Genomic DNA, 57,671 nt, shown 5'->3' with positions numbered 1-57,671 from the left:
GCGACATGTCCCTCGACGGCTCGCTAATAGCGATAAATCACGGTGAATATGGCGATTTCCGTCACCCCGCGCTCCGCGTCGTCCGTGCCAACGGCGAGACCGTCAGCGAGCTCTACGACGGCCCCGGCAAGGGCGTGCTCGGGCTCCGCTTCGCCCCCGTCGTGGGCGACCGCCGCCTGCTCGCCCTGCACGAGCGCCGCCAGCGCCACGAACCCCTGGTATGGGACCCGGTGACGGGCGAACAGCGCGAGATCTGGCTGAGGGACTCCGGCGACCTGGACGCCGAGTGGTACGACGACGGCCGCGGCCTGCTGATCCTGCGTGGCGACCGGGCCCGCAGCTACCTGCACCGCTACGACCTGGCCGGCGGCGGCCTGACCCTCATCGACACGCCGCACGGCGTGATCGACGAGGCGGCTCCCCGGCCCGGCGGCCACGTCGAGTACTCCTGGTCCAGCGCCTCCCGCCCGCCGGTCATCCGCTCCAGCAACGGACAGGTCGTGGTCAACCCCGGTGGGCCGCCCGCGCCGCCGAGCGTGCCCGTCGAGGACATCGACGTCGAGGGCGAGGGCGGCCGCATCCACGCGCTGATCTCCAAGCCGGAGACCGGCACCGCGCCCCACCCCACGGTCTTCCTGCTGCACCACGGGCCGGCGGCACACGACCGCGACGCCTTCTCGCCCAGCGTCGCGGCCTGGGTGGACGCGGGCTTCGCCGTGGTGCGGGTCAATTACCGCGGCTCGACCGGCTACGGCTCTGCCTGGCGCGACGCGCTGCACGGCGACGTGGGGCACATCGAGCTCGCCGATGTCGCCGCCGTACGCCACTGCGTGGTCGAGCGCGGCATCGCCGACCCGGACCGTCTGGTGCTGGCCGGCTCGGCATGGGGCGGCTATCTCACGCTGCTCGGCCTCGGCACCCAGCCCGAGTCATGGGCGGCCGGCATCGCGGCGGTCCCGATCGCCTGCCACCAGACCTCGTACGAGGACGAGGCCGAGAGCCTGCGTGCCTACCACCGCGCGCTGCTCGGCGGCTCGCCCAGCGAGCAGCCCGAGCGGTATGCCGCCAGCTCCCCGATCACGTACGCCGACCAGGTGAAGGCCCCGCTGCTGATCCTCGCGGGCGAGAACGACACACGCTGCCCGCTCCGCCAGATCGAGAAGTACGTGGCCAAGCTCGCCGAGCACGGCCGCGAGCACGAGGTCTACACCTACGACGCCATTCGCGGGTCGCTCGTGGTGTCCGAGCGGATCGCGCAGATCGCGGTGCAGCTCGAATTCGCGCGAAAGCACGTGAATTCACACTGAGGTTGACAGGCTGTAAAGAGTTGTCGACCAGGCGGTCTTGACCGTCGGGCCTTACCGCTGTCACGATCGCGCGCACCGCCGTATACCGGGAGGTCCCCATCGAGCACCACGCCGCCCACGCGTCAGCGGGCGCGCAGCACTACGATGGCGAGGTCGTCGGCGCTCGGCTCGGAGGCGAACTCGGCCGCGCCCCTGCGGATGCGTTCGGCCACCGCCCTGGCCGACAGCCCGGCGCACTCGGCGAGCAGCTTGGCCAGGCCACCGTCGTCGTCGAGCAGGCGCCCGCCGGAGCGCCGCTCGGTCACCCCGTCCGTGACGGCAAGCAGCACGTCGCCGTGGTCGAGATGGACAGTGTCGGCCTCGAACACGACCTCGTGGAAGACCCCGAGCAACGACTGGGGCGTGGTGACGGCCTCGACCTTGCCGTTCGGCTTGAGCCGCAGCGCCTCGGGATGCCCGGCCGACACCAGGCGGATCTCCAGACCGGTCTGCACCGGGGTGATGTCCCCGTGCAGCAGTGTGAGGAACCTGGCCCGCTCCCCCTCCTCCAGGATCGCCTGGTTGAGCCGGCCGAGCACGGCGGCCACACCATACCCCTCCCGCGCGAGCAGCCGCAGTGTGTGCCGGGCGAGGCCGGTCACGGCCGCGGCCTCCGGGCCGGTGCCGCAGACGTCGCCGATCGCGAACCGCCACGAGTCGTCGCCCGCCTTGAACAGGTCGTAGAAGTCGCCGCCGACCTCGTTGGCCTCGCCGGCGGGCTCGTAGATGACGCCATAGTCGAGCCCCGGCACGTCGGGTTCGTTGGGCGGGAGGAGGCTACGCTGGAGCGCCCGGTTGGCGGCGGCCTGCTGGGCGTAGAGCCGGGCGTTGTCCGTGGCCAGCGCGGCGCGCCTGCCGATGTCGTCGGCGAACTGGATGACCTCGTCGCGGAAACGGTCGGGCCGGCCCAGGCACATCATGCCGAGGCCGCGGCCGCGCGCCGTCAGCGGCACCGCCAGCACCTGCGAGTCGGCCAGGTGGATGGTGGAGGTGACGCTGGTGTCGGCGGCGTCGATGTCCATGTCCGCCAGCTGCTCGCGCAGCCCGTCGATCCTCGCCTCGTCGGCATGCCACAGATAGACCAGCCGCAGCGGTCCGGCGGCGCCGTCGGACGTGTAGACGGCGCACCAGGTCGCCAACCTGGGCACCACGATCTGGGCAATGATCGCCGGCACCATGTCGGGGTCGAGAGTGCCCGCGAGCAAGTCGCTCGCGTCAGCCAGGAACCCCAACCAATGAGGTCCGGTGGACCTCTCCTCCAGCCATTCGGCTGCCACCCTGTCCACGGAGCCAGGTAGCGTGAGCCTAGCCCAATGGACACGGGAATCGCCCGAGAAGGTGACTCCCCACTCTTCAACGTTCGCGGAAGGAGCTTTCGGATCACTCTGGGAGACGCTTCGCTGGCGGAATTCGACCTGTACGGCGTCCCCGAAATGCTTCCAAATGACCTCAAATGGCTCGTCAGCGACTTGCTCCGCCAAATCCCCCGCGACTTGCTCGGCGGTATGGAGCACGCCACCGGTGGCCCACGCGGTCATCACCTCACGCGTGAACCTCATAGCAGCCGTCACAGCGGTCTCGCCGGGCGCGAACGTCGCGGCCAGCACCGCATGGGGAGAAGCAGTCATCCCAACGTGCCTACCACACTTCCCACTGACTTGGGGTAAATCCAAGGACAGGACTACGAGCTACTCATCGTGACAGACTTGAATCACTCGCCGAGGCAGGCAGCGAGTGAAGGAGGCCCCATGACCACGGCCAAGACCGCGCCAAGCCCCGAGGAGAGGACGTACACCGAATCGGATCTCGTGCCCGTCTTGGAGACGCTTTTCTCTTGGCGTGACGGCGACTTCCGGCGTCGGGTGCCTCATGCGCCTCCCGGCATTCTCAGCGAGATACGGCTGCTGCTGAACGAGGTGGCCGATCGTCGCGAGCATCTGTCCAACGAGCTTGTACGCGTCCGCAAGGAAGTGGTCAAGGAGGGCCGGTTCAGCGAGCGGTTGACGCCCGGCCCCGGCGTGGGCGCGTGGGCGGAGAGCGTCGAGTCGGTCAACCAGCTGATCGAGGCCCTGGTGAGCCCGGTGAGCGGCGCGGCCGACGTCATCGACGCGGTTGCCAAGGGCGACCTCTCGCGCCGCATCGACCTCGACCGGTCGGCCCGTGGCGAGGTGCGCCGCCTGGGCAAGGCCATCAACGGCATGGTGGACCAGCTGGCGCTGTTCAACTCCGAGGTGACCAGGGTGGCCCGCGAGGCCGGCACCGAAGGCCGCCTCGGCGGCAGTGCCAACCTGCGCGGCATGTCGGGCAGCTGGCGCGACCTCACCGAGGCCGTCAACACGATGTCCTCGCGCGTCGCCGCCCAGGTGCGCGACATCGCGGTCGTGACCACGGCGGTGGCCAAGGGCGACCTGAGCCGCAAGGTGACGGTCGACGCCGTGGGCGAGATGTTCGAGCTGAAGAACACCGTCAACACGATGGTGGACCAGCTGTCCGGCTTCGCCGAGGAGGTCACCCGAGTCGCCCGCGAGGTCGGCACCGAAGGCCAGCTCGGCGGCCAGGCACAGGTCACCGGCGTGTCCGGGGTCTGGAAAGACCTGACGGACAACGTCAACTTCATGGCCAACAACCTCACCTCGCAGGTGCGCAGCATCGCGACCGTGGCGACGGCGGTGGCCCAGGGCAATCTGTCCAAGAAGATCACCGTCGACGCGCAGGGCGAGATCCTCCAGCTGAAGGACACCCTCAACACGATGGTGGACCAGCTGTCCTCCTTCGCCGACGAGGTCACCCGAGTCGCCCGCGAAGTGGGCACCGAGGGCAAGCTCGGCGGCCGGGCCGAGGTGAAGGGCGTGTCGGGGGTCTGGAAGGACCTCACCGACAACGTCAACTCCATGGCCAACAACCTGACGTACCAGGTGCGAAACATCGCCCAGGTGACCACGGCCGTGGCCAACGGCGACCTCACCCGCAAGATCGACGTGGACGCCCAGGGCGAGATCCTTGAGCTCAAGTCGACCATGAACACGATGGTCGAGCAGCTGTCGTCGTTCGCCTCCGAGGTGACCCGAGTCGCCCGCGAGGTGGGCACCGAGGGCCAGCTGGGCGGCCAGGCACAGGTCCGCGGTGTGTCCGGGGTCTGGAAGGACCTGACGGACAACGTCAACTCGATGGCCAACAACCTGACCTCTCAGGTGCGCCAGATTGCGGCAGTCTCGTCCGCGGTGGCCCAGGGCAACCTCTCGAAGAAGATCACCGTCGATGCCCAGGGCGAGATGTTGCAGCTGAAGGACACCCTCAACACGATGGTGGACCAGCTGTCGTCGTTCGCCTCCGAGGTGACCCGAGTCGCCCGCGAGGTGGGCACCGAGGGCCAGCTGGGCGGCCAGGCCCGGGTGCAGGGCGTATCGGGTGTGTGGAAGGACCTCACCGACAACGTCAACTTCATGGCCAACAACCTGACGTACCAGGTGCGGAACATCGCCGAGGTCACCACCGCGGTCGCCAACGGCGACCTCATGCGCAAGATCGACGTGGACGCCCAGGGCGAGATCCTCGCGCTGAAGACCACCATCAACCGCATGGTGGACCAGCTGTCGTCGTTCGCGTCCGAGGTCACCCGAGTCGCCCGCGAGGTGGGCTCGGAAGGCCAGCTGGGCGGCCAGGCCCGGGTCGAGGGCGTCGAGGGCACGTGGAAGCGGCTCACCGAGAGCGTCAACGAGCTGGCCGGCAACCTCACCACGCAGGTGCGTGCGATCGCGACCGTGACCAGCGCCGTGGCCCGCGGCGACCTGACCCGCTCGATCGCCGTCGAGGCGCAGGGCGAGCTGGCGGAGCTGAAGGACAACATCAACTCGATGGTGGCCAACCTCCGCGAGACCACCCAGGCCAACCAGGAGCAGGACTGGCTCAAGTCCAACCTGGCCCGCATCTCCCGGCTCATGCAGGGCCACCGCGACCTCTACGAGGTGGCCAAGCTCACGATGAGCGAGCTGACGCCGCTGGTGTCGGCCCGCTACGGCGCCTTCTACGGCATCGACCCCGAGGGCGACCACGAGCTGGTGCTGATCGGCGGCTACGGCGTACGCCCCGACCGGGCGCCGCGTCAGCGGTTCGCGATCGGCGAGGGCATCGTCGGCCAGGCCGCGGCCGAAGGCCGGCCCATCGTGCTGGACGACGTGCCGCCGCAGTTCATCACCATCGACAGCGGGCTCAGCCAGTCCACACCCGCGCAGATCGTGGTGCTGCCGATCCTGTTCGAGAGCCGCGTGCTCGGCACGCTGGAGCTGGCCTCGTTCACCCCGTTCGGCGAGGTGCACCTGGACTTCCTGAGGCAGCTCGTCGAGACCATCGGTGTCACGATGAACACGATCATCGCCAACTCGCGCACCGAGGACCTGCTGACCGAGTCGCAGCGGCTCACCCGCGAGCTGCAGGAGCGCTCCGACGAGCTGCAGCGCCAGCAGGAGGAGCTGCGCAGGTCCAACGCCGAGCTGGAGGACAAGGCGGCGCTGCTGGCCAAGCAGAACCGCGCGATCGAGATCCAGAACTTCCAGATCGAGCAGGCCCGCCGCACGCTGGAGGAGCGCGCGGAGCAGCTCGCGGTGTCCTCGCGCTACAAGTCCGAGTTCCTCGCGAACATGTCGCACGAGCTGCGCACGCCGCTCAACAGCCTGCTGGTGCTGGCCAAGCTGCTGACCGAGAACGCCGAGGGCAACCTGACCTCGCAGCAGGTCGAGTTCGCCCGGACGATCCACAGCGCGGGATCGGCACTGCTGCAACTGATCAACGACATGCTCGACCTGTCGAAGGTCGAGGCGGGCCGGATGGACATCCACCCGATCCAGGTGTCGTTGCCGAAGATGGTCGATCTGCTGGAGGCGGCGTTCGCGCCGCTCGCCCAGGACAAGGGGCTGTCGTTCAGCGTGGGCGTCGAGTCCGACGTGCCCAACGAGCTGCGCGCCGACGAGCAGCGGCTGCAGCAGGTGCTGCGTAACCTGCTGTCCAACGCGGTGAAGTTCACGCCGCGGGGCGAGGTGAAGCTGCGGGTCGCGGTGGCCCCGCCCGGGGTGGACTTCGACGACGACACGCTGCACGACGCCAGGGACCTGCTGGCGTTCCAGGTGATCGACACGGGCATCGGCATCGCGCCCGACAAGCGGGACGTGATCTTCGAGGCGTTCCGGCAGGCCGACGGCACGACGAGCAGGAAATACGGTGGCACGGGCCTGGGCCTGGCCATCTGCCGGGACATCGCCAGGCTGCTCGGCGGCGAGATCCACGTGGACAGCGAGCTGGGCAAGGGCAGCACGTTCACGCTCTACCTGCCGGCCTCGTACACCGGACCGCTGGCCGCCACCGACGGCGGCGCGGGACGCCGGCAGCTGATGGCCTCGCCCGCGGACGAGCCTGCCAGCATCCTCGCGCCCGAGCCGCCGCTGCCGCTCGACCTGCCGATGCCCGAGCTGGTCGAGCCGCCGATGGAGACGCCCACCCAGTGGCAGGGTGACGACCCGCTCAACGGCGCGAAGATCCTCATCGTGGACGACGACATCCGCAACGTGTTCGCGCTGACCAGCGTGCTGGAGCGGCACGGCTCGACAGTCGTCTACGCTGAGAACGGCCGGGAAGGGATCGAGCAGCTCGAACGGAACGAGGACGTCGCGCTCGTGCTGATGGACATCATGATGCCGGAGATGGACGGCTGGGCCACGACCTCGGCGATCAGGCGCATGCCGCAGTTCGCCGACCTGCCGATCATCGCGCTGACGGCCAAGGTCATGCGGGGCGACCGGGAGAAGAGCATCGCGTCGGGCGCGTCCGACTACGTGCCTAAGCCGGTCGACGTGGACCGCCTGCTCGAACGCCTGCGCGGCTGGCTGAGCCGCGGCCGTGGAGCCACATCCGACTCATCAGTCGAAGGGTCGTGATCGATGCCGGAGCGAGCGAAGATCCTCCTGGTCGATGACCGCGAGGAAAACCTCATCGCGCTGGAAGCCATCCTCAGCTCGCTCGACCTGGTGCCGGTGCGTGCCCGGTCGGGTGAGGAGGCCCTCAAGGCGTTGCTCAACACCGAGTTCGCGCTCATCCTGCTCGACGTGCGGATGCCGGGCATGGACGGGTTCGAGACGGCTGCGCATATCAAGCGGCGCGAGCGGACCAGGAACATTCCGATCATCTTCCTGACCGTGGTGGACAGCGCGCCCGACTACGCCTTCCGCGGGTACGCGGCAGGTGCGGTGGACTATCTGACCAAGCCGTTCGACCCGTGGGTGTTGCGGGCCAAGGTGTCGGTGTTCAGCGAGCTGTACAACATGAACAAGCGGCTCGCCGAGCAGGCGTCCCTGCTCCGCGAGCGGCTCAGCGGCGAGCTGCCGCCCGGTGCCGGTGATCACGCGTCGGTGCTGCCGGAGCTGTCTCGGCGGCTGACGGCCGTGGAGGACGAGCTGGCCCGGATCCGGGAGCTGGCCCGCAAGTCCCAGGACCCGGCGCTGGCCGCGCCGCTCTCGGACCTCACGGACCGCGTGACGCATTTGCGCGCCGGCTTCGACGCCCTGTCCTGACCCGGCACCCATCCGGGTGCTACCCACGCCACCGAACGCCTTCCGCCGCCCGCGGCACCACGCCCTCACGGCATCGGCCCACCGACCCCCCACAACACAGCGCAACACGACCCACCAGCGCAGCACGGACCAACGGCGCAGCCCGGACCGACGGCGCAGTGCGGCGCGTATGGGACACGGGCACGCGCTCTTATGGCGCCGGGTCGGCGGGATGGGGTGTGGCGGCGCTCGGCGCAAGGAGTGCGGCGGCCAGCGCAACATCCGCCTGCGGCACTGGCACGGCGCGTTTCGGGAGCGCGAACGCAACCGTGCGAGCGGCACGGCATGCGAGCGGCGCAGCATGCGAGCGGCGCAGCATGCGAGCGGCGCAGCATGCGAGCGGCGCAGCATGCGAGCGGCGCAGCATGCGAGCGGCGCAGCATGCGAGCGGCGCGGCCACCGAGCGGCGCGGCCACCGAGCGGCGCGGCCACCGAGCGGCGCGGGAGGGTCCGAGGGCACACGTCTGGGATGCGGCGAAGGTAAGGGGGTGGCCGGAGAGCGGCGGAGGAGTCACGGCCGGGGGGAAGCGGGCCGGAGGAAGCGGTGCGAGCGGGGTAGAAGGCGCAGGTGGCGGGGGAGGGTGGGTCAGTGGCGGGCGCGTTCGAGTGCGTCCCAGAAGCCGCGCCGCAACGCGTGCCGTACCTCGTCATGCAGCAGGAAATCGATCGGCAACGACGACCCCTGGAGCAGCCGCGCCTCCAGGTCGGACGGCATGCGTGGCTTGCGGGCCAGCACCGCCTCCAGCCACAGCGCCGGCGCGTCCCTGGCCACGGACTCGCCGAAGTCGTGCCCTTCCCGGTGGGCGGCCTTGACGGCGTCGGAGAGCGTGGTGGCGCCCGCGGTCGCGGCGGGTGGCGGTGTGACGGGCGCGGCCTGCGGTCCGGTGTACGGTCCGAGCTGCGACGGCTGGTACGTGCCCCCGCTCGACGGCGAGGCGAACTGCCCAGTGCTGGGCGACTGCGACTGGGCCGGCGGCTGAGCCTGCATGGGCCCGGTCACGGGGGCCGGAGACGACGGCTGCTCGTAGCTGGCATAGGTGGGCAGCGCGGGCGGCGTGGACGATGAATGCCCGCGCCCCGACGACGCCGGCCCGTTGGAAGACGGCTGACTGCTCGACGTGGAAGAGGACGACGACCCGGCGGCATGGCTGCCGGTGGACGGCGTCGCCGGGGGCAGCGACGACGGCAACGAGGACGAGGGCAGGGACGACGAGGGCGGCGAGGGTGGCAGCGAGTGTTGGGCCTGCCCGTTGCTGAGCGGCTGGTGGTGCCCGTTGGAGGTCGCTTCGGTGACGCCGGTCACCAGGGAGACGTAAGGTCGCAGGTGGGCGGAGCCCAGCTCGACCAGGTCGTCGCATTCTTGCCGGAGCGAGCGGGAGACGGCCCAGCCGCCGTCGGCCGCGATGTGGATGACGCTCACCCTGATGCCGAGGTCCTGCGCGTCGCACACGACCTGCGCCAGATCCTCGTCCCCGCTCACGACCACCGCGTCGCAAATGGCGTTGTTGCGGGCGAGCGTCATGAGGTCGCGGTGGACCTGGGCGTCGACGCCCTCGCGCCGGCCCGGCCTGATCCGTGACAGCCTGAGCTTGAGGCCCGGTATGTCGGCCAACACGTCGTGCTCCGGCGTCCGGCGGCCTTCGACCGTCGCCTCGTACCAGTAGCATCGAAGCAGCGGCAGGCCGGTGCGCTCGCGCGACAGGCTGGTCATCAGCTGGAGCAGCCCGGGGAAGTCCCAGGCGACCGCTTCGCGATGACGCGTGCCGTGCACGGCCATCGCTCCGTCGGCCAGCAGATAGCCAGCGTCTACGAACAGCGCACAGCGATCCACTGACACCGCCCCTTTCCTGGTGGTCCGACCTAGTTGGCTCTGCACCGTCAGAGACCGGACTCGGCGGCCCTCTCTCAGGGTAATGAAAGCAGGTGATCGTGCGAGGGTTAATCCCGACGATTCGACGCCCACCCGCTGATGCACCAGACCAATCAGGCAGACCGTACCAGTTTGTCCCGTTCGCGGTCACGTGCGTGCACGCACGCTCAACGCGGCGACCCCCAACAGGACGACGTCCTTGTCCGTCGCGATCGTCAGGCCCGGATCCACTCCGAGCTCAGCGCCGACCGTATCGACGTCGGCGCCGAACGTCATCTCCGCCGCACCACTGGACGAGCCGTCGAAGACGTTCGCGAGATCTCGGTCGCCGCCCGCGGGGGTGAGGGCGCCGGAGCCGAGCGAGACCTTGTCGCCCGCGAGGTCGGCGTCGCCCTCCCACGTCACCAGTTCGAGCCTGGCAGGCGCGGCCGCGGGGGTCAGGCCGCCGAGCGGGACGCGTACGCGCCGGGCCTGGCCGCCGATCACGGTGGCCGTGTCGAGCACCACGGCCTGGCTGTACGGCGCCGCCGGGTCGGTGACGATCAGCACCAGGCTCCAACCGGCATGCCGCGCCACCCCCTCCTCAAGCGGCGCGTCGGCCGCCCACCACGTGCCGTTCCTGCGGGCTCCGGCGGCCAGCCGGCTCACGTCGGCGAACGCCTGGTAGACGGGGCCGGCGGGGAGCTCGCGGACGGCCACGTGAGAAGGCCGGACCGGCACGTAATCCGGCCGCCCTGGCGGGCGGAACTTGATGGGCCCGGCGCGCTCGCCGCTCGCCGACCAGTAGAGACCGGCCCACACGACCCGGCTGCCCTTCGGCAGAGACAGCTCGGCCGCGCTGGAAGCGGTGGTGTCCGCCGTGTCGTCCCGGTCGAGCGCGGTCATCGGCCACAGGTCGTTGTCGCGCTGGTCGCCCTCACGCCGCCGGGCGGGCACGCAGCCGGCCTGCTCCTCGGGACAACTCAGCAGCGAGTTGCCGATCGCCCTGACGGTCACCTTGCCGTCGGTGGCGAACCTGGCCGGCGCCCCGGACGCGAGTACGCCTTCCTCGGCCCGCGCCGTGACCCGCAGCGAGCCGGCCTCGACACGCACAGCGGGCCCCGCGCCCTCCGGCGCTTCGTCGGCGACAAGGACCCGCAGGAACACCACCGTGCCCTGGCCCGCCGCGAGCGGCTCCCTCGCGCACCGCGCGCCGCCGCCGGCCGGGCGGCAGGCCCAGCCGTCCACCGTGCCCGCCGGCCCGACGAGGGAGGCGGCCTGGTGACGCCGTGCCGCCGGGATGAGCGTCACGCCCCGTGGCAGGTCCACGAGCGCCGCCAATGCCTCACTGGGCGCGTCGCCGTAGTTGCGCAGGCGGATGCCGATGATGCCGGGCTGAGCGCGTACGAGTGCGCCGAGCGGGTCGATCGTGGCCCGCAGCCTCGCCTTGCCCGGCGGCCGCTCGGCCTTGCCCGGCGGCGGGACCCGCGCGGGCTCCTCTCTGGGCTCGGGCCGCGCCGGCAGCGCCGATGGCGGCGGCTGGGCGATCGGCGTGGGCGTGGGCTTGTCGATCGGCCGTGCCTCCGATATCAGCAGAAGCGCGATGGCCGCGGCGAGCGCGACGGCCATGCCGCCGGCCAGCGCGGCCTGCTGGTGCTTGGGCGCCGGCCACAGCCACACCAACGCCCGCAGCAACCCGTCCATGCCGCCGGCGACCACCGGCTTGACGAGGGCGCTCGCGTAGCCGCCGAAGAGCGGCCCGGCGATCAGCGGCCCGACGATGACCCGTAGCCCGCGGTTGACGTCGGCCAGCTCCAGCACGACCCCGTGGCACTCCTCGCAGCCGCTCACGTGCTCGTCGACCGCCTTGACGTCGCGCCTGGTCAACCCGCCCCTGACGTAGGAGCCCATCTTGCCGAGAACGGGACGGCACTCAGGCTCCGGCTGCGTGCCCAGATGCAGCTGCAGGTACGCCTGCCGAAGCGCCTCCCTGGCCCGGTACGCCAGCGCGGCCACGCCGTTGGCCGACAGCCCCAGCAGCGGCGCCACCTCGGTCTGCTTGTTCCGCTCCACCTCGGTGTGCCAGAGCACCGCCCGCCACCGCTCGGGCAACGACAGGTACGCCCTGGCGATCAGCGACTTCTCCAGCCCGACGAGCGCGGGATCGACGAACGGCATCCGGGGGTCGTACTCCTCGATCTCCTCCGTGCTCAGTTCGCGCCCTTCGATTCTGGAGCGGTCACGGACCGTGCGCCGCACCACGGTCAGCAGGTAGGTACGGAAGCCGGACTCCGGACCCCCGCCCCTGCCGACCAGGTCGAGGATCTTGGTGAACGCCTCGGCGACCACGTCCTCGACCTCAGTGCTCTTGACGAGCTGCCGGGCCAGCGCACGTGCCGCGGCGACGTGGCGCTCGTAGAGCTGTCCGTAAGCGGAGGCTTTGCCCTCCCTGACGGCCTGCAGGAGCTCTGCGTCGCTTTGCGGTGATTCGACACCCATAGTGACCTCACGATTACACGGGGTTGCCCCGCGCAATCATTCCGCATAATCCGTCGTGACTAAACCGCGACGCCGCCTTTGCCACCCGGCGAGCGCTCCCCGCGGCAAGGCCGCACACTGGTCAGGACCCTAAGCTTGGACGCATGACAGATCGCGACAACCTGCTGGCCGAGATCAAGAAGAAGGCCGTCGTCCACGGCAAGGTCACGCTCTCCTCCGGCATGGAGGCCGACTACTATCTCGACCTGCGGCGGATCACGCTCGACGGCGTGGCCGCGCCCCTCGTCGGCAAGGTGCTGCTCGACCTGACCGAGGACCTCGACTACGACGCGGTGGGCGGGCTCACGCTGGGGGCCGATCCCGTGGCGGCCGCGATGCTGCACGCGGCGGCGGCACGGGGACGCGTGCTGGACGCGTTCGTCGTGCGCAAAGCGCTGAAGGAGCACGGCATGCAGCGCAGGATCGAGGGCCCGGAGGTGAAGGGGCGGCGGGTGCTCGCGCTCGAGGACACCTCCACGACCGGCGCGTCGGTGCTGACCGCCGTGGACGCGTTGCGGGAGGCCGGGGCCGAGGTGGTGGCCGTGGCCACGATCGTGGACCGTGGGGCGCACGAGCGGATCGTCGGCGAGGGACTCGACTACCGCACCGCTTTTACCCCGGAGGAGTTGGGGCTCTAGGCGGCGCGCCGCGCTAGCCGGGAGCGCGGGCGGTGAACGCCTGCCTGTCGCCCTGCTCCCCCTGGTCGCGCTGCTTGCCGTTCTCGGTGACGCGGACCGTGCCCGCGTCGCTGAGCACCACGTCCAGCTCGGACTCGAAGTAGCTGACCTCCTCGCCCTTGCTCATCTCGCGGTGCTGGAGCACGTCGCCGCCCGGCACCCGTACCGTGACGGTGGGGCAGGTTTGGGCCAGGCACTCGATGTGCACCGTCGGCACCTGGGCGGTGTCCTCCTCGGTGACGGTGCCGGTGGTGGGGAGGGCGGTGGCAGTAGCGCGCTCGCGCTCGGCCTGGGTCGGCGCGTCGAACGAGGCGAGCAGCGCGCGACCGCCTATGACCAGGAGTGTCACCACGGCCACGACCGCCAGGACGGCGAGCGCCAGGCGGGCGAGGCCCATCGGATCTGACCTGTGGCGTCCCACAGGGGGCAGCGTACCGTGACGTGTGCCACTCTTCCCGGTAGTCGCCTACGCCGTCAGTACGGGTCGCCCACCCGGTGGTGCTTGCCGTTGGGCGCGGGGAGCCGCTTGGCCTCGCGGCGCTTCTTGACGACCTCGACGATGATCGGGATCAGCGAGATGAGCACGATGAGGAAGACGCCCGGCAGGATGTACTTGTCGATCTGCTTGGGATCGACCAGCCCGCCGAGGAAGCGGCCCACCAGGAGCAGGCTCTCGACCCAGAAGACGCCGCCGACGACGTTCCATACGAAGAAACGTTTGGGCGGCATCTCCAGCACGCCGGCGACGGGATTCATGAACGTGCGGACGATCGGCACGAACCTGGCCAGAATCACCGCCTTGGCCGGGCCGAACTTCTCGAAGAACTCCTCGGCCCTGAGCACGTGCTCCCTCTTGAACAACCGCGAATCCGGCTTGTCAAAGAGTTTGCGACCGAATCGGGCGCCCAGGAAATGCCCGAGCTGGGCTCCCGCGATCGCGCACAGCGGAGTGCCGATCAAGAGGACAGGCAGCGACAGCGGCTCGATGCCCAGTCCCGCGGCCGCCGACGCCGAGCTGAAAATCCCCGCGGCCACCAGCAGCGAGTCGCCGGGCAAGAAGAACCCGAGCAGCAGACCCGTTTCCGCGAAGATGATGGCCAGGACGCCGATCGTGGCGAAAGCGCCGAGAATCGTGAGCCACCACTGCGGGTCGAGGAGATTCAAAAGCCAGTCCACGCCGAGAGCCTACCCGGACCGGGCATGTCCGGCGTGACCATCGAGCGCGCGCCTTCAACAACGCGTTGTATCTACCACATGGGGTAGCGAGCCGGGATACTGGGCCCTGGCGCGAAGCCGTAACTTCTCAGGGAGATGAATCATGCCTATTGCGACTCCAGAGGTCTACGCTGAGATGCTCGACCGGGCCAAGGCCGGCGGATTCGCCTACCCGGCGATCAATGTGACCTCGTCTCAGACGTTGAACGCCGCTCTGCGCGGCTTCGCCGAGGCCGAGAGCGACGGCATCGTTCAGGTCTCCACCGGCGGCGCAGAGTTCCTCTCAGGCGCGACCGTCAAGGACATGGTCACGGGGGCGACGGCCCTGGCCGAGTACGCCCGGATCGTGGCCGCGAAATATCCGGTCACGGTGGCGCTGCACACCGACCACTGCCCCAAGGACAAGCTCGACGGCTACATGCGGCCGCTGATCGACATCTCGCTTGAGCGGGTCTCCAAGGGCCTTGACCCGCTCTTCCAGTCGCACATGTGGGACGGCTCGGCCGTACCGCTGGAGGAGAACCTGGAGATCGCCAAGGAGCTCCTGGACAAGTGCGCGCGGGCCCGGATCATCATGGAGATGGAGATCGGCGTCGTCGGCGGCGAGGAGGACGGCGTCGTCGGCGAGATCAACGAGAAGCTCTACACGACCGCCGAGGACGCGCTGGCCACGGCCGAGGTCGTGGGCGTCGGGGACCTGGGCCGCTACATGCTGGCCGCCACGTTCGGCAACGTGCACGGCGTCTACAAGCCGGGCCACGTCAAGCTGCGGCCGAGCGTGCTGAAGGAGATCCAGGACGCGGTCGGCGCCAAGTACGGCAAGGAGAAGCCGTTCGACCTGGTCTTCCACGGCGGCTCCGGCTCGCTGCTCGAGGAGATCCACGAGGCGATCTCGTACGGCGTCGTCAAGATGAACGTCGACACCGACACCCAGTACGCCTTCACCAGGCCGATCGCGGACCACATGTTCCGCAACTACGACGGGGTGCTCAAGGTGGACGGTGACGTGGGCAACAAGAAGATGTACGACCCGCGGGCGTACGGCAAGGCAGCGGAGGCGGGGATGGCCGCGCGCGTCGTGGAGGCGTGCGAGAGCCTGAAGAGCGCTGGGACGAAGATCTCCTAGCCACTTGGGCGGCCCGGCGGGTATGACTTGTCCTATGGATAACCTTCTCGCCGGGCCTCCCCCGACTCACCTGCCGGACCAGCCCGAGGCCAGAGAGGCGCTGGAGTCCGGTGCCAAGGCCGCCGACGTGGCCGCCCGCTTCCCCGCCTACCCGGCGGCGTGGGCCGCGCTCGCGGAGGAGTACTTCGCCCAGGGGCACGCCGTCACCTCCTACGCCTTCGCGCGCACGGGCTACCATCGCGGACTCGACCACCTGCGCCGCAGCGGCTGGAAGGGGCACGGGCCCATTCCTTGGGAGCACGAGCCCAACCGCGGCTTCCTGCGCTGCCTGTACTCGCTGTCGCGAGCCGCCCAGGCGATCGGCGAGAAGGACGAGGCCGAGCGGTGCCTTCAGTTCCTCAAGGACAGCACGGAGGCGGGTTACGACGCGCTGACCAAGGGTTAGCCTGTTTGGGCACGTTCGGGTAGTCTCACTACGCAAGAGCCCCTGTCGCGCTTGCGCCAGGGGTTTTCGTTTTGTGCTCAGGAGACTGAACCATGCCGGCTGCCGTTCTCGTTGGTGCCCAGTGGGGCGATGAGGGCAAGGGCAAGGCCACCGACCTGCTCGGTGGCGACGTCGACTACGTCGTCCGCTATCAGGGTGGCAACAACGCGGGGCACACGGTCGTCATCGGCGACCAGAAATACGCCCTCCACCTGCTTCCCACCGGAATCCTCTCACCCGAAGTAGTGCCGGTGATCGGCAACGGTGTGGTGATCGACCCAGGCGTCCTGCTAAGCGAGATCGACGGCCTGGCCGCGCGGGGCATCTCCGCCGAGCGGCTGCTGATCTCGTCGAACGCGCACCTGATCATGCCCCACCACAAGGCACTCGACAAGGTCACCGAGCGCTACCTGGGCAAGGCCAGGATCGGCACCACCGGGCGCGGGATCGGGCCCGCGTACGGTGACAAGATCGCCCGCATGGGCGTCCGCGTCCAGGACCTGCTCGACCCGGGCATCCTGGCGAAGAAGATCGAGGTCGCACTGACCGAGAAGAACCAGGTGCTGACCAAGGTCTACAACCGGCGCGGCATCGACCACGAGGCGGTGCTCGAGGAATACCTCGCCTACGCCGAGCGGCTCAAGCCACACATCGCCGACACCTCGCTGGTGCTGTCGAAGGCACTGGACGAGGGCAAGTTCGTGCTGCTGGAGGGCGGGCAGGGGACGCTGCTCGACATCGACCACGGCACGTACCCGTTCGTCACGTCGTCGTCGCCCACGGCGGGCGGCGCCTGCGCGGGCGCCGGGATCCCGCCGAACCGGCTCACCAAGATCATCGGCATCCTGAAGGCGTACACGACCCGGGTCGGCTCCGGGCCCTTCCCGACCGAGCTGACGGACGAGATGGGCGAGTGGCTGCGCCAGACCGGCGGCGAGTACGGCGTCACCACCGGCCGCAACCGCCGCTGCGGCTGGTTCGACGCGGTGATCGCGCGCTACGCGACCCGCATCAACGGGATCACCGACTACTTCCTCACCAAGCTGGACGTGCTGTCGGGGCTGGAGCGGATCCCGGTGTGCGTGGCGTACGACGTGGACGGGGTGCGGCACGACGAGATCCCGATGACGCAGACCGAGTTCCACCACGCGACGCCGATCTACGAGGAGTTCCCGGGGTGGCAGGAGGACATCACCAGCGCGAAGTCCTTCGACGATCTGCCGCCGAACGCGCAGGCTTATGTGCGGGCGCTGGAGGAGATGAGCGGCGCCCAGGTCTCCGCCATCGGCGTCGGCCCCGGCCGCGACCAGACCGTGGTGGTGCGTTCGCTGGTCTGATCGGCTCTGGCGTGGCCGGCGACTCACCGGCCACGCCAGGCCTCAGGCTCGAGTCGCTTCAGGTCAACACCACGGCTGTCATCGGGGTGTGGAGGGTCCAGCCCACTGTTTCGTACAGGGCTTGGCCGTCCGCGGTCGCCACCAGGATGCCCGTCCGCGCCCCCCGCACGGCGGCCGTCGACGACAGCGCGCGCATGATGATCGTGCCTAGGCCGCGGCGGCGGTGGTCGGCGGCGGTTTCCACCTGGTCCACCACGGCGGCGGAGCCCGCCACGGCGACCTGGCCGCGGGCCGCGACCTCGCCTGCCGCCGTGAGAAGCCGGGCCGCCGTGACGCCGGCCCTGGTGGTGACGGCCAGGGTATAGCCGGGCGGGGCCTGTGGGTTTCCGGTGCGGGCCAAGGGGGCGGTCATCATGAATTCCCGGTCCTTGACCGTCCATGCCGGAGGCAGGAAGGAAGCGACGGCCTCGGCGGGGGCGCAGAGCTTGAGCCAGGTGCCAGGCGTCGTCAGTGTCGTGGTCAGGTGGTGGAGGATCTCCGGGCTCGGGGCGGGGATGATGTGGCGGGCCACGTGGCCGGGCAGGCCGACGTCCACGCGCAGACCCCACGGTTCGCGTACGGGACGGGGCGCGTTGCGGGAGATGACCCAGCCATCGACCCAAGCCCGGACTGTTGCCGAATGGGCGGGTTTGAGAACCTCCGTCATACAGAACAGCCTATTGTCCGCCGGTCACCACACGACGGGGCGTAGCAGGATAAAAAGGACACGGCGTGGCACTGCCTAGACCTGCCCGATGGCAGGTAGGGTCCGGGTGTGCGTGTTGAGATTCATGGTCACCGAGGTGCGCGGGGCCTGTGGCCGGAGAACACCTTGCAGGGTATGAGCCGCACGATGGAGCTCGGCGTTCACGCGCTCGAGTTCGACGTGGCGCTCACCGCCGACCGGCGCCTCGTGCTCACGCACGATCTCACGGTCTCCGCGGTGACCAGCGCCGACAGGCGGCCGCTGCACGCCGGCGACCCGCTCTTCCCGTACGTCGGCAAGCCGATCAACGGCCTCACGCTGGCGCAGCTGCGCATGCTGGACGTGGGCGTGCGGCTGCCGCGGCATCTCGACGACCCCTTCGCGCTGACGCAGGCCGCCATGCCGGAGACCAGGATGCCGACGCTGGGCGCGGTGCTGGGGCTGGTGAACGCCTACGAGGCGGAGGACGTGCGGCTGCACGTCGAGCTCAAGTCCGATCCCACCAGGCCGGAGCTGACACCGGATCCCGAGATGTTCACCGAGCTCGTCGTCGACGAGCTCGACCGGCACGGCCGGCTGGGCAACGTGGCCATCCTGAGCTTCGACTGGCGGATCCTGCGGCACGCCGCCGGAATCGCGCCGGGCACGCGCCGGTTCGCGCTCATCGAGCTGGACACCCTGCACTGGCACGAGGGCGGCCTGGGAGACGACATTCCCGCCGCGGCGCGCGCGGCGGGGGCCACCACGCTCTCGCCCGAGCACGTCATGGTGGACGAGGCACTGATGGCGCAGGCGGCCGCGGCGGGACTCGACGTCGCGGTATGGACGGTCAACGAGCCGGGATTGGCCGGGCGGATGCTGGATCTGGGGGTGGCGGGGATCGTGACCGACTATCCCGATCGGATGCGGGAGGTCTGGCGGGAGCGGGGGCTTGAGCTGCCCGCGCCGGTCGGTCCGCTCAGGCCCGTAGGCGTCTGACCCCCGGCTTTCGGCTAGAGCCAGCCGTTCCTGCGGAAGCCGCGGTGCAGCAGCACGCAGGCGGTGACCATGAGGGCCAGCACCGCCGGGTAACCCCAGACCTGTTTGGTCTCCGGCATGAAGTCGAAGTTCATGCCGTAGATGCCGGCGATCATCGTGGGCACGGCCAGGATGGCCACCCATGATGAGATCTTGCGCATGTCCTCGTTGGCCAGCGCGTTCGAGCGGGCCAGCGCGGCCTGCAGGATGGAGCTGCACAGCTCGTTCGAGGACTCCACCTGCTCGCACACCCTGGACAGGTGGTCGCCGACGTCGCGGAAGTACTCGCGCATCTCCGACGGGATCACCCGGCGCTGGGGCAGGGCGGACAGCGGGGCCTGCAGCGGGGTGACGGCCCGCTTCATCTCCAGCATCTCCCGCTTGAGCTGGTAGATCCGGTTGATGTCACGGGAGCTGACGTCGGCGAACACGGTGGCCTCGACCTCTTCGAGCTCCAGCTGCATGAGGTCGGCGACCTGGAGGTACTGGTCGACGACGTGGTCGGAGATCGCGTGCAGCACGCCGGCCGGGCCCCGGTTCATCAGCTTGGGCTTGTCCTCGAGGCGCTCGCGTACCACGGTCAGCGGGCAGTGCTCGCCGTGCCGCACCGTCACCACGAAGTCCACGCCCAGGAACACCATGATCTCGCCGGTGGCGATGATCTCGCTGTTGGCGGTCAGCTCGTCGTGGTCGATGTAGGCGACCGTCTTCAGCACCATGAACAGCGAATCGCCATACCGCTCAACCTTGGGGCGCTGGTGCGCCTTGACGGCGTCCTCGACGGCCAGCGGGTGCAGTCCGAACACCTCCGACAGCCACTCCACCTCGGGGGCTTCCGGCTCGTGCAACCCCACCCAGACGAACGCCTTGGCGCTCTCTGTCGTGTTGTTGTGCTCGCGTACGTGCTCCAGCGCTTCGGCGATGCCGGTTACCGAGACCTTCTTGCCCTGGAGGTAGGCGCCGAATTCGACGATGGAGTCGACGGGGGGCACGCAGATCTCACGCGCCGGCTTGGCGAGCTGGTGCACGGCGCGCGACGGCACGGGGTGACGGTTGATGCGACGGAAAAGCGTGGACGAGCGCATGGCAGTCCCTTTCCGCCCGACATGGCACGCTCCACGCGCGATGAAAAGTCACCTCAATCAACACACATGCGTGGAGGCACGATCAGGCTGCCGGATTGGAGTGGTCGGGGGTATGCGGGGAGTACGTGGCGAAGCACGTACTGCTGGGATCACCAGGATTCATCCCGGACCACCTCCAATCACAAGAGACGCCGCAAAGCCGCCTCAACTTACCACAGGCGGGTCAACCTAACTGACGATACTGGGCCGAGGGCTCGCCGCTCAGGTAGAACTCGACAAAGATTGTCGAGTATTCCGGCATGTGGTGTCCTGGAGGCCAGAGCCTGCGCCTGGCCGCGGGCCTGCGACAATAGAGCGTGTGCGCGTTCTAGTCATTGGTTCCGGAGGGCGTGAGCACGCCCTGTGTCGTTCACTCAAGCTCGATCCCGAGGTCAGCGAGGTCCATTGTGCCCCGGGTAACCCGGGCATCGAGGAGGTCGCCACCGTCCATCCCGTTGATCCCCTCGACCCCGGGCAGGTGGCCGAGTTGGCCACGCGGCTCCAGGTCGATCTCGTGGTGGTCGGTCCCGAGGCGCCGCTCGTGGCCGGGGCGTCCGACGCCGTGCGCGAGGCGGGCATCGCCTGCTTCGGGCCCTCCGGTGAGGCAGCCATGATCGAGGGATCCAAGACGTTCGCCAAGGAGATCATGAGCGCGGCCGACGTGCCGACCGCGCGGGCCAGGACGTGCACCACCGAGGCCGAGGCCACGGCGGCGCTCGACGAGTTCGGGGCCCCCTACGTGGTCAAGGACGACGGCCTGGCCGCCGGCAAGGGCGTGGTGGTCACCGAGGACCGCGAGCAGGCGCTGGCGCACGCGCGGGCCTGCGAGCGAGTGGTGATCGAGGAGTTCCTCGACGGTCCCGAGGTGTCGCTGTTCGCGCTGTGCGACGGGAGCACGGCCGTGCCGCTGCAGCTCGCGCAGGACTTCAAGAGGGCCTACGACGGCGACGCGGGGCCCAATACGGGCGGCATGGGGGCCTACACGCCGCTCCCCTGGGTACGGGAAGGGCTCACCGACCAGGTCATGCGGGAGGTCGTGCATCCGACGATCGCCGAGCTGTCGCGTCGCGGGCTGCCGTACCAGGGGGTGCTCTACGTGGGTCTCGCCCTGACCGCGAAGGGGCCGAAGGTGGTCGAGTTCAACGCCCGCTTCGGGGACCCGGAGACGCAGGTGCTGCTCGACCGGCTGGAGACGCCGCTGGGCGGGCTGCTGATGGCATGCGCGACCGGCGAGCTCGGACCGGACCCGGTGTTCAAGAAGGGCTCCGCGGTGATCGTGGTGATCGCGTCGGAGAACTACCCGGAGGCGCCGGTCAAGGGCGACGTGATCACGGGGCTGCAGGAGACCGAGCACGCGTACGTCCTGCACGCCGGGACCAAGTGGGCCGGCGACGACGTCGTCTCCGACGGCGGCCGGGTGCTGAGCGTGGTCGGGAGCGGGCCTGACCAGGAGAGCGCGCGTAGAAACGCCTACGACCTCGTCAGGCGGATCACGCTGCGCGGCTCGCACTACAGGACGGACATCGCCCGATGAAGCTCGTGCACTCCGGCAAGGTCCGCGATCTCTACGAGACCGAGGACGGCCTGCTGCTGATGGTCGCCTCCGATCGGATCTCCGCCTTCGACTACGTGTTGCAGCCTGATATCCCGGACAAGGGCGCCATTCTCACGCAGATGTCGTTGTGGTGGTTCGACCAGCTCAAGGACGTCGTGCCCAACCACATCGTGGCCCCGGGCGACGACCCGCACAGCGTCTTGTGCCGGCCGCTGCGGATGGTGCCGGTGGAATGCGTGGCGCGGGGCTACCTGACGGGCGGCGGGCTGAACGAATATCGCGCCGACGGCACGGTGTCCGGCGTGCCCCTGCCGGACGGGCTGGAGGACGGGTCCAGGCTGCCGGATCCGATCTTCACGCCGTCCACCAAGGCGCCGGTGGGTCAGCACGACGAGCCGATCTCGTACGAGCAGGTCGTGGCCGAGGTCGGCGCGGAGACCGCCGCGGAGTTGCGGCGGATCACTCTGGCCGTCTACACGCGTGGCGCGGAGATCGCCCGCGAGCGCGGCATCATCGTGGCCGACACCAAGATCGAGCTGGGCTGGGACGCCGACGGCGTACTGACCCTGGGCGACGAGGTCCTGACGCCGGACTCCTCGCGATTCTGGCCGGCCGACGAGTGGCGGCCGGGCCGGGCGCAACCATCCTTTGACAAGCAATTTGTGCGAGATTGGCTACTGTCGCCCGAATCCGGATGGGACAAAGACTCCGGAAGCCCCCCACCTCTGCTACCCGACCACGTGATCGAGCAGACCAGGCAGCGATACCTAGAAGCATATGAGCGGCTCACAGGGGCTCCCTTTAGCGGATGATTCGGCTGGGTCATGTGGTGTTAGCGACTACTGTTGGCCCGATCAAGCCTCACCATTGATTTCAAGGAGCCGCACGAATGGTCCGTTACCGCGTGCGCGGTGGCAACGCACTGCGTGGAACCGCGTTCATCCAGGGCGCGAAGAACGCCGTGCTGCCCATGATCGGTGCGGCTCTGCTCGCCGCGAAGGGCCGCACCGTCCTGCGCAACGTGCCGATCATCGAGGACGTACGCCGCGCCGTCGAGCTGGCCGAGACCGTCGGCGCGTACGTCGAGCTGCACGAGTCGGAGCGCACGCTGGTCATCGACGCCTCCAGGGTGGACAGCCCGGTGCTCCCCGCCGAGATCGCCAGGCGCTTCCGCGGCTCGGTCCTGTTCACGCCCGCGCTGCTGCACCGGCTGGGCGAGGCCATCATCGAGGGGGTCGGCGGCTGCAATCTCGGCAGCCGCAACCTCGACTTCCACTACCTCGGCTACAAGCGGCTGGGCGCGGTCGTGGACGAGGACGAGACCGTCATCCACGTCAAGGCGTCCGGGATGACCGGCGCCACCCTCTACCTCGACACCCCGTCCCACACCGGCACTGAAAACCTCATCATGGCCGCCGCCCTGGCCAAGGGCACGACCGTGATCGAGAACGCGGCGCTGGAGCCCGAGGTGCTCGACGTCATCGACATGCTCACCAAAATGGGCGCGCGCATCAGCGGCGGCGGCACCGGGTTCATCACCGTGGAGGGCGTGGACGAGCTGCACGCCGTCGAGCACACGGTGATGCCCGACCGGCTGGACGCGGGTGTGTTCGCGATGGCGGCGGCGATCACCGGGGGCGAGCTGAGCCTGGTGGGCACCGGTCTCGACCTGGGTGTGGTGCGTTACAAGCTGGAGCAGATGGGCGTCGAGTTCGCCCGGCAGGGCGCGGTGCTGCACGTGCGGTCCGAGGGCCAGCTGCGGCCGATCAACATCATCACCGACACCTACCCGGGCTTCGCCACCGACCTGCAGTCGCCGATGATGACGGTCGCGGCGCTGGCCGACGGCACCAGCTACATCCACGAGCGCATCTTCGACGGCAGGTTCGCGCTGGCCGGGGAGCTCAACAAAATGGGGGCGAACGTCGAGGTCGACGGCAGCCGGGCCGTCGTACGCGGCCGCACGCCGCTGACCGGCACCCAGGTGACGGCGCACGACCTCCGCTCGGGCATCGCGCTGGTGCTCGCCGGGCTCGCCGCCGAGGGCGAGACGGTGATCGACTCCGGATACCTCATCGACCGCGGTCACGCACATCTCGCCGCGCGAATGCGTGCGCTCGGCGCGGACATTACACAAGAGATTTCCGAACGCTAAAATACGCGCGTAAAACCTCGTTGAGCTGCTAAGACCTCTTGTCGGGCGGTCAAGTTGAACCGCTTTCCGGAAAAGTCGGGCGTGACATTTCGGCCCCCGCGAGCGATCGTTCCAAAAGAGAGCACTGCAACGGATGGCAGGATGGGACGAACATTGGTCGAGAGGGCCGAAGAAACTCCCCGAGTGTCACGCCCAGGCGCAATGACACCGGACCTCACCATCGGCGTGGTCGGACCCCACGACTTGGTGGAACGGGTCATGTTGATGGGTCACGCCGCCGCGCCGTTGCCGTGTCGCCTAGTGGCGGCCGCCTACCGCGACGAGCAGGAGGCGCCGGACAAGGTGACGCGGCTCGGTCCCGGCGTCGACGCATGCCTGTTCGCCAGCCCGGTCCCTTATGACCTGGCCAGGCGTTCCGGTGTGTTGACGATGCCCGCGACGTACGTCCAACTCGGTGGAGCAGCACTGGTGGCAGCGCTGGCCAAGGCCGCGCTCGACACCCGGATGGACCCCCAGAGGGTCAGTATCGACGTGGTCAGCCGGGCCGATGTCGAGGAGGCGTACACCGACCTCGGCATCCCCGCCACGGATGTGCACAGCCGCGACGAGCCGGGCGCCACCGGCACGATCGCGGCCTACCACGAACGCCTGGCCCGACAGGGCGCCACCACGGGAGCACTGACGTGCCTGCCCGCGGTGGCCGAGCGCCTGCAGGCGGCCGGCGTGCCGGTCATCAGGATCAGGCCCACCTCGGCCGCGGTGCGCACGGCGCTGCACACGGCGGCGCTGCTCGGCGCGCACCACCGGCTGGAGGAGTCGCAGCTGACCGTGGTGCTGGTGGAGGTGCCGACGCTGCGCGAGCCCGTGCGGCGCGCGGCCCCCCGCTACTGGCGCGACGAGCTGCGGCTGTCCCTGCACCGGCTCCTGGTCCAGGAGGCGAACCGGATCAACGCCACCGTGTGGCCGATCGACGATCACAGCTACCTGGTCACCGCGACCAGGGGGTCGATCGCGGCGGCCACAGACGGGTTCAGGGTGTTGCCGTTCGCGGCCAGGATCAGGGACGAGCTGGGGCTGGCGGTCGAGGTCGGCGTGGGCATGGGGCGCACGACGCACGACGCGGAGTCGCACGCGCGGGCCGCACTGGCACGTACGCAGGCCGGCAAGCAAGCACAGGGGTTCGCGGTGGACCGCGAGGGACGGGCGCTCATCCCGGCCCCGCGGATGCCGCCGACGGGCTCCACCGCACTCAAGCCGAAGGGAGTGGAGGTGCTGGCCCGGCTGGCGGCCAAGCTGGAGGGCGGCGACACGGTAGTGGACGCGGAAGGCGCGGGGAAGATGCTGGGGGTCACACCTCGCACGGCTCGGCGGTTGCTGCGCACGTTGGTTGACGAGGGACTCGCGTGGCCGCTACCGCCGAACCGCACGCCGCAGCCCGGTCGGCCGAGGCAGTTGTACCGGCTCATTGTGGAGAAGCTTGGTCCGCGATGATGTTTGGGTGATCTGTCGTGATTCTCACTGGCCCGCCGTCCCGCCCGGGGCGGCGGGCCTCGTGATCCATGCCCCCCATTCGCGGGCCTTTGGCCGCCATTAGCACCTATGCCGACCCACTCGCGGACCTTTGGCCCGCATCAACACCATTCGTTACGGCAAGCCAACGTGGCGCCAACCGCCATACGGGGCTGGGCTCTGTCCAGGGAGACGCCGCTGACTCGTTCACCGGCGGGCAGCCGCTACGGCGGCTCGTGGGCCGATTACGGGGTGAAATTGACGGGCGCTGTCAGTCTGGGAACTTGGTCATTGACTCTTGTGAACTTGTTGGTTGACCCGCGTCGATGGGGGTATGTTCACGGACGCCCCCGATCGACAGGATTCGGACGGGGGCACCAATCTTTTCCGGCATGTCCTTGCGCGCCAGAGTGGGCGCTGCGCGGGGCTGTGGTGGTGCTGAGCGGGCCGACGGGCGCGGTTTAATACCCGTGATTAGCAGCCGCACGTGATTCCCTGTACAGGGGCTGTAAGCGCGTCCACCTCGCGACGGGTGCTTCCGGAGGCGGTCTCCACCGGGAAGCCCTCTCTGGCCCAATACTCGAAGCCCCCGATCATCTCCTTGACCTCGTAGCCGAGCTTGGCGAATTCCAGGGCCGCGCGGGTGGCGCCGTTGCAGCCGGGGCCCCAGCAATACGTCACCACCAGGCTGCTCTTCGGGATCAGCGCGGGAGCTCGGGCGGCGATCTCGGCGGTGGGGAGGTGGGTGGCACCTTCGATGTGGCCCTGGTCCCAGCTTTCCCGGCTGCGGGAGTCGACGACCACGAAGTCGGGGACAGCGGCCGCCAGGTCGGCGGCCACGTCGGCGACGTCGGTTTCGAAGGTCAGGCGGGCGGTGAAGTGGGCTACGGCGGCGGACATGGGGCTCCTTTCCGGGTCTGAAGGGAGCCTGCCAGGTGGGTGAGCGCACCGACAGTGGCGCGAATGCCGCCTGTCGTTAATATCGCGCCACAGTCCAGAGTCCGATACTCGCGGGCATTTTGTCGGCGCCCCCCGGTAAGGTCATGAGCCATGACTGCAAACACCCCTGACAGCCGAGCTCCTCTCCTGGTCTGGGGCGCCCTGGCGATCGTCTATGTGGTGTGGGGCTCGACGTATCTCGGGATCGGCATCGCGATCGAGTCGATACCGCCCATGCTCAGCGCGGCGCTGCGGTTCATCATCGCTGCCGCCCTGCTGGCAGGTTTCCTCCTGGTGCGGTCAGGGCCTGCGGTCTTCAGGATGTCGCGCAGGCAACTCCTCAGCGCCGCCCTCGTAGGCGTGCTGCTGCTGACCACGGGTAACGGGATGCTGGCGGTGGCTGAGCAATACATCTCCACCGGCCTGGCCGCGCTCCTGGTGGCCTCGGTGCCGCTGTGGCTGGTCGTGTTCAGGTTGGCGGTGCGTGACCGTCCCAAGGTGCTCACCCTCGGGGGCGTGCTGGTCGGGCTCGGCGGGGTCGCGGCACTGTCGCTTACCGGCGCCGACGGCGGCAGTGGCGTCGGGATCGTGGTGGTGCTGCTCGCCTCAGTGTCATGGGCCGTGGGATCGTTCCTGTCGAGCAGGATCGAGATGCCCGCCAACGCGCTCGCCACCAGCGCCGTCGAGATGATCGTGGGCGGAGCCGGGCTGCTGGTGGCCGGCACCGCGTTCGGCGAGCGGCTTGACGTGTCGGCCGTCACCACCCGATCCTGGCTGGCGCTGGCCTACTTGATCCTGGTGGGATCCCTGATCGGGTTCACCGCGTTCTCGTGGCTGCTCGGCAACGCCCCCATCTCGCTGGTGTCCACTTACGCCTACGTCAACCCGGCCGTGGCCGTCGCACTCGGCGCGCTCCTGCTGCACGAGCCGATCACGGTGCAGGTGGTCGTCGGCGGTCTGGTCATCCTGGCGGGGGTGGCACTGGTGATCTCAACGGAGCGGAAGGGACCGAAGCGCGTCCTGGAAGACTTCGACGGTGGCGGCGATGTCCGCCTCGGTGTGCGCGGTGGACAGGAACCACAACCCGCGCGGCACCATGTTAACCCCGCGATCGAGCAGCGCGGCGTGTAGGCGGGCCATCCTTGCGCGGTCGGTCCTGGCGAAGTCGCGGTAGTTCCGCACTGCGGGCGCGTCGGTGAAGTACGTCTGGAAGACCGGCCCGGGCCCGTCTACCAGCATCGGGACACCCACCTTGGCCGCGGCCTCGCGCAGTCCGGTCATGAGCTGCCGGCCTCGGGCGTAGAGGGTGCCGTAGACCTCCTCGCGCCGCTCGTCGAGGATGCGCAGGGTGGCCTCGGCGGCGGCGATGCCGACGGGCTGAGAGTTGAACGTCCCCGCATGTGCGACCTTGCCCGAGGAGATGGCGTCCATCACGAACGCCCGCCCTGCCAGCGCGGACACCTGCATGCCGCCCGCCATCGCTTTGCCGAACACCGACAGGTCGGGACTGACGCCGAGGTACTCCTGGGCACCACCGGGGGCGAGCCGGAAACCAGTGATGATCTCGTCGAAGATCAGCAGGCTGCCATGGCGGTCGCACAGCTCGCGCACTCCCTGGAGGTAGCCGGGAGCCGGCTCGATGGCGCCGGTGTTGCAGAGCACCGGCTCGGCGACGACGGCGGCGATCTGCCCCGCGTGCTCGTCCATGAGACGGCTGAGCGCGTCCAGATCGTTCCAGGGGCAGATCACCAGGTCGGCGGCGGGCGGCTGGCCTGCGGTGCCGGGGACGGCGCGGGGGTGGTCCTGCGGTCCCGCGTCGTCCAGCGACGGGTGCACGCTGTAGAGGACCGGGTCGAGCCAGCCGTGGTAGTGGCCCTCGAACTTGAGGATCTTGGGGCGTCCCGTGAAGCCGCGCGCCAGGCGCCACGCGGCGTGGGCGGCCTCGGAGCCGACGGTGTTGAAGCGGACGCGCTCCGCCGAAGGCACCATCGCGCACAACCGCTCGGCGACGCGGGCCTCCGCCGCGTGCTGGGCGGAGTAGACGATGCCGCGGGCCACCTGCGCGGTGACGGCCTCCACCACGGCCGACGGGCAGTGGCCGAGCAGCGCGGGGCCCTGACCGAGCACGTAGTCGATGTAGGCGTTGCCGTCGACGTCCCAGAGCCTGGCTCCTGACGCCCTGTCCACGTAGAGCGGCACACCCGCGGTACGGCGCGCGTCGCTGGAGACGCCGCCTGCGATGTAACGCTGGGCAGTGGCATAGAGGTCGCGGCTGACGTCCAGAGTCCGGGTCATGCCGACCATAAAACGGCGACACATCGCCTGGCGACAAGAAAGAGAGCAAGAAGCAGGTCGTAAGCGCAAATTTCGGTGCTTGTGGAGGTCGGTGGGCCTTGATGGGCTTACGGACATGTTTCTTGGACGTATTCGGCGTACTCCCTCCAGCCCTGTCGAGCTGGTGGCCCGGCGCGCGGTCGGCGAGCTGGTAAGCCTGGCCGACCTCGGGCCAGGCCTCGGATCAGATCCGGTCGCGGCCCTGGACTCGTACGGGCTCGACCGCCTGAACGACCTGGTGGCCGACCGCGACGGCCCCACGCTGGACGAGGACGCCGTGCTCTTCGAGCCGCCCGTAGCCACCTGCACGAAGATCTGCTGCCTGGCGCTGAACTACCAGGAGCACGCGGACGAGAGCGGCCTGGAGGTTCCGCCGGAGCCGGTGTTGTTCTTCAAGCCGCCGTCCGCGCTCGTGGGCCACAACCACCCGGTGCTCGCCCCTGCCCGTACCCGCCATCTGGAGCACGAAGTCGAGCTGGCCGTGGTCATCGGCAAGGTCACCAGGAACCTGCCGGCCGAGCGGTGGCGCGAGGCCGTCGCCGGATACACCGTGATCAACGACATGACGGCGCGCGACCTGCAACTGGCCAACATCGCCCGCAACGTGCCGTGGGACCAGTCCAAGGGGTTCGACACCTTCGCGCCAGTGGGCCCGTACCTGGCGACGGTGGACGAAGTGCCCGATCCGCAGGCGCTGGAGCTGACCTTGGAAGTGGACGGCGAGGTCAGGCAGCGTGCCAACACCAGGCAGATGGTCTTCGGCCTCCCCCGGCTCATCGCCGACCTGTCCGACGGGATGACGCTGATGCCGGGCGACCTCATCGCGACCGGCACCATCGCCGGGATCGCCCCGCTCGAAGACGGCGACACCATGCGGGCGACAGTGGAGGGAATCGGAACGCTGGTGAATACGGTCAAATTTCGGTCCGCCTAAAGTAGGGACATGACCTACGCTGTGGCTGCCCTGGTGGACATCGACGACTTCATGGTCTCCGAGCAGGCTCGCGGGCGGTCATGGGCACAGCGCCAGCTCCGGCACGCCGACCAGGCGGTGCGCGCGGCCACCAGCGGCCGCCCGGGGGCGACCTGCCGCGCGCAGCCGCCCGAGGAGTGGCTCGTCCTGCTGACGGGAGCCGATCCCGATGCGCTGACATCGGACGCGACCGCGCTGGCGGAGGACGTACGCGCCAGGATCGTCCGCGAGACGGCTTGGACCGCCACCGTCAGCGTGGGCTCTCCCAGCATGGGCCCGATCGCAGCAGAGCGGGACGCCCGGCGGGTCAACGGCTACAAGCTCGTGCTCGGCGGCGACCGCGTGATCGACCGGGTGAGTGAGCCGGCGTCCGGCGGCAGGGCGGCCGCGACACCGCCCGTACGGATCGAGCGGGAGCTGACCAGGCGCGTGCGCGCGGGCGACGGCAACGGCGCGGCGGGGTTGCTGGCGAGCTGGGTCGACAGGTGCGCCGGCGACGCCGACCCCCAGACCTTGCGCAACTGGCTGATCGGGCAGTTGCTGTTCATCGTGGACGTGGCCAACCGCACCAGGCTGGCCGACGGCTCGACCGACTGGGTCGTGACGTGCGCCCGGCTGCCCATCGAGGACATCATCACGGTCGGAGACATCCACGAGCGCTCCTACCTGCACATGTGGCTGCGCGACACGCTCGGGCGGCTGATGCCCGAGCCGCCGCGAAGAGACGTGCTGGCGCTGGTGGAGGCATACGTGGCCGAGCATTACACCGACCCGGAGCTGCGCCTGGCGACCGTGGCGGAGGCGGTGAGCGCGAGCCCGTTCTACATCTCGCATCTGTTCGCGGACAAGCGCCGCACCACGTTCCTGCGCCACCTGACGGGCTTGCGCCTGCGTCATGCGCGCCGGCTGCTGTCCACCTCCGCTCTGCCGGTGGACGTGATCGCCGCGCACACCGGCTACCCGACCGCGAAGGCCCTGCGTAGCGCATTCCGGCGGCACGTCGGCTGCTCTCCCACGGAGTACCGCCGGGCCGGGCTCCGGCCTGGCTGAGCGCATCGCCGAAACCGCACGCACGGCTCGCGCGTGCGCCTCGGCGACGCCTAACCTCGCACGAGCCGGTACGGCTGGCGGGGCCGGCCCGCCTGGGTGCCCTTGACCGGAGGCATCGGCCAGGCCAGGCCCTCCTCCGCGAGACTCTGGAGGACCCGGCGGGCACTGCGGGGTGAGACCGACAGCACGTCGGCGACGATCTCGGCGTCGACCACCATCGTGTCGCTGTCGTCGAGGCTTTCCACCAGGCGTTCGAGCAGTTTGGCCGCCTTGGTGGCGACGGCGGGCTCGCTCTCCTGCCGCCTGCGCCTGCGCACCGGCAGCGACAGCACCGTGCCGTCGCCCCCGACCAGGTACGCGGCGGCGGCCCCTGCCTGGCGCGCCTTCTCGACGGCCGCCAGCGCGTTGGCGTCGGCGTCGCGGGCCGTGCTGCCGAGCCCGATGCCGACCTCGACGGCCACCCCGGCATCGGAGTGGATCCGGTCCATGAACGGCGCCACCCTGAACCCGTCGGTGGCCTGGCCGAGAGCGCCGACAGTGGCGGTGACGACGTAGCTGTTCTCGCCCCGGGGCACCACGGTGGCGCCCATCAGCCGCGCGTCGGCGAGCAGCGAGCGGTGCAGCGACAGTTTCAGCTCCTGCTGCCAGTAATTGCCCGGGCCGGAGTAACTGGGCTTGGCGGAGGCGGCCAGCTCGACCACCACGATGGCGATCTGCGCGTCCTCCAGTCTGCTGCCGGTGCCGAGCAGGGCGGCGGTGTTGAGCGCGAGACGCAACGTGTGCGAGGTCGGCAGCAGGCGCAGCACAGGCACCCCGGCGGCGGTCAGCTTGTTGGCGACGCTCCTTATCGTGGTGAGCGCCGCGGTGGTCGCACCCTGGCGGTAGAGCTGCTCGTGGAAGGCGCTGAAGCCGCGCGCCGACTCCGGCCGGTCGTACTCGGAAAGGTGCACGCCGGCCGTGCTCACTCCGATCTCGCCGTACGCCTCGTCGACGTCGGCGGCGGGCAACGAGTCGATGCTCACCCTGGCCGGGTCCACGCCGTGGGTGAGCACCCCACGCAGCAGGCTGGCGTACAGGCTGGCCCCGCTCATGGGCACGAACGTGGCGGGGACCGGCAGCTCGCCCCTCTGCCTGGCCAGGTCATGCTGGAGAGGCCCGGTGAACAGCACCACGTCGATGCTGTCGGAGATCCGCAGGAATTTGTCGTAGGTCTCGTGTTCCTCGGCGTGCGGCGCGCCGACCAGCCGCCAGTCGGCCGCGGCCGGAAGGTCGGCGCCGATCATCATGATCTCTTCGACGAGATCGTGCGGCCCTACGATCCCGATCGCCACTCTGGACCTCGACTCCGAACGCAGCCGATCCATGATCTTGATCACCCCAGTCCGGATCTCCACTGAAGCAAGCGGGTCATCGTCGCACCGAGCACCGCGGCCTGGTCCTTCTCCCCGAGGCCACTGAAGAGTACCCTCCCCAGCGAGATCCGAAGATCGATGAAGGGGAAGTCGGATCCGTAGACCACTCGGTCGACCCCGACCTCCCGCACCATCCTGGCGATGTCGGGCCCGGTGTTGAAGGACCCGCACACCTCCAGGATCACACCTGGGCGCCGCTGCGCCACCTCTATGGCCTTCTCGAAACCGAGCGGGGTCGCGCCCGCGTGCCCTGCGATGATCACCACGTCGGGATGCTCCGACGCGACGGCGTCCACTTCCGCCAGGTCGTTGTAGGGGGAGCCGTCGTAGGTGTGGGTGAGCACCGGACAGCCGGTGCGCTGCGCGAACTCCCACACACCGGCGTAGCGCTTGCCGGTGAGCGGGTAATCGTGCAGGTCGGGGTGGATTTTGATGCCGCCGAAGCGCGGATCCGCCCCCCATTTGCCCAGCTCGCCATCGGGGTCCTGCCAGGGGTTGATCGTCAGATACCCGGTGAAGCGGTCCGGCGCGCGGTCCACCGCCTCGGCGGTCGCGGCGTTCCCCGCCGCCGCGTCGAGCTGGATCGCCAGGTGGCTGGAGAGGACGGCGTGCGCCACGCCGCACCTGTCCATCACCCTGACCATCGCGTCCGGGGACGCCTCGGGGATGAAAAACAGGCTGTAGGGGCCTGCGTGCGCGTGTGCGTCGACGATCCTGACGCTGGTCTGCGGGCGCCGCCGCCACAGCGCGGAGGTGATCGCGTTCACACCGCCCTCACGGGTAGCAGGTCCAGCAGGGTGCCGGCGCCGATGGCCGCCACGGCCCCGTCGTCGAGCTCCGACCACAGCAGCCGGGTGACCGCCTCGGCGGGGTCTCTGAGCGGCGCGCCCGTGCCGAAGACGAGACGGCGCTCGCCGTAACGCTCGACGAGCCATTCGAGTCCGCAGTGCGAGGACAAGTTGGCCAGGCCCAGGTAGACGTTGCTGGTACGCGAGAGCACCCCGGCCGCCTGCCTTAGCTGGCGGTAGCCGAGCGCGCCCACCACAGTCCTCAGTTTCGGGTGTTCGGCGGCGACGGTTTCCACCGCGGGCCAGCCGGTCTGGGCCGCGTCCACGAGCAGCGGCAGCCCGGCCTCCGCGACCGCGCCGAGCATGGCTGCGCAGTCGCCGCCGGCGAGGTCGTAGCCGTGGTCGGCGGGGTAGGCGCGGACGGCGCACACCCCGGACTCCAGCGCGGCGGTCACGAACTCGTCCGGCGTGCCGGTCTCGCCGCAGGTGTCGGGCAGCAGCACCCAGCAGGGGCGCAGCCTGGGCTGATCGGCGACCAGGCCGAGCAGTTCCCTGTTGCCCGTCGCGGGGTCGTGCAGCCACGACAGGGTGTGGCTGACCACGGCCTCCGCGATGCCGAAGCGGTCCATCCTGTCCAGCGCCTCCGTGATCGAGCCCGTGCCCATATCCCTGCGGGGGTGGCGCCCGAGCATCGCGTCAGCGTCGATCAGCATGAACCGTCCAATCTTCCGGGATTGAGGGTGGCTCGTCACGGTAGGGGAAGATGCCGACGGTGAACCTGCCGTCGCTTCGCCTCAGGCCGAGCGAGTGGATCTCGCCGTACTCGGCGGTCCTGGTGGCGGGGTCGGGAATCCTGGCCGGACCCGTCCCGTACAGCACCTCGTCGGGCGGCTCCAGAGGCACCACGAGGATTCCGGGGCCGCGGGTGCCCACGAATCCACCGTCGTGCTCCACCCACGGCGACAGGCCGTGGATCTGCCAGACCGCCTCCGCGTCGATCCGGTCGGTGACGATCCAGTACGGGTGGTCGCCCTTGATGAAGACGATCTTGCGGTCATGCCGCGCGCTGTAGCCGTGATGGTGCCCGGTGAAGACGTCGGCCTCCGCGGACACGGAGAACAGGTCGCAGGCGGCGCGGCGGTCCTCGGTGTATTCCTCGCCGGGCACGAGCAGCGTGTTGTGCGCCCTGGTCGCCTGGTACCAGTCGTAGTAGCCGGGGTCGTCGTAGGACGGCGGACCGCCCCCTTCCCAGGCCAGCGGCACGCCCCAGCCCGACAGCACGAAGTCGAGCGCCGCGTGGTGGCTGTGCGGCTCGAGCTCGTGCCCCACGTAGGGCCCGTAGTTGATCACGGTGTGCAGGTGTCCGGCGCGGAAGATCGCGTAGCCGCTCGCGTCCAGCAGGTGTGACCCAGGCTCGGGCCGCACGCCCAGCTCCGCGCCGCGCCGGAGCGCGTCGGCGGGCCAGACCACGCCGCTGTCCTGCAGGTGCGGGATCCAGCCGCCGGAGGTGACCAGGGAGGCGAACCAGGAGTGCATGGCCCGCACCCTGGGGTGCTCGGCGAAGCCCGGGTCCAGCGCCAGCACGCGGTGCACGGCGTCCAGGACCATGCCGTGGTAGCCGGGCGAGCGCTCGTGGTGCCCGCCGTCGGCCCGCACGTCGAGCTCCAGGTGCTCCAGGACGCGCGCCCGGCCGATCTCGGCCCACCGCGGCGCCTCGGAGAGCTCCGGGAAGAGCGTGGCGACGTGCAGGAGCTCGGCGGCGCAGACGAACTGCCAGTTACCGTGCCGAAACTCGTCGTGCTCCTCCGCCGACCAGCGGGCGCCGCCGAGGACGGTCTTCATCATCATCGCCCAGCACTCGTCGCTGAGCGCGGGCTCGTCCGCCAGCTCCGCCATGGCCCGGGTGACGTGCATCGACCTGGCCCAGACGCCCAGCGAGTACCAGATGACGTCGAGGCCCGGCCAGTCACCTTCGACCTGGTCGCGCGTGCCGTACCACTGCCGGAACAGCCGGTCCCACTCCGCGGCGTAGCGCGCGTCGCCGGTCTCGCGGTAGGCGTGCACCAGCGGCGTCATCCACCGCAGGTAGTGGAAGCCGTACAGCTGCGAGCGCCCGCGCCCCTTGTCGAGGAAATCGACCTGCGCGCCGATGAGCGCGTCGGCTTCCTCGATCGTCGCGGGGCCGTCCCAGGCGGGGTCGGGGCGGCGCCACGGCCTGGCCTCGGCGATCGACGTAACGCCCAGCTCGGCCAGGAGCGCCTCGTCGGTGATGTGCCGCATGCGCACCGGGTCCACATGCGGCGCCTTCTCCACATATTTCATGAGACCTTCACCGGCAGACCCGACCGGACGGACTCGTGCGCCGCCGCCAGCACCGCAGTGACGTGGCGCGAGCTCTCCACTGTGATCAGCGGCTCGGTGCCGGTGCGCGCGCACGCCACGAAGTGGTGGATCGCATCCCGGTACGCGCCAGCGGGCACGCCGTGCACGACCCGCTGCAGCATGTTGCGCGGGTACGTGTAGGCCTTGTCGGTGGCCAGCTGGATGTTCTCCTTCTGCCGGTCCAGCTGGATCACCCCGTCCTCGCCGACGACGGTGACGTAGCTGTCGACCATCGTCGGGAACGTGTTGGGGTAGATCCACGCCGACTCGAACGTGGCCACCGCGCCGCGGCTGAAGCGGGCCTGGATCTGCACGGCGTCGGGCGTGTCGATGCCGCGGTCGCGCAGCTTGCCGTACCGGGCGGTGGCGAAGACCTCCACGACGTGGTCGTCGTAGAGCCACGTCAGCAGGTCGATGTCGTGGCTGGACAGGAACCACGCGCACGTCGTCTGGTCGGCCCAGCCGATCATCTCGGTCGGCACGTAGATCGTGTCGTCCTTGCGCGCGTAGCCGACCACAGGCTCGCCGATCACCCCCATCTGGTCCTTGGCCTGCGCGTAGGCAGGCACCCAGCGGTGGTTGAACAGGCACATGGCGACCACGCCCGCCTGCCGGATGGCCCGCACGGCCCGGTCGGCGTCCTCCACCGTGGTCGTGAAGGGCTTCTCGACCAGGATGTGCAGACCGGCCTCGGCCGCGGCAACCATCATGTCCGCGTGCAGGTGGTCTGGCGTAGTGATCGACACCGCGTCGACGAGCCCCGACCCGATCAGTTCCCGGTACGTCGGGAACACCGGCGCATCGGCCAGCGGCTTGCGGCAGACGGCGGTGATCTCGGCGTCGGGGTGCGCGGCCAGTACCTCGGCGTGGCCGCGCCCCATGATGCCGGTGCCGATGATCCCGATTCTGAGCTTAGGAGGCAAGTGCGTCATTCCATTGCTTCTCTGCTGTGTCGAGCGCATCCTTGGCGCTCTTGGTCCCCGACAGGAATGCCCTGACCTCCTCGGAGAGGTACTCCCCGAGCTCGGCGTCCTTGCTGGTGCCGATGGGCTTGTACTCGAGCTTGGCCAGCCCCTTCACGATGACCTGGCGGGCCGCGCCCATCGCGTCGCCGCTTTCGGCCTGGGTGAAGAAGGCGTCCTTGGTGGAGGAGATCGTGGACGGGTAGATCGGCACGATCTTGCAGAAGGCCAGCTGGTTGGCGCCGTTGGTGACGTACTTGAGGAACTCGGCGGCCGCCTTCTTGTGCTTGGAGGCCTTGGGGATGGAGAAGGCCTGCTGGGCCAGGAGGAGGTAGTTGCCGGTGTTCATCTGGACCGGCTCGGTGATGACCAGGTCCTTGTAGACGTCGGGCGAGTTCTTCTGGATGTTGAGCAGCTCGGCGGCGTTGGCCGTCGGCTTGAAGGCGATCTGCTCGTTCTCCAGGCTCTGGGGCAGGTTGCGGATGTCCTTGGAGATCGCGCCCGGTGCGATGCCGCTCTTGTAGCTCTTCTTGAACTTCTCCAGGATCTCCACGGCCTGTGGCGTGTTGAACTCGGCCTTCTTCTTGTCCGCCGACAGCAGGCTGATGCCGTAGTAGCGGAGCACGTTGTGGTCCGGGATGATGTTGGAGCCGTAGATCTTGGTCTCCTTGTAGACCTTGTCGCCCAACTCCAGCGCCTCGTCGTAGGACTTCGGCGGGGCGGCCTCGTCGAAGCCGGCCTTGCTCACCACGGACTTGCGGTACATCGCCACCGGAGCGCCGCCGTTGTACCAGGGCACGGCGTAGAGCTTGCCGTCGGTGCGCAGCGGTTCCACCAGGTTGGGCTGGAAGTCCGCCAGGTCTTCCGCCTTGAGCAGCTCGTCGAGCGGGGTCAGCGACGGGACGAAGCGGCCGAGCTCCACGGAGTTGACGTTGACGACGTCCGGCACGTCGCCGCTGGCCACGGCGGCCAGCAGCTTGGTCGCGCTCTCCTGGCCGGGCACGTCGACCCACTTGATCGTGACCTTCGGGTGCTGCTTCTGGTAGTCGGCGATGAGCCCGTCGATGTAGTCGCTGTAGTTCTTCTTGAGGTTGATCGTCCAGAACTCCACCTCGCCCTCGAAGGGCTGGTCGTCGGCGGCAGCCGGGGCGTTGCTGGACGTGCCGGCCACGCAGCCGGTGGTGAGGAGCGCCAGCGCCAGCGCACCTGTCACTAAGGCAAACCTACGGGACATCGCAGGGGTCCTCGATTCTGGCCGTCCTTAATCTTCCTTTCGGCAGAATGACAGCTCAAATTTTTCCGGTCAAGCGCCAGCTATTGACCGTATGTATCAGATCTGTATAACTTCTGGCCATCCGTTATCTGATCTACGGCCGTCACAATCATCAAGGAAGGGTGTGAAGCCATGCGCATACCTGGACAGCGCTGGTACACGCCCTATCTCTTCGCCGCGCCGGCGCTCGTGCTGTTCGGCGTCTTCTTCGCCTGGCCTGCGGTGACGGCGATCCAGCTGTCGTTCTTCAAGTACGACATGATCTCCCCGCCACCCGTCTTCGTGGGCGTGGACAACTTCGTCCGCATGCTCGGCGACGGCCGGTTCTGGACCGCGCTGCTCAACTCGGTCCTGTTCCTCGTCGGGATGTTCCCGCTGCTGGTCGTGGTGCCGTTGCTGCTGGCCGTACTGGTCAACCAGAAGCTGCCGGGCATCAAGACCTTCCGGATGCTCTACTACCTGCCGGTCGTGACGTCGATGGTCGCGGTCGGCATCGCCTGGGAGTACGTCTTCCACCAGCAGGGCGTCCTCAACTGGATGCTCACCGGCGCCGGCCTGCTCGATGAGCCGATCCAGTACCTCCTCGACCCGACCTGGGCTCTGCCCGCGGTCATCCTGGTCGAAGGCTGGAAGAACATGGGCTTCTACATGATGATCTACCTCGCCGGCCTGCAGACCATCCCGGCGAGCATCTACGAGGCCGCACGCGTGGACGGTGCCAACGCCTGGCACCGTCTGCGGAGCATCACCGTTCCGCTGCTCATTCCCTACATCGCGGTCGCGATCACCGTGGAGATGCTCGACGCGATGCAGGCCTTCACCTCGATCTACGTGATGACCAAGGGCGGGCCTCAGGACGCGACGCTCACGCTGGGCTACTACATCTGGTCGGCGGCCTTCGAGCGCTACGAGATGGGCTACGCGAGCGCCATGGGGCTGGTCCTGTGGGTGCTGATGATCGGCCTGGCCATCCTCAACTACCGGATCACCCGCGGAAGGACGGTCATCGCATGATCCTTCGGCGCGCGGGGATGTACATCCTGCTGACGGCGATCGCGCTGGTCTTCGTCGGGCCGTTCCTCATCCTGCTGTCGGCCGGGCTCAAGCCCGCCGACCAGGCCGTCTACTCCTTCCCGCCGGACATCGTCCCCCGGCCGCCGGTGCTGAACTGGGTGATCGAGGCGTGGACCTCCATCCCCTACCCCACCTACTTGCTCAACTCCGTCATCTACGTCGGCCTGACGGTGCCCGCCTACGTCATCGTCTCGGCGCTGTGCGCCTACCCGCTGGCCCAGATGCACTTCCGCGGGCGCAACATCGTCTTCTTCGCCATCCTGTCCACGATGTTCCTGCCGGGCGAGCTCATGCTCATCCCGCGGTTCCTGGTGGTCACCCAGCTCGGCATGGCCGACACGTTCGCCGGCGTCATCCTGCCCGGCCTGCTGTCCGCCTTCGGGATCTTCCTGCTCCGCCAGACCTTCGCGGGCGTGCCGCGCGACGTCGTGGACGCCGCGCGCACCGACGGCTGCCACGAGCTGCGCATCTTCTGGCACGTCATGCTGCCGGCCGCCCGCCCGACGCTGGCCATCCTGAGCATCTTCGGCTTCATCTCGGTCTGGAACAGCTTCATCTGGCCGCTGGTCGTGCTGAAGGACTCCGCAAAGTACCCGCTCGCGCTCGGGATCTCCTACCTCGCCGGAATCACGGGCACGGACGTCCGCACGCTCGCCGCCGGAACGATCATGTCGATCATCCCAGTCGTCATCGTTTTCATGCTCATGCAACGCCACGTCCTCGAAGGCATGCGAGGCGCAGTGAAGGGCTAGATCATGTTGACCCGCAGGCAGTTAGGGTTGGGCGCGCTCGCCGTAGGCGCGCTCGGCTTCAGCAGTTCGACGGCACACGACTACGCATCGAGACAGACGTTCGACCACTTCGAGCGGGTCTTCCGCGAGGCCGGCGCGCCCGGCCAGCCGACGGAGACCAACGAACGCGGCAGGCTGGCGTGGGGTGCCTCCTACGTGATGTTCGCGTTCACCCGGATGTACGAGGCCTACAGGGACACCGCCTACCTCGACCGCTTCATCATCGACGCCGACCAGGTGCTGGCCGGCCGCGACTCCGAGCGCGGCTTCAAGGACTACCGCGGCCTCTCGCTGCCCGCCTGGCAGGCCGCCGGCGCCTACACGGTGGGCTTCGCCACGCTGACGGACGCGAGCGGGCAGCCCCTCCTCGAAGTGCGCAGCGCGCTCAGCTACGCTGACGAGGCCACCGCCACAGTCAGCGCGGGCACCTCGGCCAGCCGCTTCACCCTGGAGGTGCGCAACGCCAGGTACGGGCGGGTGGCGACCTTCCCCGACCTGTCGCTGGACCCGGCCTCGCCCGACTACGCCGTCAAGCGCATCCACGACGCCTACCCCACCCCGACCATGGTGACAGCGCGCGATCCGCGTCCGGCGCCGGCCGGCGGCACCGTGCCCGTCCTGGGCGAGACGCGGCTCAGCGTGAAGCCGATGATCTTCGCGGTGCACACCGGCATGATCACCTACCCGATGGCGGCCTTCGCCAGGATCGTGCTGCACGACGGCCACCTGACGAAATATCGGGGCAAGGCGCTGGAATACCTCCAGGCGGTCAAGGAGGCGGTGGCCGTCCACGAACGGGAATGGCGGCCTGATGGGCACCTGATCTGGGTCAAGGGCATGCCGCTGCCCTACGACGGCACGGAACAGCCCACCAACCAGTGGCTGGCGCTCGGGCTGACCTACGCGGAGCTGGCCGCGGCCACGGGCGACCCCTTCTACCGGGACCGGGCGCTCCGGATGGCGCGCTCCTTCGGAGGCGAGCTCAAGCCGGATGCCGGTGACGCCTATGTCTGGTCCTACTGGCCCTCCTTCGGCAAGACCTACAACGGCTACACGGCCGACCAGAACGTCTCCGAGTACACGCCCTCCATCGCCGGAGCGCGGCAGATCGAGGACCTCAGCCACGGCGGCATCGACGTGGAGTTCGCCGCGCTGGCCTTCCGGCACAAGATCTACTACCGGGGCATCGACCTGGCCAGGATCGCCCGGACGTACACCAGGAACCTGGCCACCACCGGCCCCGACGGCCTGCCGACCACCAACGCGCGGCTCGACGGCACCGGCGGGCCGCTGAACGCCGAAGGTTCGCTCCAGGCGGGGCGCTGGATGGCCGTCGCCCCCTGGGACGCCGGCGTGTTCGCGCACTCCCGCTCGATCTACGACGCCCGGGCCGTGCAACCCGCCCAGGGCGCCTATCCCGCCTCTTACCTCGCCAACATGGCCTATCTCAACTGGTTCGCCCGGAGGTCCTGACCATGCACCTGTCCCGACGGCAGTTCGGCCTGGGCGCGCTCGCCGTGGGCGCGCTCGGCTTCTCCAGCTCATCGGCCTACGACTACACCTCAAGGGAGACCTTCGACCTGTTCGACCGGCTCTTCCACAGCGGTACCGGCACCGGCAAGCCCACCGACAACAACGAGCACGGCGCGCTGGCCTGGGGCCAGTCGTACGTCCTGATGGGCTTCATGCGCATGTGGGAGGCCTACAAGGACACCCACTACCTCGACCGGCTGGTCGAGAACGTGGAGCAGGTGCTGGCCAACCGCGACTCGGCACGCGGCGTCACCGACCACCGGGGCAAGTCGCTGCCCGCCTGGCGCGCCATGCACCCCTATACGGTGGGCTTCGCCACGCTCAAGGACGCCGACGGCACGCCGCTGCTGCAGGTACGCACCGCGCTGGCCTACGCCGACCAAGCGGTCGCGACGGTCACGACCGGCAGCGCCGAGGGCAGCTTCTCGCTGGAGGTCAAGAACAACTGGAACAACACGGTGGCGAGATTCCCCGACCTCTCGCTGGACCCGGCGTCGGCGAATTACGCCGTCAAGCGCATCTACGACGCCTACCCGACCCCGACCATGGTGACGGCGCGCGACCTGCGGGAGTCCCCCTCCGGCAACGCGACGCCCGCCCAAGGACCAACCTCCTTCGTCTCGCAGCCGGTCATCTTCAGCGTGCACACCGGCATGATCACCTATCCAATGGCCACGTTCGCCAGGACGGTGCTGGCCAACCCCTCGCTCTGGTCGCGATACAAGAGCAAGGCGCTGGAGTTCCTCAAGGCGGCCAAGGACGCCACCGCCGTGCACGACGAGGAGTGGCGCCAGACGGAGGACGGCCGCGGCTACTACGTCTGGAACAAGGGGACGCCGCTCGCCTATGACGGCGCCGAGCAGCCCATCAACCAGAGCGTCTCACTCGGCCAGACCTTCGCCGAGCTCGCCGCCGCCACCGGCGACCACCGTTACCGCGACCGGGTACGCCGGATGGGCCACACCTTCTCCCTGGACCTCACCGTCGACGCCGACGACGCCTACGTCTGGCCGTACTGGCCGAAGTTCGGCAAGCTCTACCAGGGCTTCGCCAAGACGGACAACGTCTCGGAGTTCACGCCGTCCTACACCGCCGGCGCCCGGCAGATCGAGGATCTCAGCCACGGCGCCATCGACGTGGAGTTCGCCGTGGCCGCCTTCCGCCACAAGCTCTCCTTCATCGGCGACGACATGGCCCGCTTCGCGCGCACCTACAGCAAGAACCTGGTCGCGCCGACCGGCGCCGACGGGATCGCCACGGCGTACGCGCGCGTCAACGGCACGGGCGCCACCAACAGCGCCGGGCAGTACATGCAGGCACCGCGCTGGATGGCCGTGGCCCCCTGGGACGAGACGGTCTTCACCCACTCGCGGGCGATCTACGACGGCCGGGCGACCCAGCCGCAGCAGGGCTCGTACCTGCTCTGCGTCGCCTACCTCAACTGGCACGCGCACAGGGGGGCCTGATGTTACGCAGCCTGGTCGCAGCCATCCTGGCCCTGACCACCACCGTCGTCCCGGCCGAGAGCGTGTGGCTGGCGAAGTACACCGCCTTGGAGAGCCAGATCGGCGACTCGCTCTACACGAACAAGAGCAGCGCGAACCTGGCGTGGGGCGAGAGCTACATCCTGCGCAGCTATCTCGACGTCTACGGTGCCACCCAGGACACCCACTGGCTCGACAAGCTGGTCACCCACGCCGACACCATCCTGACCCACGCCGACGACATCGACGGCGACGGCTACCTCGGCTGGAGCACCAGCCGGTATTCGCCGGTCGAGCTGGGCAACCCCAGCTTCGAGACGGCCGCGAGCGGCGACACCACGCTGCCCGCCAACTGGACCAGGTTCCAGGACGCCGGCAGCCACATCTACCGGACCACCGACGTGCCGAGCGGCACGGGCAGCCAGTCGGTGCGCGTCGTCTCCGACGTGACCAGGTGGAAGAAGCTCCGCCAGCCCGTGGCGAGCACCTATGAGGGCGGCACCCAGCACGTGTTGCGCGGCTGGGGCAAGCGCACCGGCTCCGTCGTGGGCCGCATCGTGCTGCGCGAGGGCTCCACGACGCTGTGCATGCTGGAGTACACGACCAGCACGTGGACCTACAAGGAGGTCACGTGCTCGCTGCCGGCGGGACGGTCGCTGGAGGTGTGGCTGGAGCACAGGTCCTACACGGTGAGCGGGTCGGCCTACTTCGACGACGTCAAGCTGAGCGCGGTCCTGCCGTACATCGTGCACGACGGAATGATCGGCATCCCCATCGCCGAGTTCGTCCGCCTCGTCGCCCAGACCCCGGCCCTTTCCGGGTACGCCGCCAAGGCAGCCACTTACCGGGCCTTCCTGGAGAACGAGATCGTCCCGCGGTGGGAGTCGAGCTCCTACATCGGCAACACGTGGAAACCGATCGGGACCACCGAGGGCCTCTACACGCAATCGCCGAACTTCGACGCATTCAGCCACAGCAGGGTCTCCAGCGACCTGCCGTACAACCAGGCACTGGCCTTCGGGAACATGCTCATGGTGCTGCACGCCGTCAACGGGAACCCGACCTACCTGGACCGGGCGACCCGCTTGGCGCGCTGGACCCGCAACGACCTGACCAGCTCGGGCGGGGCCTACATCTGGAACTACGCGGTATACGCGACCACGAAGGAGGATCTCTCCCACGCCAATGTGGACCTCTCGGCGTTCCTGGAGTTCTATCGGAGCTCCCGGGTCTTCACGGCGGCCGACATGACGGCGCTGAAGAACACGCTGCTGGCGAAGATGTGGAACGGCTCCACGACGGCTCCCGTCTTCAGCCTGTACGTCGACGGCACCGGGACCGCGGCCAACGGGGTCGACTACTACCTGCACTCGTGGCTGGAGCTCACCGAGTGGGATCCCCAGGTGAAGGCGCTGGTCGGTACGAAGTACGCGAACTTCACCGCGACCAACTCCTCCCACCTCATCACGCTGTCCCGCCTGCTGACGTGGGAGTAGCGAACACTCACGTGCGGAATTCGGCGGCGGCCTTGAGAAACGCGTCGTTCGCCTCGGGGTCGCCGATCGATACACGGGCGCCCTCGCCCGCGAAGGGGCGGACGGCGACGCCCTCGACGGCGCAGGCGGCGGCGAAGTCGAGGGTACGCTCGCCGAGCCGGAGCCAGACGAAGTTGGCCTCACTGTGCGGCACCGTCCACCCCTGCGAAATGAGCGCCTCGCGGACCCGGGTGCGCTCCTTGACGACTTGCTCGACCCGCTCCAGCAGCTCGTCCTCGGCCTGAAGCGAGGCGACGGCGGCCACCTGGGCGAGGTGGTTGATCGCGAACGGCACGATCGTCTTGCGGATGGCCGCGGCCACGGGCTCGTGCGCGATCATGTAGCCGACCCGGAGCCCCGCCAGCCCGTAGGCCTTCGAGAACGTGCGCACCACGCACACGTTGGGCCGGTCGTGGTAGAGCGTGAGGCCGTCGGGGACGTCCTCGTCGCGGACGTACTCGCGGTAGGCCTCGTCCAGGACCACCAGCACGTGCTCGGGCACCCGGTCGAGGAACGCCTCCAGCTCGGCGCGCCGGATCGCGGTGCTCGTCGGGTTGTTCGGGTTGCACACGAAGACCAGGCGAGTGCGGTCGTTGATCGCACTCGCCATGGCGTCGAGGTCGTGGTCCTCGCCCGCCAGCGGCACCCGCACGGACGTGACCCCGGCCAGGTCCGACAGCAGCGGGTACGCCTCGAACGACCGCCACGCGTACACGACCTCGGCCCCGGGATCGCCCACCGCCTCCAGCAGCTGCTGCTGCACCGTGACCGAGCCCGGACCGAGCGCGACGTGGTCGAACGGAACCCCGTGCCGCTCCGCTATGGCCTCGGTCAGCTTGATCGCGCCGGGGTCCGGGTAGCGGTTGACATGACGGGCTCCCTCGGCGATCGCCTCCACCACAGACGGCAGCGGGTCGTACGGGGACTCGTTGGACGACAGCTTGTACGACCGCCCGTCGGGAGCCGCGACGGCCTTGCCCGGCTTGTAGGGGGCCATGGTGTCCAGGATCTGGCGGAAACGAGGCATGCCCCTACCTTAAGAGCCTTGGCCCCGTGAGGCATCAACCAGGTACACCGGCCCGCACGAGGCCGCCGAGATGCTGCCCGAGTTGTCGCCTGCGAATCGCGCTCTGGTGTACGGCATCGTCGGCGGCATGCCCCTCTACCTCTCCTGGTGGCGGTCCGACCAGTCCGTCGAGCACAATCTCGCACGCTTGGCCTGTCATCCCGACGCCAAGATGATCCGGGAGGGCGATCTGGTCCTGGCGACGGAGGCGGGGAGGGGCGTCCACTTGGCCGCGGACAACTTCCTCGCCTTTTATCTTTGCGCTCGGGATGAGATCCCTGATGCTCCTCCGGACACATTGTGCGTGACGGCGGCTGACATCTTCGCCTTTGGACTGAACGGGTAAGGCGAGCCCGCCCGGATGCGGCACAGCGACATGGCCGCCACAACGCCGTCCGTGCGATGATCCTGCGGAGCGTCCATGGAAGATCGAAAAAGGGAGAACGGCCATGGGACATGTGCTGGTGACCGGCGCCACGGGCGGGATCGGGACGGCACTGGTCCGCGCGCTGGCGAAGGCAGGCCACCAGGTGACCGCCATCGGGCGCGACGCCGGGCGGCTGGACGTGCCGACGATCGAGGCCGACCTCGCCCGGCCGGAAATGCTCGCCGCCGCCGTCCGTGAGCTGCCCGACGTGCAGGCGCTGATCCATTGCGCGGGCGTCTCCCCCATCGCGGCCGTCGCCGATGCCGGCCCGCAGTTGTGGGAGCGGACGCTGGCCGTCCGGCCGTACGATCCCGAGCGCTGCATCCAGCCGGAGACGCTCGCCGAGATGATCGTCTGGGCGCTCTCAGCCCCCGCGGACGCCTACGCCTGCGAACTGTCCGTGGTGCCCGCACCGCGCTGAACCGGATCATTCCTTGAGCGAGCGGAGCATCGGGGGGTGGAGGAGCTCGGCGGGGCCGCGGCGGTAGAGCTTGGCGGGGCGGCCGCCGTCGCGTGTCGTGCTGCCCCCGGTCTCCACCAGGAAGCCCTCCGCCTTGGTGACCTTCCTGTGGAAGTTTCTGGGGTCCAGGGGGCGGCCCCAGACGATCTCGTAGACGCGGCGCAGGTCCGCCACCGTGAACTCGGGCGGGCAGAAGGCCGCCCCCAGCGATGTGTACTCCAGCTTGGCGCGGGCCCGCTCCACCCCGTCCAGCATGATCCGGCGGTGGTCGAAGGCCATGACCGTGAGCGCGTCCACCGGCTGCCAGCTCATGTGGGCCTTCTCCGAGGCCGGCAGGTCCGGGGCCAGGCCGAGGTAGGCGACACTCAGGACCCGCTGGCGCGGGTCGCGGTCCGGGTAGCCGTAGGTCTGGAGTTGCTCCAGGTGCACCGGCGCGCCCGGGAGGCCCGCCCGTTCGGCGAGGATGCGGCGGGCGGCATCGGGGAGGTCCTCGTCCAACTGGATGAAGCCGCCCGACAACGACCAGCGTCGCAGGAACGGCGCGTTGTCACGGCGCCAGACCAAGGCGCTCAGCGCGTGGTTACGCACGGTGAGGACGACCAGGTCGACGCTGACCGGGACGCTCGGGACCATGACCGCACGTTACACGTACATGCGTGCGAACCGCGAAATGGTCGTCAGGTCGCGATGCGCACGTGTAAAGGCTCGGTAGTGGCCTTGCCGGAGGGTGCCTTGACCGTGATCCGCACCCACTCCCCGGCGGGCACCTGGGTCCAGTCGAACGGCACCCAGGCCGTGGCCATGCCCTCGGGCAACTCCTCGAGCGGGTCCGCCTCCAGCCAGCCCACCCCCGACACCACCAGGTCTTTAGTACCACCCGACCACTGGATGGTGATCGTGCTGTCCTTGAGGTTGTAGCCGCGGACCTCCACGCCGTCCTGGATGTCGCGCGCGCGCCTGATGGCGTCCACCGCGATCGGGCGCTGCCAGTCCGACGTGATCTCCTCTTCGAGCGAGGGCTGCCCGCACGTCATGAAGTCGCTCCACATGTAGGAGACGACTTTCTGCACGTACCTGCCGGCCATGGTGACCGCCTGGTCCAGGCGCTTCTTGTCGGTCTTGCCGCGGGTGCCCTGCGGGGCGCAGGGCTGCTCGCCCGACGGCTCGAACGCCTCCACATTCGCCCACAGCTGTACCTGGTAGCCGGCCTGGATCATCTCCTCGCGGGCGACCGACATCTCGCGGTAGTAGTCGCGCGTGGACCCGTGGTACGCGGTCCCGTACGTGGACTCCCCCACCACCGGCCACAGCCGCTCGTCCACCTCGGCGTCGCGCTCGTCGGGCCAGAACAGCCCCACCTTGCCGGTGCCCCTGCTGTCCTGCGGGGCGATGATGCCGACCCCGGTCTTGGCCAGTGCCTTGAACGCCTCGGCCACCTGCTTGGGCGTCTGGCCGAAGCCCACCCGCCGCCGCGCGTCCATGTAAGGGCTGATCAGGATGGGTTTGCCGGGCAACTCCTGCTCGACGATCGTGTGCTGGCCGGCGTACACCTCGAGCGTCGGGTTGGAGGCCAGGGTGGCCGACATCTGGACCTCGAACGGCTGGTAGACGCCGCCCAGCGAGGCCCTGTCGGCGAAGCGGGCGCCGTAGTCCTGCAGGATGCGCCGCGTCAGCGTAGTGAGCGTGCCGACGTGGTGCTTGTACGCCCTGATCGGCGTATCGGGGTCGCGCGGCGCCAGCGGGAGTGCGGGGAAGATCCGAATGCCGAACTGGTCGCCCAGCCTGAGCAGTTCGGTCAGGCTGTCCTTCTCCGCGCCGGCCACCAGAATCAGGTCGTAGGAGGCGCCCTTGCGGGAGAAGTCGCAGGTGGAGTCGTCGGAGCCGTCCGGCTGCGTGATGATCCGGAAGTAGGTGCGCTTGCCCGCCCTGATGCTGTGCTCCATCTGCGGGCAGCGGAACACGTTCTCGCCGAACGACTCGTCGGTGCGATAGACGTACGTGCGCCCGATCCTGTTGCCAGGGTTGGCCTGCTTCAGGTCCCGCTCGGCGGCGTCGCGGCAGCTGAGGCCGTCCTCCTCGCAGGCCTTGTAGAGCGAGTCGGGCTCGCCGTCCCTGGTCAGGATCTCGCCGTCGTCGGACACGGGGCGGAACTGCAGGCCGTACCCGATCCTGATGATCGTGTCGCCGCCGACGTCGTGGATCTCCTTCAGCTGGGTGCGCCAGGTGCAGGGGTTCGACCTGGGCATGATCCAGTAGCCGGTGACGGCGTACGGGGCCTTCTCCTTGGTCTCGAACGTTCCGCATCCGTCGGTGAACTCGCTCACCTTCGGCGTCGGCTGGTCCGACGGCGGCTGGGCCGCGGCCGAGCGGCTCGCCGTGGGGGCCGGTGCCTCCGACGACGGAGGCAGCACGATGATCACAGCAGCGACCACAGCCAGGACGGCTGCGCCCACGACGAAGAAGAGCCAGCGCACGTGAGGCAACCCGTTATCGCTTGACCCCGGCCCAGGACTCCAGCTGGGCCACGAAGCGCTTCGCCGAGTTGGGCCAGTGGTGATTGGCGCGGGCCGCCGCGTAGCCGCGCGCGCCCTGCGCCCGCCGCTCGCGTACGTCGTCGCGTAACGTCAGCACGGCCTGGGCGACGGCCTTGGGGTCCTGCCAGGGCACCACGACGCCGCTGTCGTAACGCTCGACGAGCTCCACGGCCCGCGGCGAGGGAGTGGTGATGACGGGAATGCCGTGCGCCATGTACTCGACGATCTTGGTGGGCATCGAGTGCCGGTAGTTCGGCTCGTCATGCAGCAGCGACAGTCCGGCCAGCGCCCCGTCGAGCCGTTTGAGCGCCTCGTCGTTGGGCATGAAGTCGCGCCACTCAAGCACACCTTCGGTGACGGCCTGGTTGAGCACGGGGCGGCTCTGCGGGTCGGCGTACCCGATCAGCTCCACGGCCACCCGGTACGGCTGCAGCAGCTTGGCCACCTCGACCGCCTCGATCACGCCTCTGGCTCTGGACAACCAGCCGAGGTAGACCACCCGGTCGTCGCCGGGCGGCGTCACGGAGTCGGGAACCCACGTCTCGTTGGGCACGATCGGATGGGCGTGCTTGAACCTGCCCGCGTACGCCGTCTCGGCCAGCATCAGGTGCAGGTGCCGCTCGGCCGTGCCCTCCAGCAGGCGGGCCAGGAAACGTACCGGCGGCCGCAGAGCCGAGGGCAGCCAGGGCTTGAGCGAGAGCGTGGCCGGGGTGTCCTCGTGCACGTCCCACACGACGGGCGGCCGGTTGCGCACGCCCCACACCGCGAACAGCAGCTCGGGGTCGTGGACCAGGACGAGGTCGACCTTGTCTCGCATGCGCTTGAACACCCGCCGCGCGGCCCACGTCGCCGAGATCCGGTTGCGCTGGGCCGCTCTCGGCAGGTCCACTCCGGTGACCCAGGGTCGCGGGACGACGCCGAAGGCGGTGAAGGCGGCGGCATACGTGACCTCATGACCGGCATCCACGAGGGCACGGATCTGCCGATGCAGGATCCGAGCATCCTCGGGGTTATGCACCACCGTCATGACGAGCACGTGCACTGCGCGCAGCCCTCCGTCGCTACAGCCGCTCGACGCGTTCGCCCTCGGCGAGCACGCCGCGGGTGTCCAGCACGAGCCTGGCCTTCGCCTCGACCATGGCGAGGTCGAACGCGGCGTGCTGCTGCATGAGCAGCGTCACGTCGGCGTTGACCACGGCTTCGGCCAGGTCCTCCTCACGCGGCACCGGGGTGCCGTCTACCGACCACTCCTTGACGTACGGGTCCGCGAACGAGAGCTCAGCGCCCAGTTCCAGCAGCGCACGCGCCACCGGCAGGGCGGGGGTTTCCCGTTCGTCGGCGATATCCGGTTTGTAAGTGACGCCGAGCATAACGACCCGGGCGCCGTTCACGGGCTTCTTATACCGGTTCAGCAACCGCTGGACGCGGGCCACCACGTAGGACGGCATCCGCTCGTTGATCTCCTGCGCCAGCTCCACGAACCGGAACGGGTAGCCGAGCTTGCGCACGGTGTACGACAGGTACGACGGGTCGACGGGGATGCAGTGCCCGCCGACGCCCGGCCCGGGCAGGAACTTCTGGAAGCCGAACGGCTTGGTGGCCGCCGCCTCGATGGCCTCCCACAGGTCGATCCCGAGCTCGTCGCAGAAGATCGCCATCTCGTTGACGAGCGCGATGTTGACGTGCCGGTAGGTGTTCTCCAGCAGCTTGGCCATCTCGGCCTCGCGGGTGCCGCTGACCGGCACCACCTGCTCGATGAACTGCCCGTAGAACGCGGTCGCGCGGTCCCGGCAGGTCGCGGTGTAGCCGCCCACGACCTTGGGGGTGTTGCGCAGACCGAACTTGGGGTTGCCCGGGTCGATGCGCTCCGGCGAGAAGGCCAGGTGGAAGGTCTCACCGGCGATCAGGCCCGAGGTCTCCAGCAAGGGCCTGGCCACCTCGTCGGTGGTGCCCGGCCAGGTGGTGGACTCGAGCACGACGAGCGTGCCCTTGCTCAGGTTGCGGGCGACGGCCTTGGTCGCGCCCTCCACGGCGGACAGGTCCGGCCGGTGGTCCTCGTCCAGCGGAGTGGGCACGCAGATGACGATCGTGTCGCTCCGGGTCAGCACGGTCTCGTCGAGCGTGGCGCTGAACCCGTTGGCCAGCATGTGCTCGAGGTCGGCGTCGGTCAGGTCGTCGATGTACGACCGACCGGCGTTGAGCGCGTCCACCTTGACAGGGTCGACGTCCACGCCGACGACTCGCAGACCGGCGGCCACCGCCTCCTTGGCGAGTGGCATGCCGACGTAGCCCAGGCCGATGACAGCCAAGTCTATTTCTGTCACAGCTGTGCCTTGAGGAGCCGGAAACAACACTTCATGGTGGCAAAGGTTATCTCAAGTCCACCTAGCTCACGCCTAATGCGACGGAAACCGTCACAAGAGACAGCCAACTTGAAGGTCATCGTTCGGCCAAGGATCGGTATAGAGCTTGATAAGTCTCCGCAACGCGGCTCCAGGTGCGCTTCGCGGCCACTTCTGTGCGACCCGCCTCGCCCATCTCGGCCCGCCTGGCAGGGTCCTCCCTGAGCCCGGCGATGGCCTTGGCGAGCGCCTCGGGATCGCCCGGCGGCACCAGCAGCCCGGCGCCGTCGGAGCCGACCAGCTCCGACAGGGCGGGCAGATCGCTGAGCACCACGGGCTTTCCGAGCGCCATCGCCTCGACCGGTTTCAATGGCGTAACAAGTCGGCACACCCGCAGGTCCTCGCGCGGGCAGGCGAAGACGTCGATGGCGTCCTGCGCCTGCAGCGCCTCCTCAGGACCGACCCGGCCGGGCAGGATCGCGTCGCGCAGGCCCAGCTCGCCGACGAGCTCGAGGAGGTTGTCGCGCTCGGCGCCGTCGCCGACGATGAGCACCCGCACCGGCGAGCCCTGGTCACGCAGCACCGCGGCGGCCCGCAGCAGGGTGGCGAACCCCTCGTAGGCCACGATGCTGGACACCGACCCGACGACGATCTCGTTGGGCTTGATGCCGTACGCGTCCCGGAACGAGGCGCCGTCGTAGTGGGCCGTCAGCAGCGAGTCGTCCACCGCGTTGGGCGCCAGGTGGATCTTCTCCCTGGGGACGCCACGTTCGACGATCTCGGCGGCCATGGTCTCGGCCAGGGTGACCACCGCGTCGGCCTCGCGCATGAGGAACGCCTCGCGCTCGCGCTGGAGCACGTGCCGCTCGCTGCCGACCCTGATCGGGTCGCGGGAGGCCCAGGTCTCCTCCAGGAAGCCGCGTACCTCGTAGACGAACGGCGTGCCTGTACGATCACGGACGGCGTGCGCGACGGAGCCGTTGCGATGGTCGGTGGCGGCGTGCAGCACCTGCGGCCGCAGCTGGGTGACGAGCGTGGTGACCGCGTCGGCGCCCCTGATCATGCGCCCGCGCATCTCGAAGGGCACCTCGCCGTGCCCGTCCGGCAGCAGCCGGTAATAGGGGATGCCGTCGAGCTCCTCGTACGGCGACGCGTCCGCGTGCCCCTGCATCATCGGCCAGCCCCAGCTGGTGACCACGTGCGGGTCGAGCCCCGCGGCCTTTTGCGAGGTGACGATGCGGTGGGTGCGGACGGTGTAGCCGGCCTGCGTGTACGGCAACGCGTTGGTGACCAGGTGCATGACCCGGCCCCGGACCCGCTCCAGTATGGCCACCTTGGGCCCGGGCGGGATCGGCTCAGGGCTGATGGCGGCCAGCTCGCCCCGGTAGTAGGCGGCCCTGCGCTTGACGAACGGGTATTTGGTGTGGGCCTCGAGCACGGCGGCGGCCTGGCTGACCCGGCCGGCGTCCCAGTGCTCCTTGGCCTCGTTCCACGGCCCCTTGATCACGCGCATGCCGAGCTTGCGAACCAGCCGCCTGGCCTGGCGCGCGGCGGGCCACGCCACGCTGCCCACGATGGGGCGCAGCCGGGGCGGGAGCGCGTCGGCGGCGGCCTGGGCCACGCGGACCGGGTCGGACTTGACCTTCGTCACGACGACGCGGGAAACGATGATGGGGTGCTGAACGAAGCCCTTGAGAAGTCCACCGACGCCGGCACGGGCGGACTTCGCGGAAACCTTAGAGGAGTCTTGACGACTGGCGTCGGATGCCACGCCGTGACCGTACCATAGGCAACGCTTTTTCCCTTCCGCTATGAAAGGCGAGGTCAATGAGGGAGAACCCCCTGGTCCTGCACGTTTTGGGTGCTCGTCCCAATTTCGTGAAAGCGGCCCCGGTGGTGCGGGCACTCGGTGAACTCGGCGTGCGGCAGGGCATCATCCACACTGGCCAGCACTACGACGCGCTGATGTCCGACGTCTTCTTCGCCGACCTCGGCCTGCCCGATCCGGTGGCGAACTTGGGGGTCGGCTCGGGCAGCCACGCCAAGCAGACCGCGGCCCTGCTCGTCGGCCTGGAGGAGGTCGTCCAGGAGCACGAACCCGACCTCGTCGTGGTGTACGGCGACGTCAACTCGACCCTGGCCGCGATCCTCGTCTGCGCCAAGCTGGGCGTGCGGACCGCGCACGTGGAGGCAGGGCTGCGCTCGTTCGACCGGGGCATGCCCGAGGAGGTCAACAGGGTCGTCACCGACGCACTGGCCGACCTGCTCTTCGCCACCTCCCCCGAGGCCCTGGCCTACCTGTCGGCCGAAGGCGTGCCGCCGTCCAAGGTGCACCTGGTCGGCAACCCCATGATCGACAGCTTGTTCTCGGCGTTGCCGACGCTGGACCCGGCGCCGGTGGCGGCACGGCTGGGCATACCGGCTCGCTATGCCGTCGCGACGTTGCACCGCCCCGCGAACGTGGACACGGCCGAAGCCGCCAAGGAACTGGTCGACGCCGTGCTTGAGGTGTCGCGGCAGGTCACGATCGTGGTTCCGGTGCACCCGCGCGGCAAGGCGCGGCTGGCCGCGGCCGGCCTGGTCGACGGAGAGACGATCAAGGTCGTCGATCCGCTCGGCTATGTGGACTTCCTCTCACTCGTCCGCGGCGCCGCGCTGGTGGTCACGGACTCCGGCGGCGTGCAGGAGGAGACGACCATGCTGGGCGTGCCCTGCCTGACGCTGCGGCCCAACACCGAGCGGCCGATCACGATCACGCACGGCACGAACCGCCTGGTCACGCCCGCTCTCCTGCCCGCGGCCGCGGAGAAGGCGCTGGCCGACGGCGCCGCCACGCCGGCCGGTGAGCTGCCGGTTCTCTGGGACGGCAAGGCCGGGGCGCGGATCGCCACGGTGATCGCCGCCTGGCTGAAGGGCGACAACCTGGCGCCTGCCTCCCAGGCCAAACGCCCCGAATAGCCTTCGCTTCCGACGTAACATGACATACCTCCTCCGCTAAGCGATAGGCGTACCACCATGGCCGAAACCCCCGAGCCCCCCGCATATCAACGACTCGGACCCGTCAACTGGCTGCCCGAGGAGCGCAAGCTCGTCGAGCGGTACGAGGCGGAGGTCCGGGAGCTGCGGCGGCGGCTGGAGATCGCCGAGGCAAAGGCCGCGTACGCGCAGTGGAAGCTTGAGGCGACGCAGGCGAAGCGGACGTTCAAGCTGGGTGAGGCCCTCGGCTCGAAGAGCCCAGGGAAGATCGTCGAGGCGGTCCGGTCGAAGGAGAAGGCGCCAAAGCCACCGATGCCGGTCACCGAGGCCGTCGAGATCGCCAACAACCGGCCGCCGCTGGCCGAGGTGCCGCCGGCGAAGTGGCCCAGCGGGCCGGTGAACCGGCCGGACCTGAAGGTCGCGGTGATCCTGGACGACTTCTCCAGGATGGCCTTCCGCTACGAGTGGGACCAGATCGAGTTCGGGCTCAAGGACTGGCCGGAGATCTTCGCGGAGAAGCGTCCCGACCTGCTGTTCTGCGAGTCGGCCTGGCACGGGAACCAGGGCCGCTGGCGCTACCAGATGACCGGCACCAACGCCCCCAAGGAGCCGCTGCGCGACCTGGTGGCCTGGTGCAGGCAAGAGGGCATTCCGACGGTCTTCTGGAACAAGGAGGACCCTCCGAACTTCGACTTCTTCATCGACACGGCCAAGTTGTTCGACTACGTGTTCACCTGCGACGGCGACATGCTCCCGAAATATCGGGAAGTCTTGGGGCACGACCGGGTTGATGTGCTGCAGTTCGCCGCCCAGCCGCGTGTGCACAACCCGATCCAGCAGAAGCAGGGCCGACTGCACGACGTGGTGTTCGCCGGGATGTACTTCCGCGACAAGCACCCCGAGCGCCGCGAGCAGATGGAGACCGTCCTCGACCCGGTCCGGGAGCTGGGCCTGCACATCTTCGCGCGCAACGGCGAGGTGGACGAGAAGTACGCCTGGCCGGAGAAGTATCGGCCGCACATCGTGGGCGAGCTGCCGTACGATCAGATGCTGGCCGCGTACCGGATGTACAAGGTCTTCCTCAACGTCAACTCGGTGCTGGACTCGCCGACCATGTGCGCTCGGCGGGTCTTCGAGCTGTCCGCCTGCGCCACCCCGGTGGTGTCGGGGTGGTCGCGGGCGATCGAGGAGACGTTCGGCGGCCTCATTCCCATCGCGCGGGAGCCGATCGAGTCGTACAACCAGGTCCTGCACCTGATCAACAGCCCCGAGCTGCGTGCCAGGATGGGGCACCTGGCGATGCGCGAGGTGTTCGACAAGCACCTGTTCTCCCACCGTGTGGACCAGATCCTGCAGGACCTCGGCCACCACGTGGAGCCCAGGACCCGCTCGATCTCGGTCGTGCTGCCCACCAACCGCGCCTCCCAGATCGAGCACGCGATCTCGTCGGTGGCCCGGCAGATCCACCGTCCGCTGCAGCTGATCATGGTGCTGCACGGCCTGGACATCGACCCGGTCGTGGTCGCCGACAAGGCCCGCATGGCGGGCATCACGGACGTCGTGGTCCTGCCCGCCGACGCCTCGCTGTCGCTCGGCGCCTGCATGAACCTGGGCATCGCGGCCGCCGAAGGCGACCTGATCGCCAAGATGGACGACGACAACCTGTACGGGGACCACTATCTGTCGGACCTGGTCAGGGCGTTCGACTACTCCGACGCGGAGCTGGTGGGCAAGGGCGCGCATTACGCGTACTTCGAGGGCAGCGACACCACGATGCTCCGGCTGCCCGGCCTGGAGCACCGCTACTCGTTCCTCGTCCAGGGCGGCACGTTCCTCGGTAAGGGGGACATGTTCCGCTCGTACGGGTTCGCGGACATCACCCGAGGCGAGGACACCGAGCTGGTGCGGCGGCTGAAGGCGGACTCCGTCAAGATCTACTCGGCGGACCGCTTCAACTTCGTCTACTGGCGCAGCGCCGACGCCTCGATGCACACCTGGCAGGCCGATCACATCAAGCTGACCCGCAACGCCCAGTTCTCCTTCGTCGGCCGCCCGGATGCCCACGTCCTGATCTGAGCCCCTGGGCGGCAAGACCCGGAGAAGTCAGGGTCGAGTTCAGGGACGGCTCGGGGGCAGGGCCGGATGTGCGTGACGGGGGCGCGGCGGGAGAGTTGCGGCATGACCGCAGCAAAGAGGCTCCTCCCGCTGATCGCCTGTGGATCGATCATGTTCGCCGTGGTCGCGGTGGTGGTCGGGCAGTTCGGCCCCGACCCCTACCTCGACCCCATGAACGTGACCGTAAGCGAGTACGCCGTGTCCGACCGCGGGGGCGTCACGGAGGTCGCGATGGCGGTCCTGGGGATCGGCTCGCTGGTGTTGCTGGCGGGCCTCAGGGTGGCGGGCGCGCCCGTCCGGGGGATGCCGGAGCGGTTGCTGATGGTGTGGTCGGGGGCGCTCGTGGTGGCCGCGGTCGTCCCGACCACGCCGATCGGCGTGGACCTCGACCTGGCGGCGCAGATCCATCGATACGTGTCCGTGGCGGCGTTCGTGAGCCTTCCGGCCGCCGGGGCGCTGCTGGTGCCCAGGCTGGCCGCCGACGCCGACTGGAAGCCCGTGGCGCGGGCCGTGGAGTGGGTGGCGCTGGCCGGGGGGTTCGGGCTGCTGGCGATCACGTACGTGGCCCTGCCGGGAGAGCGGGTGATGATCGGGCTCGTGGAGAGGTTACTGCTGGGCGCCGAGGTGGCGTTGCTCGCCGTGCTGGCGGTCTGGCTGGTGCGGCTCGCCTGGCGGCGGAGGACTTCTCCTCACCGGATCGAGGCCCTAAAAATCCCGACATATCACAGATTTATCGCTAGTCGATCTTAAAACCATGTGTTTCGATGCTATTCTCTCCGGCGATCTTCTATCCGGGAGCAGGTGTCATGGCATCGGGCAGATCCATCCGATTCAAGATCTCGACGCTGCTCGTCATCCCTTTGGTCTCCCTGGTCGCGCTCTGGGGCTTCGCCGCGAGCACCACGTCGGGAGAGGCGCTCGACCTGCTCAAGGTCGAGACGATCTGGACAGGCGTCATCAACCACACCGACGGCCTGACCGGCAACCTGCAGGCCGAGCGGCTGGCCTCGGCCGAGCGGATCGCGGGCGCCGTCACGGACCCGGACGCGCTGAGCAAGACGCGGGCCAAGGTCGACGCCAACAGGAAGCAGCTGACCGAGCAGGCGCTGTCCGAGGACACGCAGAACGCGCTCACTCAGGACATGAAGAACCAGCTCCAAGGCGTGTTCGCGGCGATCGACCGGCTTCCTGACATCAGGCGCAAGGTGGACGAGCGCAGCCTCACCCCCGGCGGTCTCGTGACGGAGTACGCGAAGATCTCCGACGAGATCCACCTGCTCTACTCCCGGCTGACGATGGGCACGGACGTCGAGCTCTCGCTGCAGGCGCAGGGCCTGATCGCCGCCGACGAGGTGCGCGAGCTGCTGAGCCGCGAGCACGCCCTGATCATCGCCGCGAACGGCCAGGCGAACATGCGCGACGTTCACATGCTGGCGGGGATCGACGGCACCCGCACCTACCTCTTCCCCAAAGCCCTGGCCAACCTCGACGCCGAGCTGCGGGCCCCGTTCGAGAAGATCTACTACTCCTCCAGGTACGTCACCATGGAGAACCTGGTGGAGAGCTACGTCGCCGGCCAGTCGCTGGACATCGAGCTCTGGCGGGGCGTCGCCGACCAGGTGCAGAAGGAGTACCAAGAGGCCATCTGGCGCACCGGCGACAAGCTGCTGGCCAGGATGGAGCCCGCCGGCATCGCCATCGTGGTACAGGCCGCCATCGCGGGCGCGGTCGGGCTGATCGCGGTCGCCTTCTCCGTCTTCATCTCGATCCGGGTCGGCCGCAGGATCACCCGTGAACTGGCGACGCTCCGCCGTACCGCTCTCGACCTGGCCGAGATCAGGCTGCCCGACGTCGTGGCCAAGCTACGCAAGGGCGAGAGCGTCGACATCGAGGCCGAGGCGCCGCCCATCAGGGTGGGCCGCAACGCCACCAGTGAGGTCAGCGA

General features: G+C 69.0%; 46 protein-coding genes and 1 pseudogene (2 of these 47 cut by a window edge). 26 read left to right on the top strand and 21 right to left on the bottom strand.

The window, feature by feature from the left end; all coding sequences use genetic code 11:
* A protein-coding gene (locus ACTWPT_RS35780) for a prolyl oligopeptidase family serine peptidase (protein ID WP_443181939.1) crosses the window boundary here: on the top strand, positions 1-1,307 show its 3' portion. 460 nt of this gene lie to the left of the window's left edge; only the last 1,307 of its 1,767 coding nucleotides appear in the window; its start codon lies beyond the left edge, outside the window; the stop codon is at positions 1,305-1,307.
* 122 nt (positions 1,308-1,429) lie between these two features.
* Here ACTWPT_RS35780 and ACTWPT_RS35775 read toward each other — a convergent pair whose 3' ends face one another.
* Positions 1,430-2,632 carry a PP2C family protein-serine/threonine phosphatase gene (locus ACTWPT_RS35775; RefSeq protein ID WP_443181938.1) on the bottom strand — a complete coding sequence of 401 codons (1,203 nt, stop codon included), beginning with the start codon at positions 2,630-2,632 and terminating at the stop codon, positions 1,430-1,432.
* Between the two features lie 462 nt (positions 2,633-3,094).
* Between ACTWPT_RS35775 and ACTWPT_RS35770 the strand changes: the two genes are divergently transcribed.
* Complete coding sequence (locus tag ACTWPT_RS35770; RefSeq protein WP_443181937.1) at positions 3,095-7,273, top strand: HAMP domain-containing protein; 4,179 nt, start codon at positions 3,095-3,097, stop codon at positions 7,271-7,273.
* Positions 7,274-7,276: 3 nt separating this feature from the next.
* On the top strand, positions 7,277-7,906 hold the full coding sequence (locus ACTWPT_RS35765; protein WP_443181936.1) for a response regulator: 630 nt from the start codon (positions 7,277-7,279) through the stop codon (positions 7,904-7,906).
* Between the two features lie 625 nt (positions 7,907-8,531).
* On the opposite strand, the gene ACTWPT_RS35760 is transcribed toward ACTWPT_RS35765, so the two are convergent.
* On the bottom strand, positions 8,532-9,776 hold the full coding sequence (locus tag ACTWPT_RS35760) for an NYN domain-containing protein (protein ID WP_443182019.1): 1,245 nt from the start codon (positions 9,774-9,776) through the stop codon (positions 8,532-8,534).
* 186 nt (positions 9,777-9,962) lie between these two features.
* Positions 9,963-12,293, bottom strand: a complete 2,331-nt coding sequence (locus tag ACTWPT_RS35755) for a sigma-70 family RNA polymerase sigma factor (protein ID WP_443181935.1) — start codon at positions 12,291-12,293, stop codon at positions 9,963-9,965.
* 143 nt (positions 12,294-12,436) lie between these two features.
* Between ACTWPT_RS35755 and pyrE the strand changes: the two genes are divergently transcribed.
* The gene (gene pyrE / locus ACTWPT_RS35750; protein WP_443181934.1) at positions 12,437-12,970 is read left to right on the top strand and encodes an orotate phosphoribosyltransferase; all 534 of its coding nucleotides are present in this window, start codon (positions 12,437-12,439) and stop codon (positions 12,968-12,970) included.
* 13 nt (positions 12,971-12,983) lie between these two features.
* On the opposite strand, the gene ACTWPT_RS35745 is transcribed toward pyrE, so the two are convergent.
* Together ACTWPT_RS35745 and ACTWPT_RS35740 are read right to left on the bottom strand one after the other, a co-directional pair.
* Positions 12,984-13,430 (bottom strand): hypothetical protein, encoded by a 447-nt coding sequence (locus ACTWPT_RS35745; RefSeq protein WP_443181933.1) that lies wholly within the window; start codon positions 13,428-13,430, stop codon positions 12,984-12,986.
* Positions 13,431-13,483: 53 nt separating this feature from the next.
* Entirely contained in the window at positions 13,484-14,185 is a 702-nt protein-coding gene (locus ACTWPT_RS35740; RefSeq protein ID WP_443181932.1) for a DedA family protein, read from the bottom strand.
* Positions 14,186-14,327: 142 nt separating this feature from the next.
* Between ACTWPT_RS35740 and fbaA the strand changes: the two genes are divergently transcribed.
* The 3 genes from fbaA (at position 14,328) to ACTWPT_RS35725 (ending at position 17,171) form a co-directional block, all read left to right on the top strand.
* A complete protein-coding gene (gene fbaA, locus ACTWPT_RS35735; protein ID WP_443181931.1) occupies positions 14,328-15,350 on the top strand; it encodes a class II fructose-bisphosphate aldolase in 1,023 nt (340 codons plus the stop codon).
* Positions 15,351-15,384: 34 nt separating this feature from the next.
* A complete protein-coding gene (locus ACTWPT_RS35730) occupies positions 15,385-15,795 on the top strand; it encodes a DUF3151 domain-containing protein (RefSeq protein WP_443181930.1) in 411 nt (136 codons plus the stop codon).
* A 92-nt stretch (positions 15,796-15,887) separates the two neighbouring features.
* The gene (locus ACTWPT_RS35725) at positions 15,888-17,171 is read left to right on the top strand and encodes an adenylosuccinate synthase (protein WP_443181929.1); all 1,284 of its coding nucleotides are present in this window, start codon (positions 15,888-15,890) and stop codon (positions 17,169-17,171) included.
* 58 nt (positions 17,172-17,229) lie between these two features.
* Here the strand turns inward: ACTWPT_RS35725 and ACTWPT_RS35720 are convergent, their stop codons facing one another.
* Positions 17,230-17,877, bottom strand: coding sequence for a GNAT family N-acetyltransferase (locus ACTWPT_RS35720; RefSeq protein ID WP_443181928.1), 648 nt, complete (start codon positions 17,875-17,877; stop codon positions 17,230-17,232).
* A gap of 108 nt (positions 17,878-17,985) precedes the next feature.
* Between ACTWPT_RS35720 and ACTWPT_RS35715 the strand changes: the two genes are divergently transcribed.
* Complete coding sequence (locus ACTWPT_RS35715) at positions 17,986-18,894, top strand: glycerophosphodiester phosphodiesterase family protein (RefSeq protein ID WP_443181927.1); 909 nt, start codon at positions 17,986-17,988, stop codon at positions 18,892-18,894.
* 14 nt (positions 18,895-18,908) lie between these two features.
* On the opposite strand, the gene corA is transcribed toward ACTWPT_RS35715, so the two are convergent.
* A complete protein-coding gene (corA, locus tag ACTWPT_RS35710) occupies positions 18,909-20,018 on the bottom strand; it encodes a magnesium/cobalt transporter CorA (protein ID WP_443181926.1) in 1,110 nt (369 codons plus the stop codon).
* Between the two features lie 358 nt (positions 20,019-20,376).
* Between corA and purD the strand changes: the two genes are divergently transcribed.
* The 4 genes from purD to ACTWPT_RS35690 all read left to right on the top strand — a co-directional run bounded on the left by purD (position 20,377) and on the right by ACTWPT_RS35690 (position 25,258).
* On the top strand, positions 20,377-21,591 hold the full coding sequence (purD, locus tag ACTWPT_RS35705; RefSeq protein ID WP_443181925.1) for a phosphoribosylamine--glycine ligase: 1,215 nt from the start codon (positions 20,377-20,379) through the stop codon (positions 21,589-21,591).
* Positions 21,588-22,424 (top strand): phosphoribosylaminoimidazolesuccinocarboxamide synthase, encoded by an 837-nt coding sequence (locus ACTWPT_RS35700; RefSeq protein ID WP_443181924.1) that lies wholly within the window; start codon positions 21,588-21,590, stop codon positions 22,422-22,424. Before purD ends, ACTWPT_RS35700 begins: the two co-directional genes overlap by 4 nt.
* 77 nt (positions 22,425-22,501) lie before the next feature.
* Positions 22,502-23,767 (top strand): UDP-N-acetylglucosamine 1-carboxyvinyltransferase, encoded by a 1,266-nt coding sequence (murA, locus tag ACTWPT_RS35695; RefSeq protein ID WP_443181923.1) that lies wholly within the window; start codon positions 22,502-22,504, stop codon positions 23,765-23,767.
* 201 nt (positions 23,768-23,968) lie between these two features.
* Positions 23,969-25,258 carry a GTP cyclohydrolase IIa gene (locus ACTWPT_RS35690; protein ID WP_305914182.1) on the top strand — a complete coding sequence of 430 codons (1,290 nt, stop codon included), beginning with the start codon at positions 23,969-23,971 and terminating at the stop codon, positions 25,256-25,258.
* A gap of 492 nt (positions 25,259-25,750) precedes the next feature.
* Here the strand turns inward: ACTWPT_RS35690 and ACTWPT_RS35685 are convergent, their stop codons facing one another.
* On the bottom strand, positions 25,751-26,176 hold the full coding sequence (locus tag ACTWPT_RS35685) for a rhodanese-like domain-containing protein (RefSeq protein WP_443181922.1): 426 nt from the start codon (positions 26,174-26,176) through the stop codon (positions 25,751-25,753).
* A gap of 150 nt (positions 26,177-26,326) precedes the next feature.
* On the opposite strand from ACTWPT_RS35685, the gene ACTWPT_RS35680 reads away from it, so the two are divergent.
* Positions 26,327-27,346: an EamA family transporter gene (locus ACTWPT_RS35680; RefSeq protein WP_443181921.1), complete on the top strand. Its 1,020-nt coding sequence runs from the start codon at positions 26,327-26,329 to the stop codon at positions 27,344-27,346.
* On the opposite strand, the pseudogene ACTWPT_RS35675 reads toward ACTWPT_RS35680, so the two are convergent.
* Positions 27,281-28,510, bottom strand: a pseudogene (locus tag ACTWPT_RS35675) (aspartate aminotransferase family protein); the annotation flags it as partial. The gene ACTWPT_RS35680 and the pseudogene ACTWPT_RS35675 overlap by 66 nt on opposite strands.
* Positions 28,511-28,625: 115 nt before the next feature.
* On the opposite strand from ACTWPT_RS35675, the gene ACTWPT_RS35670 reads away from it, so the two are divergent.
* Positions 28,626-29,483 (top strand): fumarylacetoacetate hydrolase family protein, encoded by an 858-nt coding sequence (locus ACTWPT_RS35670; RefSeq protein WP_443181920.1) that lies wholly within the window; start codon positions 28,626-28,628, stop codon positions 29,481-29,483.
* A gap of 9 nt (positions 29,484-29,492) precedes the next feature.
* Positions 29,493-30,572 (top strand): helix-turn-helix domain-containing protein, encoded by a 1,080-nt coding sequence (locus ACTWPT_RS35665; protein ID WP_443181919.1) that lies wholly within the window; start codon positions 29,493-29,495, stop codon positions 30,570-30,572.
* A 50-nt stretch (positions 30,573-30,622) separates the two neighbouring features.
* On the opposite strand, the gene ACTWPT_RS35660 is transcribed toward ACTWPT_RS35665, so the two are convergent.
* The 6 genes from ACTWPT_RS35660 to ACTWPT_RS35635 are packed head-to-tail and all read right to left on the bottom strand — an operon-like array spanning position 30,623 to position 37,329.
* Positions 30,623-31,966: a transcriptional regulator gene (locus ACTWPT_RS35660; protein ID WP_443181918.1), complete on the bottom strand. Its 1,344-nt coding sequence runs from the start codon at positions 31,964-31,966 to the stop codon at positions 30,623-30,625.
* On the bottom strand, positions 31,945-32,751 hold the full coding sequence (locus tag ACTWPT_RS35655; RefSeq protein ID WP_443181917.1) for an amidohydrolase family protein: 807 nt from the start codon (positions 32,749-32,751) through the stop codon (positions 31,945-31,947). Before ACTWPT_RS35655 ends, ACTWPT_RS35660 begins: the two co-directional genes overlap by 22 nt.
* Positions 32,748-33,485: an amidohydrolase family protein gene (locus ACTWPT_RS35650; RefSeq protein ID WP_443181916.1), complete on the bottom strand. Its 738-nt coding sequence runs from the start codon at positions 33,483-33,485 to the stop codon at positions 32,748-32,750. The genes ACTWPT_RS35655 and ACTWPT_RS35650 overlap by 4 nt, the downstream gene beginning before the upstream one ends.
* On the bottom strand, positions 33,469-35,094 hold the full coding sequence (locus ACTWPT_RS35645) for a heparinase II/III family protein (protein WP_443181915.1): 1,626 nt from the start codon (positions 35,092-35,094) through the stop codon (positions 33,469-33,471). The genes ACTWPT_RS35650 and ACTWPT_RS35645 overlap by 17 nt, the downstream gene beginning before the upstream one ends.
* On the bottom strand, positions 35,091-36,077 hold the full coding sequence (locus tag ACTWPT_RS35640; RefSeq protein WP_443181914.1) for a Gfo/Idh/MocA family protein: 987 nt from the start codon (positions 36,075-36,077) through the stop codon (positions 35,091-35,093). Before ACTWPT_RS35640 ends, ACTWPT_RS35645 begins: the two co-directional genes overlap by 4 nt.
* Positions 36,067-37,329, bottom strand: coding sequence for an ABC transporter substrate-binding protein (locus tag ACTWPT_RS35635; RefSeq protein WP_443181913.1), 1,263 nt, complete (start codon positions 37,327-37,329; stop codon positions 36,067-36,069). Before ACTWPT_RS35635 ends, ACTWPT_RS35640 begins: the two co-directional genes overlap by 11 nt.
* A 192-nt stretch (positions 37,330-37,521) precedes the next feature.
* Here ACTWPT_RS35635 and ACTWPT_RS35630 point away from each other — a divergent pair, with 192 nt between their 5' ends.
* From ACTWPT_RS35630 to ACTWPT_RS35610, 5 genes are read left to right on the top strand one after another with little or no spacing between them, the layout of a single operon-like run.
* Positions 37,522-38,403: a carbohydrate ABC transporter permease gene (locus ACTWPT_RS35630; protein WP_443181912.1), complete on the top strand. Its 882-nt coding sequence runs from the start codon at positions 37,522-37,524 to the stop codon at positions 38,401-38,403.
* Positions 38,400-39,215: a carbohydrate ABC transporter permease gene (locus ACTWPT_RS35625; protein WP_443181911.1), complete on the top strand. Its 816-nt coding sequence runs from the start codon at positions 38,400-38,402 to the stop codon at positions 39,213-39,215. The genes ACTWPT_RS35630 and ACTWPT_RS35625 overlap by 4 nt, the downstream gene beginning before the upstream one ends.
* A 3-nt stretch (positions 39,216-39,218) precedes the next feature.
* A complete protein-coding gene (locus tag ACTWPT_RS35620) occupies positions 39,219-40,727 on the top strand; it encodes a hypothetical protein (RefSeq protein ID WP_443181910.1) in 1,509 nt (502 codons plus the stop codon).
* A gap of 2 nt (positions 40,728-40,729) precedes the next feature.
* Complete coding sequence (locus ACTWPT_RS35615; protein WP_443181909.1) at positions 40,730-42,253, top strand: hypothetical protein; 1,524 nt, start codon at positions 40,730-40,732, stop codon at positions 42,251-42,253.
* Complete coding sequence (locus tag ACTWPT_RS35610; RefSeq protein WP_443181908.1) at positions 42,253-43,767, top strand: hypothetical protein; 1,515 nt, start codon at positions 42,253-42,255, stop codon at positions 43,765-43,767. Before ACTWPT_RS35615 ends, ACTWPT_RS35610 begins: the two co-directional genes overlap by 1 nt.
* Before the next feature lie 7 nt (positions 43,768-43,774).
* Here the strand turns inward: ACTWPT_RS35610 and hisC are convergent, their stop codons facing one another.
* The gene (gene hisC, locus ACTWPT_RS35605; RefSeq protein WP_443181907.1) at positions 43,775-44,833 is read right to left on the bottom strand and encodes a histidinol-phosphate transaminase; all 1,059 of its coding nucleotides are present in this window, start codon (positions 44,831-44,833) and stop codon (positions 43,775-43,777) included.
* 70 nt (positions 44,834-44,903) lie between these two features.
* On the opposite strand from hisC, the gene ACTWPT_RS35600 reads away from it, so the two are divergent.
* Both ACTWPT_RS35600 and ACTWPT_RS35595 read left to right on the top strand, forming a co-directional pair.
* Positions 44,904-45,218 (top strand): hypothetical protein, encoded by a 315-nt coding sequence (locus ACTWPT_RS35600; protein WP_443181906.1) that lies wholly within the window; start codon positions 44,904-44,906, stop codon positions 45,216-45,218.
* Positions 45,219-45,321: 103 nt separating this feature from the next.
* On the top strand, positions 45,322-45,720 hold the full coding sequence (locus ACTWPT_RS35595; RefSeq protein WP_443181905.1) for an SDR family NAD(P)-dependent oxidoreductase: 399 nt from the start codon (positions 45,322-45,324) through the stop codon (positions 45,718-45,720).
* Positions 45,721-45,726: 6 nt separating this feature from the next.
* Here ACTWPT_RS35595 and ACTWPT_RS35590 read toward each other — a convergent pair whose 3' ends face one another.
* The 5 genes from ACTWPT_RS35590 to ACTWPT_RS35570 all read right to left on the bottom strand — a co-directional run bounded on the left by ACTWPT_RS35590 (position 45,727) and on the right by ACTWPT_RS35570 (position 52,286).
* Positions 45,727-46,392 carry an NUDIX hydrolase gene (locus ACTWPT_RS35590; RefSeq protein WP_443181904.1) on the bottom strand — a complete coding sequence of 222 codons (666 nt, stop codon included), beginning with the start codon at positions 46,390-46,392 and terminating at the stop codon, positions 45,727-45,729.
* A 44-nt stretch (positions 46,393-46,436) separates the two neighbouring features.
* On the bottom strand, positions 46,437-48,233 hold the full coding sequence (locus tag ACTWPT_RS35585) for a DUF4434 domain-containing protein (RefSeq protein WP_443181903.1): 1,797 nt from the start codon (positions 48,231-48,233) through the stop codon (positions 46,437-46,439).
* Positions 48,234-48,246: 13 nt separating this feature from the next.
* Positions 48,247-49,335: a glycosyltransferase gene (locus ACTWPT_RS35580; RefSeq protein ID WP_443181902.1), complete on the bottom strand. Its 1,089-nt coding sequence runs from the start codon at positions 49,333-49,335 to the stop codon at positions 48,247-48,249.
* A gap of 19 nt (positions 49,336-49,354) precedes the next feature.
* Positions 49,355-50,617 carry a nucleotide sugar dehydrogenase gene (locus ACTWPT_RS35575; protein WP_443181901.1) on the bottom strand — a complete coding sequence of 421 codons (1,263 nt, stop codon included), beginning with the start codon at positions 50,615-50,617 and terminating at the stop codon, positions 49,355-49,357.
* Positions 50,618-50,732: 115 nt separating this feature from the next.
* Positions 50,733-52,286, bottom strand: coding sequence for a glycosyltransferase family 4 protein (locus ACTWPT_RS35570; protein ID WP_443181900.1), 1,554 nt, complete (start codon positions 52,284-52,286; stop codon positions 50,733-50,735).
* A 176-nt stretch (positions 52,287-52,462) separates the two neighbouring features.
* Between ACTWPT_RS35570 and wecB the strand changes: the two genes are divergently transcribed.
* The 4 genes from wecB to ACTWPT_RS35550 all read left to right on the top strand — a co-directional run.
* The gene (wecB, locus tag ACTWPT_RS35565; protein ID WP_443181899.1) at positions 52,463-53,593 is read left to right on the top strand and encodes a non-hydrolyzing UDP-N-acetylglucosamine 2-epimerase; all 1,131 of its coding nucleotides are present in this window, start codon (positions 52,463-52,465) and stop codon (positions 53,591-53,593) included.
* 57 nt (positions 53,594-53,650) lie between these two features.
* Entirely contained in the window at positions 53,651-55,687 is a 2,037-nt protein-coding gene (locus tag ACTWPT_RS35560; protein WP_443181898.1) for a glycosyltransferase family protein, read from the top strand.
* A gap of 102 nt (positions 55,688-55,789) precedes the next feature.
* A complete protein-coding gene (locus ACTWPT_RS35555) occupies positions 55,790-56,476 on the top strand; it encodes a DUF998 domain-containing protein (protein WP_443181897.1) in 687 nt (228 codons plus the stop codon).
* Positions 56,477-56,532: 56 nt separating this feature from the next.
* Positions 56,533-57,671: the 5' end (the start) of a nitrate- and nitrite sensing domain-containing protein gene (locus ACTWPT_RS35550; protein WP_443181896.1), read on the top strand. Its footprint extends 1,399 nt past the window's final position; only the first 1,139 of its 2,538 coding nucleotides appear in the window; it begins with the start codon at positions 56,533-56,535; its stop codon lies off the right edge, out of view.

The sequence above is a fragment of the Nonomuraea sp. 3N208 genome (assembly GCF_052245935.1).
Classification (GTDB): Bacteria; Actinomycetota; Actinomycetes; order Streptosporangiales; family Streptosporangiaceae; genus Nonomuraea.
Note: the sequence above shows the minus strand (reverse complement) of the source record. Positions and strands in the feature narration are given on the sequence as shown.

Coding starts and splice junctions, on each gene's coding strand:
- hisC (WP_443181907.1), bottom strand. CDS start 44,833: ATGCCTCGTTTCCGCCAGATCCTGGACACCATGGCCCCCTACAAGCCG.
- ACTWPT_RS35755 (WP_443181935.1), bottom strand. CDS start 12,293: ATGGGTGTCGAATCACCGCAAAGCGACGCAGAGCTCCTGCAGGCCGTC.
- fbaA (WP_443181931.1), top strand. CDS start 14,328: ATGCCTATTGCGACTCCAGAGGTCTACGCTGAGATGCTCGACCGGGCC.
- ACTWPT_RS35610 (WP_443181908.1), top strand. CDS start 42,253: ATGTTACGCAGCCTGGTCGCAGCCATCCTGGCCCTGACCACCACCGTC.
- ACTWPT_RS35765 (WP_443181936.1), top strand. CDS start 7,277: ATGCCGGAGCGAGCGAAGATCCTCCTGGTCGATGACCGCGAGGAAAAC.
- corA (WP_443181926.1), bottom strand. CDS start 20,018: ATGCGCTCGTCCACGCTTTTCCGTCGCATCAACCGTCACCCCGTGCCG.
- ACTWPT_RS35770 (WP_443181937.1), top strand. CDS start 3,095: ATGACCACGGCCAAGACCGCGCCAAGCCCCGAGGAGAGGACGTACACC.
- ACTWPT_RS35645 (WP_443181915.1), bottom strand. CDS start 35,094: ATGAAATATGTGGAGAAGGCGCCGCATGTGGACCCGGTGCGCATGCGG.
- ACTWPT_RS35670 (WP_443181920.1), top strand. CDS start 28,626: ATGTTTCTTGGACGTATTCGGCGTACTCCCTCCAGCCCTGTCGAGCTG.
- ACTWPT_RS35730 (WP_443181930.1), top strand. CDS start 15,385: ATGGATAACCTTCTCGCCGGGCCTCCCCCGACTCACCTGCCGGACCAG.
- ACTWPT_RS35595 (WP_443181905.1), top strand. CDS start 45,322: ATGGGACATGTGCTGGTGACCGGCGCCACGGGCGGGATCGGGACGGCA.
- ACTWPT_RS35685 (WP_443181922.1), bottom strand. CDS start 26,176: ATGTCCGCCGCCGTAGCCCACTTCACCGCCCGCCTGACCTTCGAAACC.
- murA (WP_443181923.1), top strand. CDS start 22,502: ATGGTCCGTTACCGCGTGCGCGGTGGCAACGCACTGCGTGGAACCGCG.
- ACTWPT_RS35650 (WP_443181916.1), bottom strand. CDS start 33,485: ATGCTGATCGACGCTGACGCGATGCTCGGGCGCCACCCCCGCAGGGAT.
- pyrE (WP_443181934.1), top strand. CDS start 12,437: ATGACAGATCGCGACAACCTGCTGGCCGAGATCAAGAAGAAGGCCGTC.
- ACTWPT_RS35700 (WP_443181924.1), top strand. CDS start 21,588: ATGAAGCTCGTGCACTCCGGCAAGGTCCGCGATCTCTACGAGACCGAG.
- ACTWPT_RS35630 (WP_443181912.1), top strand. CDS start 37,522: ATGCGCATACCTGGACAGCGCTGGTACACGCCCTATCTCTTCGCCGCG.
- wecB (WP_443181899.1), top strand. CDS start 52,463: ATGAGGGAGAACCCCCTGGTCCTGCACGTTTTGGGTGCTCGTCCCAAT.
- ACTWPT_RS35615 (WP_443181909.1), top strand. CDS start 40,730: ATGCACCTGTCCCGACGGCAGTTCGGCCTGGGCGCGCTCGCCGTGGGC.
- ACTWPT_RS35560 (WP_443181898.1), top strand. CDS start 53,651: ATGGCCGAAACCCCCGAGCCCCCCGCATATCAACGACTCGGACCCGTC.
- ACTWPT_RS35720 (WP_443181928.1), bottom strand. CDS start 17,877: ATGACGGAGGTTCTCAAACCCGCCCATTCGGCAACAGTCCGGGCTTGG.
- ACTWPT_RS35725 (WP_443181929.1), top strand. CDS start 15,888: ATGCCGGCTGCCGTTCTCGTTGGTGCCCAGTGGGGCGATGAGGGCAAG.
- ACTWPT_RS35590 (WP_443181904.1), bottom strand. CDS start 46,392: ATGGTCCCGAGCGTCCCGGTCAGCGTCGACCTGGTCGTCCTCACCGTG.
- ACTWPT_RS35600 (WP_443181906.1), top strand. CDS start 44,904: ATGCTGCCCGAGTTGTCGCCTGCGAATCGCGCTCTGGTGTACGGCATC.
- ACTWPT_RS35690 (WP_305914182.1), top strand. CDS start 23,969: ATGACACCGGACCTCACCATCGGCGTGGTCGGACCCCACGACTTGGTG.
- ACTWPT_RS35555 (WP_443181897.1), top strand. CDS start 55,790: ATGACCGCAGCAAAGAGGCTCCTCCCGCTGATCGCCTGTGGATCGATC.
- ACTWPT_RS35620 (WP_443181910.1), top strand. CDS start 39,219: ATGTTGACCCGCAGGCAGTTAGGGTTGGGCGCGCTCGCCGTAGGCGCG.
- ACTWPT_RS35680 (WP_443181921.1), top strand. CDS start 26,327: ATGACTGCAAACACCCCTGACAGCCGAGCTCCTCTCCTGGTCTGGGGC.
- ACTWPT_RS35665 (WP_443181919.1), top strand. CDS start 29,493: ATGACCTACGCTGTGGCTGCCCTGGTGGACATCGACGACTTCATGGTC.
- ACTWPT_RS35625 (WP_443181911.1), top strand. CDS start 38,400: ATGATCCTTCGGCGCGCGGGGATGTACATCCTGCTGACGGCGATCGCG.